The following is a 48044-nucleotide window of genomic DNA, read 5'->3' on the forward strand; positions in this document are numbered from 1 at the left end:
CCTGTTTTGCTTCCTCAGGTCCGGCCGAGGCGTATTCGCCGACCACGTCGTTGGTGTTCGACGGGTTGATGTTGCGCGAGCCAGCATCGCCCAGCCACTCGCCGTCGATCAGGTTCTTGCGGAGCACGGTCATGTTGTTCCTTCGAAAAATCTGCCGCCCTTGCCCGTCGGCGTTGCACGAGTAAGCGGTCAGACAGGCTCTTCCGACCCCGTTTTACTTTGGCAGGAGGCCCCGCGCGGCCAGATTGCGCATCAGGTGCGGCAGACCAAATGCCCAGGGCGGACACTCCGTCGACAGACGAACCCGATTGGTCAGTGCGCCAAGCCTGTCGTTCGAAATGGTGACGATGTCCCCGACCTTGAGTGTGAATCCCTGTCCCTCGACATCGCGGTCTTCCACGGGCGCGAACATCGTACCCATAAAAAGCACCAATCCGTCCGGATACTGGTGGTGCCGCCCGATCGTCTGCGCGACGAGATCGAGCGGATCGCGGCTGATTTCCTTCATCGAACTGCGGCCATTGAGGACGAAACCGTCCGATCCCTCGACCCTGAGACCGAGCTCCGCGCTGCGGACATCCTCCAGCGAATAGCTTTCGTCGAACAACCGGATGAACGGGCCGATCGAGCACGAGGCATTGTTGTCCTTGGCCTTTCCGAGCAACAAGGCCGAGCGCCCCTCGACATCTCGCAGGTTGACGTCGTTGCCGAGGGTTGCACCCTTGACCCGACCCTTGCTGTCGACGGCGAGCACGATCTCGGGTTCCGGATTGTTCCACTTGGAAATCGGATGCAGGCCTACGTCCGAGCCATGACCAACGGCGGACATGACCTGAGATTTGGAGAAAACTTCCGCATCAGGGCCGATGCCGACTTCCAGATATTGCGACCAGACACCTTCCTCGATAAGCGCGGTTTTGACGCGCATCGCCTGCGGGGAACCGGCCTTCAGACTTTGCAGGCTATCGCCGATTGCATCAGCAACCTTGCGGCGTATCCTGGCAGCGAGATCGGGATTTCCGGCTGCTCGCTCTTCAATTACTCGTTCGATCATCGAGCGCGCGAACGTCACGCCGCATGCCTTGATCGCTTGAAGATCGATTGGGGCGAGAAGACGTGGGACGCCGCTCTCGGGAGGTCCTGAAAGCAGTGGGCCAATATCCTCAAGGCGCTCGCCCTGCCCCGCTCGAACGAAGCCGGCCGGGTCGTCCATTTCCAGCAACTCGCTCATGGTCGGCGTTTCTTGCGACGTGATGTCGAAGACGCCGCCGTCCCTTATCGTCACAAGGGATGGCCCTTACGCCAAACACGACCGACGAAAGTGCCTTCGTTGAAAACTGCGCTCAAGGTTCGCCCTCGGGCAGGACTCGCATGATCGCTTCGATTTCGACGGTCATTCCGTTCGGGAGAGAACCCATCCCAACCGCAGAGCGGGCGTGTCTGCCGCGCTCTCCCAAAACATCGACAAGCAGGTCGGAGCAGCCATTGATGACTTTAGGGTGGTCGGCAAAGTCGGCAACGGCGTTGACCATGCCAAAGAGCTTCAAGACCTCGAGCCGGTGCAACCCGCCGGCCGCTTTGCTCGCGACGGACAGAAGTTGGAGACCAACTGTGCGGGCATGCTCGTAGGCCTCTGCAACAGTCACGTCGCTGCCGATCGTGCCCACAATCCATGAGCCGTCGCTTGCGCGCGGCCCCTGGCCGGAAAGATACAGGGTGTCTCCACTGATCTTGAAGGGGACGTAGTTTGCCGATGCGCCGGGATCATCGGGCAGCGCCAAACCGAGTTCCCTCAGCCTGGACACAGGATCGTGCAACGACATGCTAGTTCCTTTGGGTTCGAATGTTGTGAGCGATTTTCTCTCCGAACATGATGATCGAGAGATTGGTGTTTGCCTGACAATCGAGCGGCATGATCGAGCCATCGACCACTCGCAAGCCCGTTACGCCACGCACCCTGCATTCCGTGTCCACCACGCTTGCACTGGCGTCAGGTCCCATGCAGCAGCCGCCCGCGCCATGCTGGGCGTCGGAGGATTGTTCAAGCAGGAATTCGTCGACCTGCCGATCCGACGCATGATCCAGCCACGACAAAGGCAGATCGCTGTCGCCGAGTGTCATGCCGTCGGTTATACGCTGCAACGGATTCTGCTTCGCGATCTCGCCGAGGTGCCGGTAAGCTCGCCGCATGCGCTCCAGGTCAATCGCGGCGTCCAACATGTTCTCCTCGATGATCGGCTGATCTTCAGCTCGCGGCGACGACAACATGACGCTGCCCCGGCTCTTTGCCTCCATCAGAATGAGGTTGACCATCGACTGCCCAAATTGAGCGCTATCGGATTCGACGCCGATGCCGCCGTGGTTCATGGCGTTGTAGAGGATGTCTTGAGGGACGCCGCCCGGAACCCCGGAACTCATCTTCACACAGCAGTTGGTGTGCCGCTGGTTCGGGTCCGTTGCCTTGTATTCCGGTTTCAGCTTGAGTTCGATCCGACAATAGGGATGATCGAAAAAGCCCTCGCCGACCGGAAGGTCGGCCACGACCGTGATGCCGTGTTTTCGCAGCACTTCGGCTGGCCCGAGCCCGGATCGCTGCAAGATCACGGGCGAATGGATGGCTCCCGCAGAAACGACCACCAACGGTGCATGGAAATTCTTCCGTTCACCTGAAACGATTGCGCTCACACCGGTCGTGATAGGACCGGCAAGAAGGATTTTCTCGACGGTCGTCTCGCCGATAATCGTCAGATTCTCCCTCCCCCGCGCCGGTTCGAGATAGCCGTCGTTGACTGAAACACGTTTGTTGTCTCGGCTGTTGATAGCGAAGGTGCAGACGCCTTCGGCATCCGGCGCATTCAGGTCTTCACCCCATGGATGACCTAGAGCCATGGCGCTGTCGCGCATCGCGAGGTCAACGTGGCCCCATTTGTCGAAAGGCGCGCGATAGATAGGGATCGGCCCGCCCTTGCCATGGTAGGGCGCGTCGATCGGGTCATCTTCCAGCCTTTTGAAAAATGGCAACACGTCTGCTCCAGACCATCCAGCGCAGCCTGCTTCGGCCCAGCGATCAAATGCATGCAGCAGCCCACGAATTGCTATCTGGGCGTTCACCGACGTCGATCCACCGAGCCCTTTGCCACGCCAATAGATGCGGTGCTCCTGCCGTTTCGTGCGGCGTGCTATCAGATCGGTGTACATGTACTTTTCCTGAAAATGACGCGGCAGGATCAGATTGAAAGGATTGGCGCTTTCCATTTCCGGCGGTTGCTCTTGCGCCCGAAAGCTTGGCCCAGCTTCCAGCAGAAGAACGCGACGATCCCGGTCTTCGCTCAGTCGCGCAGCGACAACAGCGCCCGCAGCACCGGCTCCCACGACTATGGCATCGTACAGCATATCTATGTCCTCGTTATTGCGTAGAGCGCACCACGTGGCGACGCTCCGAACGCCGCCGGCCTGGCAGCGCGGTCATGACTCAGTTCAAGATTTGCGCCAGCATACCGCCGTCGACCATGAGATCGGTTCCGGTGACAAAGCGGCTTTCCGGCGATGCAAGAAAAAGCGCTGCGGCAGCGATATCCGCTGGCGAACCAGGGAGCCCTCCGGGAAGAACTCGCTCGAAGGTTCGACGGGTTTCCGGCTGCTCAAAATTTTCCCGGGTCGCCGGCGTCGTGATCGGCCCGGGCAGGATCATATTGACGGTGATACCATACGGCCCGAGATCCACGGCTGCCGAACGTGTCAGCATGCGCATGCCGCCTTTGCTGCTGGCATATGGTGCCGCACCACGTTCTGAAGCGACAGAGTTGACCGACCCGATCAAGATGATGCGACCCTTCGTGGCCTTCGCCACCATGCGCGAGGCAGCAGCTCTCGACACAAGAAATGAGCCCGTCAGGTTGGTGTCGATGTATCGGTTCCAGGTGTCTAGACTCAGCTGATGAAACGGACCGCTGCCCCCCAGCACAGCGGCTGAATGAACAACAACATCAATATCGCCGATCTCCATCGCGACGCGATCGAAAGTTCCCTCGACCGAGGTTTCATCGGCGACGTCGCATCGATAGCTTCGAACACCGTCGGGAACGCGATCAGGCCGCTCCCTTATATCCAATGCCGCCACCCTACCACCCTCCTGCCAGAAGGCATCGACGGTCGCAGCTCCTATCCCGCTGGCGCCGCCCGTCACGACAATGACCTTGTCCTTGAATCTAGGCATGTCTTCTCTGTCAGACCTGTGTGAAATCGACGGCGAGCGGCGTTCGCATCTGATCGATCATTGCCGCCGCAACATCGACATGGCGCCGACCACCTGTCCGCGCGAACAGTCCATGGCCGGGCAATAGCGCATCGAAGCCGAGCCGCGACAACGACAGGATGCTGTCGCATGACCGGCCCACATCGAAGTCGTATGTCTTTTGATAGATGATGCGACCCGAATGCAGTAGCGCATCGCCAGTGACAAGCGCGCGAAAGCCGTCCTGCTCAACGACGAAACTCATATGATCGAGACTGTGACCCGGCGTCGGAACCGAGGTAACGGTCGCATTCCCGAGGACAAAAGATTCGCCAGGTTCGAAGGCGGCGTCCGGCTTTGGCGGAAGGTATTTGTAATGCTGGGGATAGACTCCGGCGCTGCGCGCCGCGGCAAGGCTGATGCCTTCCTCGCCCTTTCTCAGTAGCTCTTCTGTCAGTTTGCCGCAGAGAAGGGTGCAGTCGAGAAGTTCCTTGATCTCAAAGGCCCCACCCGAATGATCCGCATGCCCGTGCGTAAGGAATGCGTATTTGAGTTTCTTTTGATCGAGCCCGTCGTCGTGCATCTCATGCAAGAGAGCTCCAACATCGACACCTGCTCCTGTATCGAAAAGCAGGTACACATTGCCCGCGTCGAACAGCCAGCAATTGCAGTCGAGATCATTTGTCAGCGAACATCCTTGGACGCCGGACGCCACGAGGTAAATGTTTGGGGCAACGCGCACGAGAACTCCTGTCGCTCAGATTCCGTTGTCGGCGCAGTGTTCGAACAGGCGCTGCAAAAAGGCGACGCACTGCTCAAGCTGATCGATTTCGATCCATTCGTCGGCAGTATGCGCTTGCTGGATGTCGCCAGGCCCGCAAACGACAGTAGCGAAACCGGCCTCCTGATAAATGCCTGCCTCCGTCCCGTAGGAGACAGCCAGTGTCCCATTCCGCCCTGACATCCGAAGCGCAAGGCTCGTGGCTTCGGACGCGACATCGGCGATGAGGGGCGGTGTATCATACGCCAGATGGGTGGTGATCTCGGGCACGAGTCCTCCCAACCGCCGTTGCTCTACCAGTTTGTTGCGGACGTGCTCGCTGAAAGACTCCTTGATCCTGATAAGCTGCCCGGGGAGGATCGGTCGGACTTCCCAGTCAATTGCGCACGCGGGCGCAACAATGTTGCGCACGCTACCACCCCTGACTGAGCCAATATTGATGGACGGATAGGGATAGGGAAATGCATCGTCCGCTTGTCCGGCTTTTTGCATTTCACCAAGAGACGATAGGAACGCGATAAGCTCGGCTGCGACCTGTATTGCATTCAGCCCCAGGTGGATCTGCGACGAATGCGCGGCCTTGCCGGCGATCTCGGTTGTGAAGCCGGCCGATCCCTTATGGCGATCGACAACGGCCATCCCGGTTGGCTCGCCGACGAAAATCGCTGCAGGCCGCGTTCCCGTCTGCTTCAGGAAGGCCACGAGTTCGCGAGCGCCATGACAGCCGACCTCTTCGTCGAAAGTCACGGCTACGTGCAGAGGTCGTGCGAGCGTTGACGAGTCAATCTGCGAAGCAGCCGCCATGACGCAGGCGACAAAACCCTTCATGTCGGTTGTGCCGCGCCCGTAGACCTTGCCAGCTTCCCGCGTCAACGCGAACGGCGGCCGATGCCAGTCCTGCCCGGCGACGGGCACCACGTCGACGTGACCGGAAAGCACAATCCCTCCGTTGGCTTCCTTGCCGAAGGTGACCCAAAGGTTTTCCTTTCCGGCCTGATCGCTTGGGAGGCGCCGCACCGATGCTCCGAGGTCGCCAAAATAGTCAGCAATGTATGCGATTATGTCGTGGTTCGCGGCTGAACTGATCGAGGGGAATGCGACCAACTTCGCCAGGATGTCGATGGCTTTTTCGCCGAGCTCACTGGTGGCCTTGAATACCGGCTCGCTGTTTTGCGCATCTGTCCTCACTTGAGACTTTCCTTCATGATTTTTGCTCTGACGGTCGTAATGCCGACATCGCAAACCAACGCTGCGATCACGAGGCCGCCCTTCATCAAGTCGAGGCTCGATGGATCGATGCCGACCACGCGCAAAGCATTCGAGAAAAGGCTCACAATCAGGCTGCCAGCGATGACGCCGATGACGGTACCGCGGCCGCCAAAGATACTTGTCCCGCCCAGCACACAGGCAGCGATCGCATCAAGCAGGAGTGACTGGCCGCCGACATTCGGCGTGACTATCGGAGTCCGGGCAATGAGCGTCACCGCCGCGAGCCATGTGAAACAAGACGCCGTAACATAGGTGAGTAGCAGCACGCGGCTGGTCGACACGTTTGCGAGCACAGTCGCGTCCGCATCCGAACCCGTCGCATAGATGCGCAGCCCGAAGCGTGTGTGATGCATAAGCAAAAAGGCAGCCGCAATGACGAGAATGGCCGCGAGAATTGAAGCCGGCACGCCGCCCAGCCGAGCCGTTCCAAGCCACTTCAAGGACGGCTCGCTAAGAACATAAACCCCCTGTTTTGCGAGAAGCAGCGCAACGCCCTGCACGCACGACATCGTTGCAAGCGTCGCGACGAAGGCCGGTACTCGAAATGCAGTGACAAGGATGCCATTGATCGTGCCGATGAAGGCCACAGTCGCCAGCCCCGCCAGCAATGCCACCGGGAGATCGAAGCCGTCACCGAGCAGACTAGCCATGACGATGCTTGCGAGCGTGACGGAAATGCCCGCCGAAAGATCTATGCCGCCGGTGAGGAGGACAATGAACGCACCGAGCGCCAACATGATGATCGGAACCGCCTGCATCAGGACGATCATCAGGTTCTGGCCGGCAAGAATACGCTCGTCCAGAAGGCCGCATGCCAGAACTGTGACGACGAGCAAGCCGGCCGGGCCAGCGTTGTCGATGAACCTGCGAAGAAGCGTCATGGCGTCGCCTCCATCAAGGTCTTGTCAGGAGATGCAGCCGCCGAGAACGCAAGCTCCATCACCTGCTGCTCACTGGCACCGCGGGGCAATTCGCCAACACTGCGGCCCTCGCGAATGACCGTCACGCGGTCGGAAACCCCGAGTAGCTCCGGTAGTTCGCTGGAAACCAATACGATCGCCGCTCCTGCAGTCTTGAGCTCGCCAATGACCTTGTGGATTTCCGATTTCGCGCCGACATCGACGCCGCTGGTCGGTTCGTCGAGAAGAATGATCGTCGGATTGATGGCCAACCACTTGCCGAGCACAACCTTTTGCTGGTTTCCGCCAGATAGCGTGCCCGCCAATTTCCCTGGAACGGGTGGACGTATATCGAGCTTTCTGATGAGTTCGTCGGCTTTCCGCATCAGGGACGAGACCGAAACGATCCCATGACGATGGTTTCGCTTCATCCAGATGAGCCCAAGATTGTCGCTGACGCTGAGACAGCTCACCAAGCCTTCGAGGCGCCGATCCTCTGGGATGAAAGCAACGCCCAGATCGGCAGCGTGAGCCTGGTCGCCCGATTTGAGCGACTTGCCCCGCAGTTCGATCTTACCGCCCGAGAAATTGTCGAGACCCGCGATGCAACGCAAAATGTCGGTGCGGCCACTGCCCATCAGGCCGGCTAGTCCCAGAACCTCACCTTGCCTGACCGTCAGGCTGACATCATGCAATAGGCTTTGCGTTGAGAGTTTGCTGACCTCGATGACCGTATCTCCGAGCGGCGAGGCTACCCATGGGAAAACGTTGCCAAGGTCGCGGCCAACCATCAAATGAACCAGTTCTCGTTCGGTGACATCGTTCATGGACACGTCGCCGACGAGCCTCCCGTCGCGCAGCACGATGGCGCGCGCCGCCAGCTCCTTCACCTCCTCCATCTTATGGGAGATGTAGAGAACGCAGCTGCCGCGTTCCGCGAGCTTGCGAACGATGACGTAGAGTTGGTCGCGCTCCCTGTTGGTGAGCGCGCTCGTTGGTTCGTCCATCACTATGAGCCAAGCTGATGCCAGAAGCGCCTTCGCAACCTCCAGCATCTGGCGCTCTCCCACAGTGAGGTCACGAACTGGCATGTTGACGTCCCGGTCGAGCCCGACATCGCGCAATGCCCCCGCCGCCCGCCTACGCATCGCGGAGCGTCGCAGGAAGCCTAGGAAAACTGGCTCCCGCCCAAGTGACAGGCTCTCCGCAATCGTGAGATCGGGAACGAGACTGAAGTGTTGGTGGATGACTGCAATATCGTTGTTGTCGGACGTTGCCGTCTTGCTTGTCCGCCCGAATGTTATCGTGCCGGCATCAGGAACATGGACGCCAGACAGGCATTTGATGAGCGTCGATTTGCCCGCGCCGTTCTCGCCCACCAGGGCCACGACTTCGCCACCCTTGAGCTCGAACGAGATGTCACTGAGAACCCTGACATGGCCGAACTGCTTGCCGAGACTTTCGACTTTCAGCGACTGTCCGCTGCGATCCTCGTTCCGCTTCGCGGTAAGGATCGACTGGCGGCTCCGGAAGATTGCCCTCAATGGCAGATCTCCGCGCACCAGCACCGCAATCAGGATCAGCGCACCGGAGATAATATAGATCACTTGCTGCGAGACCTGCAGAAAGGCGAGCCCGCTGTTGATCGTACCAATGGCAATCGCTCCAAGAAGCGTGCCAGCGACCGAGCCCTTGCCGCCGGAAAGTCTCGCTCCGCCAACCACCGCAGCGGTGATCGCAGCGAACTCGAGACCAGTTCCGGCCAAAGGCTGCGCGGAGCCAAGCCGGCCAATGCCGATGATGGCCGCGACGCCGCTTGACGCTCCACAGGCGACATAGGTGAAGGACTGGACCAGCTTGACCGAAACAAGCGACGCACGCGAAGCGATCTCATTGCCGCCGACAGCGAAGATCGAACGACCGATGACCGTTCTTCTCAAAAGGAAGCCCCACGCCCCACAGAAGATGAGGGCAAGCACGAAACCTGCGGGAATGCCAAAGAGGCTGGCTTGCCCGGGCCACAGCATCAGAGGATCGGCGACTGGAATGCTCGATGCCCTCGACAGGCTGAGTGCAGCACCGCGGGCCAATGCCATTGTGCCAAGCGTCGCGACGAAAGCACTGATCCGGAACCCAGCAATCAATGTTGCATTGATTGCACCAAAGAACCCGCCAGCCAGGATGGCCGCGAGGATGCCAAGCACGCCCGAGCCCGTCGCACCGAGCACCAGGGCAGCGACAATTCCGGCCGTAGCCATAGTTCCACCGACGGAAATGTCGATACCGCGAGCGATAATGACCCCGGTCATGCCGAACGCCACCACAGCGACGATCGCGCTTTGCTGGCCGATGTTCAGAAGATTCAAAACCGTAAGGAAATCGGGTTGCGCTAGGGAGAACCCGGCAATTGCAATTAGGATTAGCGCGACGAGCAGAAGCTCGTCGCGCCTCCCTGGGAGGATGGACGATCCGAACGCAATTCTACGCTCGGATCGCCCGGGAGTGAGCTTGGTCACGACCAATCCTTGGTGCGATTTTCAGTTTCCGACGCTCATCGCGGAGTTCGGATTCTTGGGACCAAATTCATTGGTGTAATCGACACCCACCTCCTTGGCTTTCTCAGGCGTGATGGTGTCGAGCTTCTGACCATCTTTTGCAAGCGCCGCAGCACCCGCTTCGGTCGCGATGAAATGCGTCGGCATATAGAGATCGTGCGGCAGTTTCTCGCCCTTGGACAGGCGTGCGGCGACAGCGACGTTCCAGTAGCCGACGCGATAGGCGCCTGTCAGAACGTCGAGCGACATCGCACCGCTTTCGAACAACGGTGTCATTTCAGCATCACCGTCGTAGCCAGCCACCTTCAGGTCCTTCCCCGCCGTCTGCGCGACCGTGTATGCGCCTAGACACATCGTGTCGGATATGCACGAAAGGCCCTTCAGGTCTGGGTAGGTCGAAACCCAGGTCTGCGCGACATCGGCCGCTTTGGACGGGTCCCATCCGGCAGGCTGGATGCCGACGACTTTGACGTCGGGAAATTCCTTGGCGAGTGTGTCCGTGAAGCCCTTCTCGCGTGTGTCAGACACATAGTTCCCGCGCGCGCCGATAAGAAGGGCTACCTCACCTTTGCCGCCGATGGAATGCGCAAGGGCGCGTGCCACTTCGGACATGTTGCCGTAGTCGGGATACAGCGTCGAATAGTTGCCGCCGGCCTCGACCTTGTTGCCCATGGTGATGACGGGAATGCCGGCGTCCTGCGCCTTCTTGAGAACGGGAATGAGCGCATTTTTGTCGAGCGGGTCGACGAGAATGGCGGCTGCCTTCTGACTGATCAGATTTTCGATCAGCGAAACCTGCTTTTCCGGGCTTCCTTCGGCACTCTGCCACGACGTCGTCACGCCGTAGTCCTTGGCGGCGACATCGCCTGCTTTCATCATGCGCACGAAGAACGAGCTTTGCAGGTCGATCGCCACGATGCCGATAACTTTATCTTGGGCGACCGCGGACGATGAATATAGTCCGATGCCTGCAACGGCGGCGAGCATCATTTTGCGAAACGTTGGAAGGGACGTCATGGAAAATCTCCTCTGGGTGTCAACCTTGATACCGACCATCTTGCTTTTGATCCCTCCAGAGCGTCGGGCATCGGAGGTGTTGCTAATAAGCCATCACATTTCGATTTATATGTAAAGCGGTATTCGTATATGAAACGATCATTGCATGCAAAAGGAGACGCTGCTAATGTCCGATGACGAATTGAACGAAGAAAAATCCTACTCCGCGCCGGCGCTTGAGAAGGGCCTGGATATCCTGGAAAGCCTGGCGGAGCGGGCATCTGCGGTGTCGCTGCGCGATCTGGCTACACGACTCGGCAAGAGCAAGAACGAGATATTCCGCATGATCCATGTGCTGATTGCGAGGGGCTATGTGCAGCGCGACGCGGAGACGGAAGAGCTAAGTCTCACGAACAAGCTTTTCGCGCTTGGCCTGCAGACGCCGCAATCAAGGACACTTTTGGAGGTGGCCTTGCCGGAGATGAAAAAACTGGCGGAAGAAGTGGACCAGGCGCCGCATTTGGTCGTCGTTCATAAGGGCAGGACCGTCATCATAGGCCACATCCCGACCAATTCGGACGTGACGTTCAATCTTCATCTCGGGTACGGCCGACCCGCCTCCGAGGCCACGACCGGCAAAGTCATCATGGCGTTTCAGACAGATGACAAGCGGCGGCTGATGATTGGAGACTGCGAACGCTACGCCGGCACCAAGATCGATTCCGACGCACTCCAAAACGCTCTGAACGAAATTCGCAATTCCGGTCACGTCCTCGGCAAAAGTACGGATTTCGTTGGCATCACCGATATCTGCTGTCCCGTGCTGGATGCGGAAGGCCATGCTGTCGCCAGTATCATTGTTCCCCACGTCGACCGCGTTCGGGAAAACCACGATCACAGCGACGTCCTAAATGCAGTCAAGCGCACATGCGAGCGCATCGAAAGCCGTCTTTGAGCCGACCGAGGACCACAAGGTGAAAGCATCTGCGCAACTCGACCAGACCATTCGCGGTGTCCCGCCGGGTGTCGATATCTCGGACAAGGCCGTCGCGCCGCAAAGGTGGGCGCCGGCAGACGGAAGCATGGCCTTGCCGGTGCTGACGATGAACATGGAGGCCTTCGGCTCGAACACTGAAGCGTTCCTCAAGTTCGCGGCGGATGAGGGTGTCGACCTCGCCCCGCACGCCAAGACGCCGATGATCCCTGAGATCGCCGCATCGTTGGTCGACCGCGGCGCATGGGGCGCGACGGTTGCGAACACTCAGCAGCTGGCCGTCATTCTGGACAGCGGCATCAAGAACATCATCTTTGCCAGCCCGCCTGGCGGCGTTACCGGTTGCACCCATCTGGCAAAGACACTCAGCCTGTGGCCCGAAGCGAATGTCTATGTTTTTCTCGATTCAGTCGATGCCGTGAAGGCGTTGTCTTCCGCGCTGAAGCAGAAACCCGGAGCTATGGCGCATGGCTTGATCGAGGTCGGTTTTGGCCGCACAGGAGCAAGAACCCTAAAGCGCTGCCTCGAGGTGCGCGATGCGATACGCGAAACAAGCGGCGCCATACGGCTCGGTGGAATCGCGACTTATGAGGCTGCAGCTGTGACAGCGACCGAGAACCCAGAGGCAACATTTGCCCGGCTGTTCCGACTTGTCACCGATGCCTACAGATCCGTAGTCATGGAAACCCGCGCCGATGAACCTCTGATCGTCTCGGCTGGCGGTTCGGTTTATTTCGACGAGGTCATACACGCGCTTAAGCCGCTTCTGGACGAACGCGATGCGAGCCGATTGATCCTCCGTTCCGGAGCCCTTTTCTTTTCCGACGATGGACTCTATCGGCAGGCATTCTCTGCCATGGCCGATCGAGGAATCTCTACATCGATCGCCCGTGCAATCCAGCCGACACTGTCCCTGTGGGCAGAGATCATATCGCTTCCGGAAGACCACCTCGCCATTGCAGGCTTTGGGATGCGTGACGCGCCAAACGACCAAGGCCTGCCAGTCGCAAAGCAAATTCTCCGGAATGGTACGAATCTCAAGATCGAACCCACGTTGCTGCCGCAGGTGTACCGATTGAACGATCAGCACGCCTTTCTCACCGGGCGCTCTATCGACCAGCTCAAAATCGGAGACATTGTAGAATTTGGCATCTCGCATCCCTGCACGGCGCTGCAGCGCTGGCGGGTGATCTTCGGGCTCGGCGCAGATGGCAAGGTCGACCGGGTATTCCGCACCGAGTTTGGATAGCTGTCCACTCGTACCTTCTATCCTCCTTTTTGACAGGTGATTGTCCATGGCCTCGGCAAAGCGTGAGGTGTTTGAGCTGTCAGCGAAGGGCATCGATATCAGGCTCGACCTGAGCGTCGGGCACATCGCGCAGTTCGTCGTGTCCAAGTGGGGTAGCAGTATCGCACCGTTTCACCGTGCGCCGTGGGCTGATGCTCCCATCACCAATAGTTCGAAGCGCTTTCCCCCTCACCTCGAAAGCCTCTCGATCGATTTTCTCTGTGCGCCCTTTGGCCGATCAGATGTCGAGCCGGCGCCCGATCACGGATGGTCGGCGAACGCCGAGTGGGTTCCGATTGGTTTGGATGATTTCGGAGACGGCAAAACCGCGTCGTTTGAGCTATGCCGGAAGATCCTTGGTGCCACCGTTGTCAAGAAACTCACCGTGCGCCACGGACATCCGTTCTTGTACCAGTCACATCAATTCAGCGGCGGTTCAGGTTCATTGCCTATTGCGTATCACGCGATGGTCGACTTACCCCAGGGTGCTGCAATTTCGGTGTCGCCCAAAGTCATGGCGCGGACTGCAGATGTGCCTCTTGAGCTCGACCCCCTCAGCGGTTCGTCACTGCTGTCGTATCCCGCTACGAGTGAAAGGCTTGATCGATTTCCGACACGTGACGGAACGCATGTCGACCTGCTGACCTACCCGCTCGGAGAAGGTCAGGTGGATTTGGTGATGCTTCTTGAACGGCATGACAACGCGATTGGCTGGACGATCGCGGCCCGGCCGATGGAAGGGGACATGGCAATCGTCCTGAAATCACCGAAGGAAATGCCGACAACAGTGTTCTGGTATTCGAACGGAGGGCGACTCTACGAACCTTGGAATGGTCGCCATAAGGGCGTTCTTGGTATCGAGGAGGCGCGCACCTATTTCAGCGCGGGTCATGCTGCATCACAAATGCCCAATGACCTGTCAACGGCAGGGTATCCCACCACATTCACGCTGGGCGACGAGCTTCAAATCCGTTCGGTTCTAGGAGCCTGCCCCCTCTTCGGCCGCAGCAACAAATACCGATCCGTTGATCGACACAATGACCATTTGAGCCTGGTCAATGACGACGGGTCGGTGATGGAACTGCCATTCGATTGCAATTTTCTTGATTGATCGCAACCGCCGAGCGGGAGCTCGACGACGCTTACAAAAGGATTGACTCTTTCTATATTGGATTCAATATCCAACATCCGATATGCGATAGAACTGCCTACCGTCGTATTGAGGATGCCTCTGCAAAATTCTATCAAGGGGAACAAAATGAAGAAGTTCATGACCGCCGGCCTGGGCGCATTGGCAATCGCAACAGCCTTGAGCGGAACCTTTGCCTCAGCAAAAGAACTCAAGGGATCTGTCTATCTTCTGGTCCCGAATGTCAGCACACTGCGCTGGGCGAAATTCGACATTCCAAACATCACGGCTGCGCTTCAGAAAGAAGCGCCGGGCGTGAAACTGGAGGTGCTGAACGCCAACGACAACATGCAACAGCAGTTGTCTCAGGCAGAATCGGCGCTTGCGAACGGCGCGCTCGGCATCATCCTCGTCGCGGTCGATCCCCCACGCTCAGCGGGCATCCTCGCAAAGGCGGATGCTGACGGGGTACCCGTCGTCACCTATGCGCATGACCCTGGCGCAGGGCCGGTCGCCTATCATGTCGTGGTTCCGTACTCGGACATCGGCGAAGCGCAGGGCAAGCTGCTTGCCGAAAACTTGCCCGAACACAGGCCGGTCAGATTGGCGTACATGCTCGGAGATCCCAACTTCTCGTTCTACAGCGAACAGATGAAGGGATGGGACAAGAACATCAATCCACTTGTCGCCAACGGCTCGGTCGAGATCGTCTGCCGGGCAGACGCAATGTTCTATCTTCCGGCCAACGCTCAGAAAAATATGGAGCAATGCCTGACCAAGGCCGACAACAAGGTCGACGCGGCAGTGATCATGAATGACGACACGGGCGGCGGCGTTGTGGCAGCTCTCGCCAATCAGAACCTTACAGGCAAGGTGAAACTGTTTGGCGGCTACGACGCCACTCTCGAGGGGATCCAGCGAGTTCTGGCTGGATGGCAGGCAGCCGACATGGCGCCCGGTTACAAGGCGATGGCGAATGCTGCGGTGAAGCTGCTGTTGTCGAAAATAGAAGGGCAAGAGCCGCCGGCGGACTTGGTGACCACCCGGTTCGACAACCATTTCGTCAAGGGCGGAGTCCCGACCTTTGCCGGCCCAAACGTCTTCATCACCGCCGACAACGTTCAGACAACCGTTGTTGATGAGGGGCTCTTCACCAAGGCGGAAATTTGCACAGGGATCGCGGTCGGCTCCGCCTTTTGCAAGAAATAGGCAGCCCTTGCGTATCGCCTCAACGCAAGGGCAATGACATGGCGGCGCTGCTAGCTCAACAGCCAATCATCGAAGTCCGAAATGTCTCCATTCATTTTGGAGGCATCTCGGCTTTGACGGATGTTTCATTCGACGTCTGGCCAGGCGAGGTGGTCGCATTGGTGGGTGACAACGGTGCCGGCAAATCGACGCTGATCAAGATTATCTCCGGCGTCCAAACCCCAAGTGCCGGTGAGGTACTTTGCGGAGAAGAGAGAACGTCGATCCGAACGGCGCACGGAGCGGCGGCCGCAGGGATACAGACGGTCTACCAAGACCTGGCGATCTGCGACAATCTCGATACCGTTCAGAATCTCTTCCTCGGACGCGAACTGCGGCGCCCGTGGTATTCCGGAAATCGGCTGAACCGGCCGAAGATGGAGGCTGAAGCCCGTCGCGTGCTTTCCAGCCTCGATGTCAAAATCAAGGATCCAGCGGTGCCTGCAAGCTCTCTTTCAGGAGGCCAGCGCCAGTCAGTGGCGATATGCAGGTCAATTCTTACTGATCCGAAGGTGGTCGTGCTTGATGAACCGACAGCAGCACTTGGAGTCGCCCAGCGGCGCCAGGTCCTCGGGCTGATCGAGCGCCTTCGTGAGCAAGGTCGTGGCGTCATCGTTGTCTCTCATGATCTTGGCGACGTCCAGCAAGTCGCAGATCGCGTTGTTGTTCTCCGGCTTGGAAGGAAGGTCGTGGAGGTCGTGCGGGGATGCTACTCGCGTGAGGATCTGGTGAGCGCAATCACGGGCGTTATGAACGACCAGCAACTCAAAGCCGAAAAAGACCAGTCAACGTGAAGGACGCCGATCGCTTGTCACATCACCTGTCAGCGGCACCAAGCATAAACCCGCCTCACCGCAAATGGCCTAGCTGGCAACAGATCTTCGAAGATCTCGCAACTCGTTGGCGGATGCTACCTGTGCTGGTCGCCCTCGCCGTCATTTGGGGCTATTTCTATTGCGAGAACCCTCTCTTTCTTAGCCCGCGCAATCTGTCGAATCTTTCGATGCAGATCGTCGTCACCGGCACGGTGGCGTTGGGGATGTTCTTTGTCCTGGTAATTGGCGAGATTGATTTGTCGGTGGCGGCCGTGGGGGCTGTTTCGGCGGCGATATCGGCAAACCTCGCCGTCAACATGGGTGCGGAAACTACCACGGCGGTAGTCGCTGGCCTTGCCCTCGGCGCCTGCATCGGCTTCCTCCAGGGGCTAGCGGTCACAGTGTTTCGGGCGCCGTCGTTCATCGTGACCTTGGGGACTTCCCTGGCCTTGCAAGGAGCTTTGCTCCAATTGCTGCCTCAGACATCCAGCCTGATCTCGTTGGTCGGGCAACCGCTAGGAAACATCGGGAACACATACCTACCTGCTCGGATAAGCGTGATGATCGTGGCGATTCTCGTGGTCACGCTTTTTCTGCTCAGAATCCAGGACCATCTTGGCCGGCGCAACGAAGGCGCTGGCTCGGGCTTATTGACAGGAGTGATCACTCCGGTTGCAATCGCCTCGCTTCTTGGCGTCGGTGTGATCGTTGTCTTCGATGCGTATCGGGGAGTTCCGATGCTGGTCGCCATTCTCCTGGTCCTGCTGTCGTTCTTCGCCTATATCACGGCCCAGACCCGATTCGGGCTTTACCTCTTTGCCATAGGCGCCAATGCCGAAGCGGCCCGAAGGGCTGGAATATACGTCTCTACCCTTCGCATTGCGGGCTTTACGCTTACGGGACTCTTTGCAGCGATCGGGGGCATGATGGCCGCCGGCCGGGTGCTTGCAGTCTCTCCCGATTCAGCAGATTCAACTCTCCTTCTGGAGGCAATTGCGGCGGCTGTCATAGGTGGCATCAGCCTCTTTGGTGGTCGCGGATCAGTCTGGTCGGCACTGATTGGAGCACTGGTCATTGGCAGCGTTTCGAACGGAATGCTTCTGATCAATGCATCGACATCGACTCGGCTTGAGGTGCAGGGAGCAATTCTGACGCTAGCTGTCGTCCTTGATGCTCTATTGAGCCGCCGCGCACTGCGTCGATAGGCAAAGCTCGATGACGCGCTCCATCACGCTATGCAGCCCAAAGAAACGCTGATTGGCGAGCGGCTTCACCGCCGTGACGACCCATAAGCGTCATCAATTAATTCATCTACTGAAAGTCCTTGTTGGTGATAGCCGACAGTGGATAATCGCCAACTCGCTAAACGGTGTCAGAAGTGGAAAGGAACCGAGGGTGACCATACGTGCCATTGCATGGGACATTGACGGCACGCTCGTTGACAGCGAGCCCCTCCATCACGAGGCGCTGGTCACCGTTTGCCGCCGCTGGCGGGTGGACTTGTCGGATGTCCCCGATGAACAGTTCACTGGGGTGCATATGCCCGACATCTGGCTCGCTCTTGCCGATCGGATGCCACCGACCCTGACCGAGGAGAAGTGGAACACTGCGATCGTCGACTACTACGTTGCGGAATGCGCTACTCTCGAGCCGTCGCCGGGGGCGATCGAGGCGATGTACTATTTCGACGAACGAGGTATCAGACAGGTCTGCGTTTCAAATTCGGCGCGTGCAATCGTCGACGCCAACATTCGCGCCCTCGGGATCACGGAGCGCATTTCATTCTCGATAAGCCTCGACGACGTCCGGCACGGCAAGCCGGATCCAGAGCCTTACGCCACAGCATGCGCCAGGCTCGATCTCCGACCCAGGCAGGTGCTAGCGGTCGAAGATAGCCTTGCCGGGCTGCGGTCTGCACGAGCTGCCGGCCTGTTGACTGCGTTCTACAGCCCGAGGAACGAGGTTTCAGTCGATGCTGACGTCGTCGTCACGGATTTGCGGCAACTTCCGGAAATAGCTCGTGGCTTCACGGTCGGCAGGTTCTCGTTCTCTGATGCTGGGCGAGAGCACCATCGCGCCACCATTGCGGATCGCTCCGACGGCTAGCTTTTGCCAGCCGAAGAAGAAGCCTTGACTGACGGGGAAAGGCTCTTTTCGGAAACCCGCCCTTGGCAGCCAAGACACCGGCAATGGATGTCCGAGCAGACGGATTGCCATAGCCGGCTTGTCCCACTGGGCTAGAACCAAGGACCGCGATCGTCGTCCGGGCCCATTTGAGCTGGGCGGCGGTTCAAAAACGCATCCATGTGGACCACTATTTGGTCGGTCGAGGCGTGAACCACCGCATACATTGCAGGTTCGTCGCTATAGATCGTTGGCACCGAGCCGCTGACCAAAGGGAGTTGATGTACCAAACTCGGTGGTGCCGAGAAGCTTATCCCGCGAATTTGCCCACTGATCGGACGATGGGCGTGGCCAAAGAAGATGTGGCGCACCGGATGGCCACGGAGCAAGGCAAGAAAGTCTTCCCCATCCTCGAGCATGATCAGATCCATGAGACCGTGCGCGATCCCGAAGGGCGGGTGATGCATAAAAAGATAGGTCGGAAGGTCCCCTGCTGCAGCGAGCTCGGCCTTGAGCCAGGCCTTGCGATCATCGCAATATAACCCCGCGGAAGAGGGCGGTCCCTTTAGTGTATCGAGAAAAAGGAACCGCGAACCTCCCCGCGTCGTCGAGCTCTGTACGAAGCCCCTTCCATCCTTGGGTACACCTGGGAAAACCGACTGAAAGTGAGCGCGATCATCGTGGTTTCCCAACATCACATGAGTTTCAATGGGAAATTCGGAAAGCAGGGCCTTTAGCCGCTGATACGCCTGGATCTCACCTTTCTCCGTGAGATCGCCACTGATTACGACGAAACCGGCATCGCTGTGAAACCTGGCAATGTCCTTCAAACAGGCATCGAGCCGGGCAAATGGGTCGATCCCCCAAAGCTCACCGCCTTCGGGCAGGAGATGTAGGTCACTGACATGAACCAATTTCACAGTTTCCGCTCCAACTCTCATGGTGGTCCCGGCCGTCATGGGCCAGCAGTCTCACCCACCGGCGAGGCCGCAGCATCCGATTCCGCAGCGGCTCGCCGCTCTGCGCGGCGCCGAGAGATCTCATACAAGGCTGTGCAGACGATCGTTGTCCCAATCAGGATCAAAGCAAATGCGTTGATGGTCGGGGTAATGCCGCTCCTCACTTTGGAAAACACGTAGACGGTAAGCGTGTCAGAGGTGCCGCGCGTGAACAGCGTGGTGTTGAAATTTTCGGTCGACTGGAAGAAAGCGATCGCCGCGCCTGCCCACATAGCTGGATAGAGATGAGGCAAAAGGATACGCCGGACTACCTGTCCATGACTTGCTCCCAGATCAAGCGCTGCCTCTTCAAGCGCATGGTCGAACGTTTGAAGTCTCGCAAGCACTAGCAGCATGACAAGCGCCGAGATGAAGGAGACCTGGCCCAGCACGGCAAGATGCAGTCCTGCGGGCACTGAGTATTTGTTCCAGAACAGCAGCGTCGAGATGCCGGTGACCGCGCCTGGTGTCAGTATCGGCGCCACCATGATTCCATAGAGACCGGAGCGGATTGTGCCGCCAAGGGTGTTTATGAGAATGGCGCCTGCAGTCCCGATCGGCACCGATAGGGTCACGACCGCCAGGGCGACGAGAACAGTGTTGCGAAACGCAACCCACATACGCCCGTCGTTCCACAAATCCACAAACCAGCGATCGGTCAAGCCCATCCACGGCAACACCGAGGGGAACCGTGAATCGTTGAGAGCGGCACCTCCCATCACAACGAGCGGCAGCAGCATGTAGACTAGGAAAACTACGACGTAGACGCGGAGGAGCCAGTTTGATCGCTTGTGCTTCATGGCCGCTTCACTTCGCGATGTCGGAGAGACTTACGCGGAAGATCCGCATGACCGCCGAGACAAAGAAGGTGCAGAGCAGCAGCAGTAGGAAGGCGTAGGCAGAACCTGTGTTCCAGTCCTGCGACTCAAACATCCACTGCTGGATGATCTCGGTGAACCAGCGGGAGTTCGTCGAAGCAAGCAGGGTCGGAACCAAAATCGAGCCTGCCGAGAGCATGAACACCATAACCGAGCCCGAGGCTATTCCTGGCTTGGAATGCGGAAGGACCACCCGCCAGTGAGTGCGCCACCACGGCGAGCCCAGGTCCTCTGCCGCCTCGATCTGGTTGGTATCCAGCGACTGGATCGAGTTGTAGATCGGGAAAAGCATGAACAGCACATAGGTGTAGACGAGACCGATGATGATGCTCCTGAATCCGCTGATCCAGCGGATCGGCGTTTCGATAATCCCGACTTCCGTAAGAAAAATGTTGAGCGGTCCTTTCAGCGACAGGATTATGAACCAGGCAAAGGACCTCAGGATTTCGCTGACCCACAGGGGGATTAGCAGCAGCATGAAGATCGTCGGGACCGCCTTGCTGCTTGCCACCTTGGCCAAGTAGTAGGCAAGAGGATACGCCATAACGAAGCAAAGCACCGTGACGATGCTGCTATAGAGAATAGTCCAGATAAATACCTGTATGTGAATAGGGCTCTTGAAGAAAATCAGGTAGTTATCGAGACTGTATACATCCTTCGGCCCGCCAACTTCCCCAATTGGCAGGTAGGGCCGGAAGGAATTCTCAAAAAGATAGAGGTAGGGAAGGATCACCAGCACCAGCAGCCAGAAAGCTGTCAGTACCACAAGCGTGACAGTGAGTGAGGCGCCGTAGCGGCGAAGCAAGTGGTTCATGCGCACAGCCCCGCACTCACGGGCGCCTCGTCGGTGAGGACAATCGCCCTGTCTGGCTCAAAGGTCATATGCAGCTTCGCGCCGGGCGCCGGAACGGCGGCGGCTCCATCATTGCGAACCTGGACCGTGTGCATTCTTCCATCGCGATCGGTGACCAGGATGTTTATGAAATTGCCCTCAAAGGTGACATCGGAGACTGCAACAGGAATGCTGTTGAAGCCATCGGGCTGGGTGTCGACCAGGCGCGCGTGTTCAGGCCGCGCGTAAAGCTGGCATCGCGTGGTTTTGGTGACGCCAGGCCCCAGGGCGGCGCGGAAGGTACCGAGTCCTGTCTTGAACTCTACGAAAGAGCCAGAGATCGAAACGATCTCCCCCGGAAAGATATTGTTCTCACCGACAAAGGACGCGACGAGTCCGTTGACTGGATGGTTGTAAATCTCTCGCGGGGCCGCAACCTGCTGCAATCGTCCTTGTGACATGATCGCCACCCTGTCCGACATGGCGAGTGCTTCGCCCTGGTCGTGGGTGATATAGATAAAGGTTACGTTGGTACGCTTCTGGATGGCGCGCAATTCAGCGCGCATGTGCTGGCGAAGCTTGAGATCGAGAGCTGATAAAGGCTCATCTAGCAGCAAGACCTCCGGCTCGACAGCGAGGGCGCGGGCGATGGCGACCCGCTGCTTCTGGCCGCCGGAGAGTTGACTGATGGATTTGTCGGCCGCTCCTGGCAGGTCGACAAGTTCCAGAAGCTCCTCGGCCTTTGCCCTGCGGCTCCTCTTGTCGATGCCGCGGACCTCGAGGCCGAAGGAAATGTTCTCCCATACGGGCATCAAAGGAAAGAGGGCCAGGTTCTGGAAAATCAGAACAGTCGGACGCCGGTTGGGGTGAATGCCCCGCATGTCCTTTCCGCCAAGCCGGATGACACCTTCACTCGGCTCTACGAAGCCAGATATCATGCGAAGGATAGTCGTCTTGCCACAGCCCGACGGGCCCAGAAACGAAAAGAATTCTCCCGACTTGATCGAGACACTCACTCGATCTACGGCGCGAAAACTGCCGAAATCCACTGAAACGGACTCAAGCTCGACATCCGCGCTCATCGTTCCTCCCCAAGCAACGCAATGCAATCCGAATGCGACACCGCCAGACGCTGAGCCCGGCGGTGCCGTACTAGATTTGGATCAAGCAGCTTTCCATTTGTCGGCGTATTCGCCTCGCAGCTTGATGAACCATGCTTCCTGGCTCGGCCACCACCAGAGCTTCTGCAAGGCGTCCTGCGGGTACGCGGCCGCGTAGAACTTTTTCACTTCGTCGCTCGTAAGTTCGATACCACCTTTGCCGACAGGATTCGCTGCGAAGGCCGTCGCCCACAGTGCCGATCCCTCGGCGGTGGACACCCACTTGGCGAACTCGTGCGCCTGTTCAACATTCTTGGCATTGGCCATGAGCACCAACCCCTGGTTCCAGCCGAAAGCACCTTCCTTGGGAGCAAGGAAGCCGAACCCGTCGCCGCGCAGATTGAAGCCGGTGGAGTCCCAGTTTTGGCCGATGACGGCGCCGTTGGTGCGATAGGCGGCCTGGGCATCGTTTTCGCTGCTCCAGAACTGCGCGATGTTCGCCTTGTGCTTGACCGCCTCGGCAAGGGCGATGTCCCAAAGTTCGCGCATTGTGGCTTCGTCGCTGTAGCTCTTGATCCAGGGCTTGGGCAATTTTCCCTCAGCATCGAGCCAGCGGCCCATGGCAGCGAGCGACGAGTGAGCACGAACTGCAACCTTGCCCACGTACTTGTCATCCCACAGGTCGCCGAGGCTGCACTTGCCGTATTCGGTCGGTGCATCCTTGATGCTGTATACCATCGCCTCCGTTCCCCAAACGGTCGGAACGTAGATTCGTTTGCCATCGGCGGTAGCGCGCTTGCCGGCATCGCCGTCGGCAAGACCGGCGATGTAATTGTCCATCGCGAGCTTGTTTGTATCCCAGCCCTGCACCAGGCCATTGCTTGCCCAGCCGGCAACCCGATCGAGCGAGGGCTCGACGACGTCGAACGCGCTGGTTTGCAGAGAAACCTTGGCTTGTGCAAACATCGTATCCTGGTCGGGCTGTTCGGTGAAGACCACCTTGATCCCCGTCGCCTTCTCGAAAGCCGGGAAGACCTTGGCCGCCATGTCAGGATAGCCCGACCATCCCATGAAATTGAGGCTTCCGGACGATGAAAAGGCGTTTCTGACATAGAGCGGGCCGGCAAGTCCGACAGCACCTGCCGCAACGGCCGCCTTCAGTATCGCGCGACGACTCAACTGCGCGGCGCGCATGGTCTCGACCGCAGTGCTCGAATGAAACTTCTTCATGGCTCTTAACTCCTCCAAGCGTCCCGACGCCCGGTCGAATCCGCTGTTATGATTGACCTTTACCCTTGGCCGATAACACTCGGCTTCTTTCTTAATTTCTCTGTGACGGCTCCGCGTCTTCGAACGAACTATCGCCGAGAAGGCCAGCCCTCGGAAGGACGATCTTCTTTAGGATTGAGTTGCTATGCTTATGAATGTCGTCACATAAATGTCATGAGCGCGCTCGAGCGAGCACTTGGCTCGCGCCCCAACCGCTAAGGCACAGCGCGCGTCCGACGACCGCCGCCGGGGCCATGGCTGCCAAGCAATGATCCAATCAATCCTCCGGCGGAGTTTTGAGCCTGCGCCGGAGGATACCGCCATTGCCAGGGAGTATAGCAAGGGCGTCTAAGCGGCCTAGGCGCGCGGTATTCTTGATCGAAGAGAGCTGGTCCGCATACGCTCCCTGCACGCGCTTACTTAGACCGTCTCAGGCAATACCATCCGCCTCGATTGACCCCAAAACATCATCCAACACGTCGAGCGCCAAGGACATCTGTTCATGCGTGCAGTCGAGAGGGGGTTTGATCTTGATTAGGTTGCCGAGGCCGGCATAGCGGCTCTCGCCAAAGAGCACGCCCTTCTTGAGACCACGCTTGTAGACTTCACTCGCAGCGCGGAGTGCCGGCTCCTTCGTCTTGCGGTCCTTCACCAGTTCGATCGAGACGAACAGGCCGGGACCGCGGATATTGCCGATCAGTTTGCGCCGGTCGGCAATCTCATGCAGGCGCTGCGTCGCGTAGGCACCATGGTCGCGCGCCTTCTTGCACAGGTCGTCGGCGATAATGGCATCGATAGTTGCGACCGCAGCCGCCATTGCGACCGGGAACTGTCCGAAGGTCAGGGCGTCTTCACCCGCTTCGAAATTGTCGAGCCTGTCACTCGCCATGATTCCCGCCAGGGGGAAACCGCCGCCGATGCCCTTCCCAAAAGTCATGATGTCCGGGACGATGCCGTAGTAGTCGGCGGCGAACATCTTGCCGGTACGGCCGAAGCAACTCTGGATCTCGTCCCAGATCAAAATGATGTCAAATCGGTCGCAGATCTCGCGCACGCCCTTGAGGAAGGAGAGCGGCAGTTCGATGTGCCCGCCATTGCCGAGGATCGGCTCCATCATGATGGCGACGACACCGCCGTCGACGCCCTTCATGATCGTGTCTTCAAGTAGTGAGAGACAGAGTTTGGAATCCTCCTCCACATCGAGCCCGAGTCGCGGACGATAGGGATCGGGATGGGGAACGCGGGTGAAGCGCGGCTGGATGGGAAGGAAGGGATTGTTCGGATGCGGCCAGCTTGCCGCCATCGTGGTCAGCGAGCGCCCATGATAGGAATCTTGCAGGATGATGACGTTATGTCGCCCGGGTCTGTTCTTGTATGCCAGCTTGATCGCCATCTCCACCGCGAGACTGCCATGCAGGCAATAGCCGATGCGGTTAAGATCGCCTGGGGAGATTTCTCGCAGCTTCGCCGTCAGCTGCAGGAGCGGAATGGTGTTGAAATTGGGGCGCGCATGCGTGATCTCGCGCATCTGAGCGATGGCGGCGTCGATGACGCGCGGGTCGTTGGCACCAAGATTGTTCGACCACGCCTGCGATGTGCAGTCGAGATATTCCCGACCAGTGTCGTCCCATACGAGAGACCCCTTGGCGCGCACCAACGTGATCTTGTTGTCATCACCCTCTCTCGGGTCATGCACAAGCGACCGCTTGCCGTGCTCCAACTGCTGACTGATGTTCATGGCTCTGTTGGGCCTCCCTTTCTCTGCGGGCGATTATCCATCGGAAGCCATTGACAACAAGGACGAATGGCGGAACGATTAATTCATGGTGCTTATGAATATCCAACTTCGGCACGTGCGGTCCTTCATTGCGGTGGCGCAGGAGAAGAGCTTCGCCCGCGCTGCCCAACGCCTGAATGTCTCGCAGCCAGCTCTCTCGCAAACCATCATCCAGCTGGAGGAGAACACGGGCTTTCCGCTGTTCGAACGCACCACGCGCGCGGTGAGCCTCACGCCCTCTGGTGAGAAGCTGCTCGCCAGGGCTCTGTCGCTCGCCCGGTCCATGGATTCATTTCAGGATGAGGTGCGGCGCCTGCAACTGACGCTCAAGAGCGAACTACGCGTTGGCTTCATGATCGGCACGGCGGTCGAGTTCATACCAGCGATCGTCAGGGAATTTGAACGGGTGCGGCCGAACGCTATTCTGCATCTGAAGGAGTACGATTTTTCCGATCCGAGCGCCGGCCTTATCGCGGGTGAAGTCGATTGTGGCATCATTCGCCCACCGATAGGTGCGGAAGACATCGAGATTGTCGAAATTGCTCGTGAGAAATGCGTGGCCTGCCTGCCGGTTGGCCATCGTCTAACCGAAAGGTCATCGGTCCGGCTCGACGACATTTTGGATGAGCCAATCATCGGGGCACCCACTCCTGGCGTCTGGCGCGACTATTGGCTGGCGAGTGAATATCGAGACAGCAGCCGACCCGCCAAGGTCGTTTTGGAGGTGGCGACCGTCGAGTCCGAACTGCAGGCGGTCGCTATGGGGCGTGGCATCAGCATTACGGCCGACAGCACGGCACGTTACTACGGGCGACCGGGTGTTGTCTTTCGCGACATAACAGACATGCGCGAGTGCGTGATTGGTATCGGTCACCGCGGCGAGCCAACTGCGCTTATAGCAGACTTCATTGCAGTGGTTAGGCGCATATCAGTGGTTCAAGAAATGAGGGTGAGCCCGACGAGCGAAATAGTCTGAAGCCCGCTGCCTCATTTAAAGCAGATCGGCTCACCGACAGAATATCTCCGCGACTGGTGGCCGCTGCTGATGAATCTGGATCCGCGCCTGCTTCGCCGCCGATTTTCTTATCGCATCGAGAATTTGCATTTCCGCGACGGCGTCGCCGATAGGCCAAGGTTGCTCTATTTCGCCCCTGACAGCACGGGCAAAATCACGGACCTCATGTTCATACTGGTTTGCCGGTGGAATACGGATGACTTCGACATCCTGGTCGAACATGTCGTCTCGCTTCCGTACCCTGATGACTGTCTCTTGTTTGATCGAAGGCCAGACCGCAACCGGAATTTCCATCCAGCCGAGGGTGCCGATTACCATGATCCAGTGAGCCCAGGCCTGTAGCAGGGCGCCGCTGAACAGCAGATTGCGGTTTTCAGGGAATTCAAGGAGACCGGCAACGGCGATGTCGACGCCGTCTGGTGAGAGTTTCTCGAAAGTCGCCGTCGCCGCGATCGGTTCAGCACCAAAAAGAAAGCGGGCCGCTGTAATGGGGTAGACCCCGACGTCGCCGAGAGCTCCCCCGCCAAGCTCTGATTGGAATCTGATATCCTGCGGATTGTCGTTGACCACGCTGTAGGTAGCGTGAATCTGAGTGACGCGCCCAAGCCTGCCACTGCGGATGATTTCGCGCGCAGCGAGCCAGCGCGGATGATATCGGACCATGAATGCTTCTGATATCTCCACGCCAGTTTCGAGTTGAACGGCCGCCAGACGACGGGCTTCAGCTGCATCGAGGGCAAGAGGCTTTTCGCACAGAACATGCTTGCCGGCCCTTGCAGCAGCAATCGCATCGTCGACGTGCTGATTGTTTGGCGTCGGAACATATACCGCCTCGACAGTCTCGTCTTTCAGCAGGTCTGAAAGTGAGGCGTAGCTACGTGGAATATTGAATTCCGCCGCGACACGAGCGCCGCGCTCGGGATCGCGCGAGGAGATTGCCACCACATCGCACTCCGGCACCGCCTTCATCGCCGGAATGACCCAGTCGCGAGCAATCTTCGCCGTCGACACAATACCGAACCGGACCGGCTTCATCATATGCTCCTTCCGTTGGGCCGCAGACGATCACACACTTGGGCGCATGCGGACAAATGTCGATTTTGCCTGCATGAATTCGAGCAACCCTTCCGGGCCATTTTCTCTGCCAAGCCCACTGGACTTCCTCCCTCCGAATGGAAGTTGGGGAACTGTCTCCAGGTACGAGTTGACGTACACGAACCCGCTCTCGAGCGCACTTGAGACGGCCATTGCGGTATCGATGTTGGACGTCCACACGCCATTGGCCAGGCCATAGTGCGTGAGGTTGGCCAACTCGATAGCCTGGGAAACGCTTCTGAAGGTCGTCACCCCGAGCACGGGGCCAAAGATCTCTTCCTTGAAGATCGTCATACTCGGATCCACACCAGTGAATATCGTCGGCTCGATGAAATAGCCGCTCTCAAGGGCTACCTCCCTGGGCGCGCCTCCACCCACAACGAGTGTGGCTCCTTCATCCTTGGCTTTCTGGATATATCCCAGGACTTTCCGGTGATGATGCTCGTGGATCATCGGGCCGAGATCGGCGTCGACGTCATCAGGCGTTCCAAGCTTCAGCGCCTTCGCTTTTTCTGCCAGCATCGCGACAAAGTCAGACGCAATGGCTTCTTCAACAAGCAACCTTCCGCCGGCGCAGCATTCCTCGCCTTGATTGATGGTGAAAGCCGCTAGTGCACCACCGACAGCGGCATCTAGGTTGGCGTCGGCGAACACGATGTTCGCGCCCTTGCCGCCAAGCTCAAGCGCGACTTTTTTCAACGACTGGCCAGCAAGGCTGGCGATCTTGCGCCCGACTGCTGTCGATCCGGTGAAGGAAATCATGTCGATTGCCGGGTGGAGGCACATTGCCTCGCCTACAACTTCGCCAACGCCCGGCAAAACCGCCAGGACGCCATCTGGGATGCCAGCCTCTTTGGCCAGCCTGGCGTATTCAATTGCGGTACCTGCTGTCAGTTCGGATGGCTTGATGACGACCGAGCATCCGGCAACAAGCGCATAAGGCAACTTCTGAAAGAGCGTCACCGACGGAAAATTCCACGGGAGAATCATACCGATGACAGGTAACGGTTCGTACGTCACCAGGCCCAACTTCTCGGCACCTTCGTGGTTGACCACTCGACCAGGAATGCTCCAAGCGAGCGACGCTGCGTAGCGAAGCAACTCGACCGACCACTCGATTTCACCCCTGGCTGCAGCGATCGTCTTGCCGGCTTCATCAGCTTCTATCCGGCTTAAGGGGTCCAACTCCTTCGTAATGAGATCCGCCCAATGCAGGAGGATCTTCCCGCGCTCGCTTGCCGGGGCTCCTTTCCAGGCGCCATCTTTGAATGTCTCCTTCGCGAGGGCGATGGCTCGTTCGACCTCAGCCGTTCCGGCAAGATGGACACGTGCAACACACTCGCCGGTGGAAGGCGACATTCTCTCGAAGACCGTGCATCCTGCGGGCAACTCGGATCCGCCGTTGATCCAGATCCCGTACTCACGCTTGCTCATTGAAAATCCCCTGAATTGCACAAGCAGCAAATCGCCGAACTACCCATCCACGTAGTTGCGGCTCAACTCAGCCATGAAGCTCTCTGGAGATTGGTGGCCCGACTAAGAAGTCCCGGAATGCGACCTCGAACCCAGCCCGCTGCGGCGAGCAGCACATCATCCCGATATCCACTGACGCCGAAGGAGGAAAATATGCGAGGCGAACTGGCTTCCGGCTGTTGTCGCCCGGGTCCAGATATTGGACGCGAGCCGCCTCGCGATGCCGTGTGAGGCGAATTCTAACTCCATCGGGGCTTGTCGGAACCGCAACCAGCGACCAATCGGAAACATCGTTCGTGACGACAACCGACAGATACATTCGCCCGTCGGTGAACTCGATACCGGCTTTCACCCAATGCGTCTCTCCAAGTCGCATCATAAGGCCGGCCTGGTCGTAGAGGGCTTCGTAGTTGCCCTTGATCGTCACCTCAGCGGTGAAATCCCCCGAGACGCTCCGATAGAGGAAATGGCCATTGTCGCGCCAGAAGCCGTAGAAGGTTTCCCGCCAGAAGTCGGTTTCGCCACCAGTCACGACGCGAAAGACGTTGTCCGTGCTCGTATATCTCGGGGGTTCATTGAGCCATCGCAAATGGTTCTCTGACATCATGGCCTTCCTGGTGTGTGCGTTGATGTGGCCCGGGTGCTGAGCCGCCCTCAGGGATTCGGTGACCGATCAAGCGAACCAAGTGTCGGAAAGGCGGTAGCCTTCCGGAAACGGATCCTCCGGGTCCACACCGTAGTGGCTCACACCTGTCAGCCAGGCCCGGCCTGAAACCTGAGTAATTGTCGCGGGGACGGGTCCCGCCTTGGTTTCTCCGACAATCTCGCAGTCGAATACGGTATCCAGGATCGAAAGGTGCCTGAACCTCTCTCCAACTGCCAGTTCGCCACGCGCATGCAACAGTGCCAGGCGTGCCGATGTGCCGGTCCCGCAAGGGCATCGGTCGATCCGTCCGGGGGACACAACAACTGCGTTCTTTGATGTCTTAACCCCCTTGATAATCTCTATCGGACCCGCAAACTCCGTCTGGTTGATCGTATGAATCAGGGGGTTCTCTGGATGAACCGACGGCAGTTGGACTGCCGCGGCTGCTTTGATCCGCTCGCCGATTTCGACCAGTTGTCTTGCCTCGCTGCGCGCTAGCGTCAGGCCAAGGTCCTCAGAGTTCACAATGCAATAAATCATGCCGCCATAGGCGACATCGACCCGCAGCGAACCGATTCCCGGAACTTCGATCATGCTGTCGCGGTGCATCACAAATGAGGGAATGTTGCGGAAGGTGATTCCACGACACTTGCCGGCCTGGCACTCAGCGATGACCTCCACCAGTCCGGCCGGCGTATCAACCCGGACGATCGTCCGCGGCTCTTTCATCGGAATAATGCCAGCCTCCAGCGCCACGGTAACGGTGCAGATGAGGTTCGAGCCGGACATCGGGACGAAGTAGTCCGATTCCATGACGATCATGCCGATATCGGCATCAGGATGAATCGGCGGCGTGATCAGGTTGACCGCTGCGTTCACACTGCCTCTGGGATCGAATAGAAGCATGTTCCGAAGCCAGGAACTGTCTCGCTCAAGGTTCGTCATCCGCTCGAACATGGTTGCGCCACGCGGTGGCAGGACGCCGCCTGTGATAACGCGGCCAACCTCACCTTCGGCGTGAGCGCCGACAACAGTTATCACGCGGTCAAGCTGCATTGGTCACCTTTTGTATAATGGCTGTCATATCCAATATCCAATTATTTCGACGGCCACTTGACGCAAGATCCCGTCAGCTAGCGATCAAGTGTTTTCGAGATCCAGCCGCGCCTGCAAGCCAGCTATCACGTCGTCGCGGGCGTCTGCTATGTGCTTCTTGAGCAGCTTCTGCGCGAGTGCCTGATTGCCTTCGGCAAACGCCGCCGCCAGTGCCTGATGATCTTCCAGCGCTTTCGCCTGCGCAGATCGTGCGTCAATCTGGAGCCGGAGATACCTGTCTGCCGAAGTGTATAGCGACGACAGCAGCGCAAGCGATCTCGGCCGCCCGGATGCGCGAGATAGCGCCTTGTGGAATGACCAGTTCAGCTCACTTAACCTCGCCGGCGATTCCTTTGACTTCAGTGCCTTAGTGTATTCTTCGAGGGCACTCTGCACATACGCGATATCGCCCTGTGTAGCTCTTTCCATAGCCTTCTTCAGAACGAATGGTTCAAGCGCGAGCCGGGCCTCGAAGATATCGATCGCGTCTTCCACGGTAAGAGATGCGACAACCGCACCTTTGTGGGTGTGAATGACAACAAGCCCCTCGCCCTCGAGCTGAAGCAGGGCCTCGCGAATCGGAATGCGGCTCACACCCGCCTCTTCGGCGATCGCCTCCTGCCGGATCTGCTGCCCCCCTTTGTAGAAGCCGGATATTATCCGGTCGCGGATGAGGTCAACCACGGAAGAGGTGACCGTGCGACGTTTGATGGCGACTGACTGATTCATGTGAGACCTTACCGCAAACGATTTCTGCATATTGAATATAGGATAAGCAGATTCGGCGCCAGTGAGGGTTCGAAGAGCCAAAGCAAAACACGCGCCTAGGTCCAACGCTTGTCGTCCGCATAGTGCGCCGGCTGGGGCAAAAGTGGTTGTCGGCCTCGTACGCGGTCTACCATCTTCTCCGCGATCATCATCGTGGGGCAGTGTAGGTTGCCATTGGGAATGCGTGGCATCACCGAGGCATCGATTACTCGAAGGCTCTCGACTCCATGGACCCTGCCCTCGTCATCGACGACAGCCATATCGTCATCGCCCATGCGGCAGCTCGAACAGGGGTGATATTGCGTACCCATGTTCTCCTTCAACCAGGCGAACACATCGGCATCTGACTTCTTTCGCAGGCCCGGGACAATAGCTTCGCCACGGATGCTGTCCCAGCCCTTCTGTTGGATGACCTCATCGGTATGGCGAACGCCATCGATCAGATTGCGCCTGTCTTGCTCCTGCTGGAGATAGTTCAGGACGATGGATGGGTGCAGCCGCGGATCAGGCGACTTGAGGGTGACCCCACCCCTGCTTTCCGGCCTACCGAGACAGACCTGGTATTGAAACCCTTCCTCGATGTTCACTTTGCCATGCATGAGTTCGCCCAACATCGGCAGAAATTCATGCTGGATATTGGCGTAGTCGACGGCGTCGCTGCTTTTGAAGAAAGAGCCGACCTCCCAGAGATTGGTTATGCCAAGCCCTCTCCTCAAGAACAGCCACTGGGCGCCGATGAGGGCCATCTTTATGAGGTTCAAGTCGACCGCCGGAGAAACACCTTTGTGGGAGGCGCGATATTTCACCGAGACGGCGACATGATCCTGCAGACCCTTTCCTACGCCTGGAACATCGGCGACGCTTTTAATGCCCTGAGAGGCGAGTTCAGCGGCAGGACCGACGCCGGAAAGAAGCAGCACATGCGGAGAGTTGAACGCTCCTCCGCAGAGGATGACTTCGCGTTCAGCTTCTGCCGACTGGATCTGGCCATCCTTCTCGAACGTGACGCCGACGGCTTTCTTTCCGCTGAACTCCACCTTGTGAACCAGGGCGTTCAAAATCAGGTCGACATTGCCCCGCCGGACAGCCGGACGAAGATAGGCTCTTCCGCCGCTGGCGCGGATTCCATTGTCGATGTTTGCCTGATAGGCATGAACGCCTTCCTGGCGATACGCGTTGTAGTCTTCGGTCAACGGATGGCCGGCCTGCTGGCCTGCCTCCAGGAAAGCACGGAACGGCTCAAGTTCCGCCTTCAGGGTCGTAATGCGGATGGGCCCCTGCCCGCCCCGATACTCGTTTCCGCCTTTGTCGTAGGACTCCAGCTTCTTGAAATAGGGAAGGCAATGCGCGTAGGACCAGTTGGAAAGCCCGTCCTCCGCCCAGCGGTCATAGTCACGCGGATTTCCCCTGACGTAGACCATACCATTCAAGGAGCCCGAGCCGCCGAGCATCTTTCCGCGAAGATGAGTGACCATGCGCCCGCCAAGCGCCGACTCAGGTCCGGTTTCAAACTCCCAGATCCTCTTCTTGTCCGTCAGCGGATAGGACATCGCAGCAGGCATGCGCACGTAGATCGAATTGTCGTGCGGGCCGGCCTCGAGGACCAGGATGCGGACATTGGAATCTTCGCCAAGCCTGGCCGCAACGATAGAGCCCGCCGCGCCGGCCCCCACAATAATGTAGTCGTACTTATTCGAGCGCATCCCACGCCTCACTTCCGCTTCAACCGCCGGCAATCGAAATGGGCGCAAACTATCCACCCGTGCCTTCTCAGGAGGATGATCGAGAGATCATGCCGCCTTCGGCAGCGAATAATTCTCGAGCTGTTTGATCGCGTCCCTGATCGTGCGCGTTACAAATTCGCGCTCGCTGCCGAAGAGTGGAAGACGCGGTGAGCGGACCCATTCGGGCGAGCCGTAGACCAGGCTTTCGGCAAGCTTGATGTACTGGACAAGCTTCACATGCGTGTCGAGATGGAACGAGGGCGTGAGCAGCCTATAGAGCTGGAGCGCTTCTTCCTTGCGGCCCTGGGCGCAGAGATTGAAGAGGGTCACGGCTTCCTTGGGCCAGACATTCGTCATGCCCGATACCCATCCAACGGCGCCGAGCGCGACGCTCTCGACGATCTGATCGTCGACACCGCAGAAGATCTGGTAACGATTGCCAAGCGCGACATACATATCAGTTACGCGACGGACGTCACCGGTCTCTTCCTTGACGGCTACGATGGTCGGCGAATCCGACAGCTCCTTCAGAATTTCCGGAGTGACGTCGATGCCATAGGCAATCGGATTGTTATAGATCATGATTGGAAGCCCGCTCGCCTTGGCAAGGCTCTTGTACCACTCTGCTGTCTCGCGGGCGTCCGTCTTGTAGGCGAGGCTGGGAAACGCCATCAATCCCTCGACACCAAGTTTTTCGAATTCGACTGCGCGTGCATTGGCGTCGGCCTGTGTGATCTCCGCAAGGCCCGACAGAAGCGGCACGCGCCCGGCGACAACTTCCTTGGCGCTGCGGATAACGAGTTCCTTCTCGGACGGAGCGAGCGAAGCATTTTCTCCAAGCATCGGCAGAACGATGACACCCGAAACGCCGTTCGTGATGAGCCGGTCAATGCTGGATTGGGTGGCCTCGACATTGATCGAGCCGTTTTCATTTAGCTTGGTCGTTACCGCGGGAAAGACCCCAGTCCACTTCGTCATCTGCGTTCCTCGTTAGCCTATGCGCTTCACACGCGAGTATTGTATCCAATCTCCAATATCCGATCTTCTAGCCTGGAGCAACCCCGCTGCGACCTGCTAACAGCGCTCGATGCCGAACGTGTTGCTACCCTTCTCGCAGAAAATGCCGGAGGACGTTGCTCGTCAGCTTCGCAACGTTGTTGTCATAGTTGTTGAAAGCGAGTGAACCGGCCCAGCAGATGGATCCCACGGAGAGTATCCCCCCACCCAATCCAGTATCGATGAAAACGACATCCGATCTCACATTCGGATTGAACGGCCCGCTCACATTCGGTTCGACCTGAGTGACCGATTCCAGGAATGGGTAGTAGGTGTCGTTGTGACGCGAGCTGAGTATCACGCGAGCATTGCTCGGGGTTCCAGCCGAAAAATCAGCGCTGTCCAACTCATCCCCTGCCGCACCACCGAGGACGTAGCCGAAAGCTCCGATCATTTCGTCGCCGAGTCCCTCGAAAATGAACGAGAGTTCGGGGCTGTATGAATCCTCCGTTCGAGAATAGCCTGACGCCGTCCCCCAACCGACGCCAGCCGAGGCGACACCAAATAGCAGCCGGCTGCTTTGACCACGGTGCGAATAGAGCCCGCCAATCTCTCCGGTGGAGGCATGCAACAGTTCCGCAGGATGAGACGTCCAGTTCCGCTCGCCGGAATATCCGCGACGACACTCCAGCGTCATGCAGTCGCCCCTGTCGTAGCTTGTCACCCAGTACCAGCCGTTCCCGCCAAGATACATGAGACTTCCGCCTTGAGCGGCATATGCTCTCAAAGCATCCATCTCCACGGATGTTGGATATTCGGGGTGACTGCCTGAAACCACCACGTCGTATCGGCTCAAAAGCTCCATACCGGATTGGTGCAGATCTGCGTCAGTCGCCACATCGAAGCCAACGCCAAATGTCTCCAGCCATCCGATGATGTAAAAGTCGGCGGCAAAATGTCGGCGCGCCGCGTTGAGCCAGGTGATGTAGTTGGGACGGAAATTGACGACCGGCCGTTTCCACGAGGAATGCGTGACGCCGCTGCCATCAGCATGCCGATCGTAGATCGACAGGCCAAGTTCGGGATGGGTATGAATGAATGTATCAATTTCGTTCAGCTGGATCTTATCGCGCATTCGCTTCTCATGCGCCTCACCACGTTCACCGTAGCCCAGATGCTCATTGGCGTAGGCCAGGTAGGTGTTGGTCGGGGCCAGAAACAGGATCCTGTTCGTCGAACCCTCCGTCGGCCGGACGAAGAATGGGAGATGCTCTACCTGATCGCCCTGGGTGATCTTCGCTGCATAGATACCGCTTGGAGTCGTCTCCGGAAATGTCGCCTTAAAGTCGGTCTCCCAGCCCGCATCGTTGAGATCGTCCTCATGGAAATGGATGGCTGACCATTCGGACGGGTTCTCCTGGTACCGGACCTTTGTGCCCATCCACTGTCGGCCCCGGACCCCGCGGACTGGACGATTGACGAGCCGTCCATGGAAGCCATTGCCGGAGACATCCGATATGGCCAGTGTATCGATCCCGACCGAAAAATGCCATGACGCAATTGGCTCTCCATCCTCCTGCGCGGGAGCGGTAAGGAACGAAGGATTTTCAATGCGACCATTGAACCTGTCGATCGGGAAGCTGCGCTCATCGAGATTGGCACCGATGAGAATTCGCTGAACACGTGCCCATTCGGGCGCGGCCGCTAATTCCAGAAACTTCTTCTCGCCATAGCGCTGAGCGGGCCAGAGCCCGTCGACATTGTATTCAACGACTAAGCCATGCTCATTTCGTCCGCCTGCAACATGGACCCACCTTCCGACACAGTTCTTGAGATCTGCCGAAAGTGTGTTGGCGTTTTCCTTGGAACCAAGCCGGAGTTCGAGCTGTCCCCTTGCAATGACCAGGGACCAGGAAGTCTCCGCCCGGTCGGTTTTCACGGCCAGGACCGTCTGGCAATCCCGGTCAAGCAGAGTTGGCTGAACCCAGACATCAAAACCAAATGTCGAAATGGCAGGCGGAGGCTCGGGGCTAATGATTGCATAGGAACCGGGACGGAGTTCCTGAGCGCGACCCATGAAAATTCCGGCAGCGCTGTTGTCGACCTTTTCTTCTCTGACGGTCTGATCGCCGCCATCCACCGATACGCCGTGGAGTCGAACAAACTCGACCGAGTACGGCGCCGCCGCCGCACTAACCTTGAAATCGATCGTGTCGCCGGGTCGAATGCTGATCTTATCTGTGTACCCAAGTATCTTCACGTCATCGTCCCCGAACTGAACTCTCCAAGGCCCCGGCAACAGCGCTACGTTGCAAAACGTCTCAGGATTTCGCTTCCTTGGACAGAAGCCCGTCGGCGGTAACGGCAAGCACCAGGATGAGGCCCTGGACAAGGTACTTGACCTCAGTTGGTGCGCTGATCAGGGACAGTCCATTGGTGATGCTGCCGATCAGCAAGGCACCCAGAAGGGCGGCCCAGACAGAGCCACGGCCGCCGAACAAGCTGGCTCCGCCGATCACAGCTGCGGCGACTGCTTCCAGCAGCAGCGTGCCGCTTCCGGACTGTGCGGAGACCCCAAGAGTACGGGAGGCAGCAATGATGCCGGCGATACCCGCCAATGCGCCAGCGATGACAAACGTGTAAATACGAACCCGGCCGACGTTGATAGCGGCCCGGCGACTTGCTTCTATGTTGCCGCCAATTGCGTAGAGATGAACGCCGAACTTCGTTTGCGTGGTGACGTAGGCCATGCTGGAAAGCAGGACGGCCAACAGCGCGACGGGTGTCGGAACGCCACGATCCAGGTTGAGAACGGCGACAACGACGCCGCCCGCTAGTCCCAGCGCCAGGATTGGCAGTAGAACGTTGCTAAGTATGGATTGGTGAATGCCAAGGCGTCTCTTGTGGTTCGAGGATTGCACGAGCAGGGCTGCAACGACGCCAATGCCAACAGCCAGAAGCAAGTAGCCGTAGGCCGGTGGCAGGAAACTGTTAGCGATCCATTGGACGTCTGTCCCCGACAGCGGGATCGACCCGCTCCTGGGCAGAAGCAGCAGCAGCGCTCCTTGCATCGCCAGCGAGGTGCCAAGGGTGACAATGAAGGCCGGCGCCCGGAACCTGGAAATGATCAGACCTTGAACTAGTCCAACTGCCGAGCCGGTGACAATTGCTGCCAGCAGGCAAAGCCAAGACGGAAGCCCCACGGCGACGAGCAGATATCCCATGACGCCTGCCGTCACAGCACTGAGTGCGGCAACCGACAGGTCGATCTCCTTAACAATCAGAACGAGGACTAGACCCAAAGCCAGCACGGCGGTCACAACGATCTGGACTGCTAGGTTGGTCAAATTTCGCGGCGACAGAAATCGATCGTTCATCGCATAGAAAAACAGCCAGATCAGTGCGATGGCGATAAGAACCGGGACAAAGCGATACCTGCCGCTGATCCCATTCACGATTCGTCGACGCAAGTCAGAACCAGTTCGGTCGTCCCGCACATTGGCTTCCTTGGCAACGCGTAAGCTATTGGCATTCTTCATCGGTCTTCCTAGGCAGCTGCAACTGACAGGCCGGTGATCGCCGAAACGAGATCATCCCTGGAGAAGGTTCCGCGGCTGAATTCGGCTACCTTGCGGCCAAGGCGCAGAACGGCAACCCTGTCGGCCATCTCCTGGACGTCTGCAAGGTCATGAGAAATGACGACCACGCCATGATTAGTCGCGCGAAGTCGCATTATCAGGGCCATGACTTCCTTGCGCTGGGCAACGCCGAGCGCGGCGGTCGGCTCGTCGAGCAACACCACCTTTGGCTCCCACAGAACAGACCGGCAAATCGCGACTGACTGCCGCTGTCCTCCGGAAAGGCTGCCCACTGGAACAGTAAGGTCGCGAAGGGTGCTCACGCCGAGTTCACTCAGAACCCTGCGCGCCTGGTTTTCCATGTCCGCGCGCCGCAGCCGGCTGCCGGCGAGGAAGCCGCTCTGCAATTCCCGTCCTAGGAAAAGGTTCTGGACGGTATCGAGATTGTCGCACAGAGCGAGGTCCTGATAGACGGTCTGGATTCCGTGCCGCATGGAGTCATGTGGGGCAGCGATCCGAACCGGTTCGCCGTTGATCCGGATCTCCCCGGTGTCGGGTATGTTGATACCGGCGATAGTTTTGATCAGGGTCGATTTTCCCGCCCCGTTGTCGCCGACTAGGGCGACAACTTCTCCCGGGCGGACAGCAAGAGAGACCCCCTCCAGAGCGTGGACGCCGCCAAAGTGCTTGCTGATATTCCTGAGCTCGAGAACAGGTTGGCTATTTTCGTTGACGGAGTCCATGTCGCGCTCTCGCTTACTTAGCGCAGAACGCCGCGCTCACAGCGGGACCCGCGCAGACTTCCTCACGCGTTAGAATTCCCTTGTCTATCAGTTCCGCCTTCACGTTGTCGCGAGTGATGAAGACGTTTTCGTTGAAGATGGCCGGGACGTCCTTCATACCATTTTTGTAGGTGCCGTTGACCATCTTCTTTTCGTCGCCTGTCTTCTCGAGGAGAGCGACGATCAAGCGAACAGCACTGTCCGCCATCGCATGGTAAGGGGGCACCATGTCATTCTCGATCCCACCCGACAGAAGGTGCTGGATGGTACCCGCCTGACTGTCGTACCCGCCGAAAACCTTCACTTTGCCGAGCAGGTTCTGCGCTGAGAGGCTTGCTATGGTACCATTCGCCGAACTGTCGTTGTGGACCAGGATCGCGTCGACATCGCCGCCCGCCTGCTGAAGGCAGCCGTCGGTTGCGACGCGCGCATTTTCCTCCGAGAGCAGCAGGTTGTCGGTCTTGCACACGATCTCGACCTTGCCCTGGTCGACGAGAGGTTTCAGCACCTTCTCGGTGCCACTGACAATCTCCCGGTCGAAGAAAAAGGACGGATCGCCGGTGATCAGCCCAATGCGCAGGGGCTTCTTGGAATCTCCCAGCGACTTGATTGCGAAGTTGGCGACGCCCTCACCAATCGGCTCGAAGGGCACCGTTACATAGTAGTCGATGTCGCTGTTGTCGGAGTTGTACGCATAGCCCACGACCGGGATGCTGGCATCATGCGCCACCTGGACGATTGCCTGGCTTTGATTTGGCACTGCCGGTGCAAGAAGGATCGCCTTAGCGCCCTGCGTTACGGCAGCCTGGGCCTGCTCGAGTTGCTTTGAGGGATCATTGTCGGCGCTCAGCACGACGAGCTTCAGATTGGGCGCATATTGCTTCAGAGCCTCTTCCATCCCCGGTTTGTCGTAGGCCTCGAACCGTGTGATCTGGGAGTTGGGCGTCAGGAAGTAGATTGTTCCTTCCAGCTTCGAGGCATCCTGCGCCTGAGCGACTGGCGCCATTGTCGCAAAGGCCAAACAGGCGGCAACCTTCACAACAGACCACAAGCTGCCGAGTTTGCAGATTTTTTTCATAGTTCTCCCTCCATTTTTGGAACTTGATTATAAAGGATATTGGATACAAAATCGGTGCGTGTCAACCAGTCGCAGCGGATCGAGCCCGATCTTTTGAAGCTCGCGCGCGGCGGCCGGCTACCGCATGTCTATCAATAAGCCCTTTGCGCCTGCACTTGACCCTGCCGGGAACACGGGAATGGACCCTGCATCAGCAAAACGATATTTGCGCCTTGCCACCGAGCTCAAGGGCGACCTTCTTCAAAGATTGTCCGGCAAGGCTTGCAATCTTGCGACCGACAGCTGTCGATCCAGTAAATGAGATCATGTCGACGCGTCTTGATGCAGGCAAAGTGCCTCGCCCATCTGGACGTCAATCGCCAAACATGTATATTGGATACGCAAAGATGTATATTGGATACATCAGAAAAAGCTTTGATGGGTCCGATGGCGCCCTTCCAAGAGGTCCCGTATGGCGAGTGTCCGGTTTGAAAACGTGTCCAAGGTTTTCGGCGGCTTGGTTGCCGCCCACAACCTTAACTTTGAGATAAACGACGGCGAATTCATTGTTTTCGTCGGGCCGTCTGGGTGCGGGAAAACGACCACGCTGCGGATGCTGGCGGGCCTAGAACGGCCATCCTATGGGCGCATATGCATTGGGGACCGTGATGTCACGCTCGACTCCCCGGGTCGACGCGACATTTCGATGGTGTTCCAGAGTTACGCTCTGTTCCCCCACATGACCGTCTACAAAAACCTTGCCTTCGGACCCGATGTTCGCGGCATGGGCAAGCCCGAGATAGACAGTCGGGTTCGCTCCGTCGCCGAGACCCTCCATCTCGACAAGCTATTGGACCGCTACCCGCACGAACTGTCCGGCGGACAACGCCAGAGAATTGCTCTCGGACGCACGATGATCCGGCAACCGAAGATCTTCCTGCTCGATGAACCGCTCTCGAATCTGGATGCCGCTCTTCGCGTAAGCATGCGTAGCGGAATTATAGAACTACAGAAACGCCTTGCCGTTACGGCGGTCTACGTCACGCACGATCAGGTAGAGGCGATGACGATGGGCGATAGGATTGCCGTTTTCAAGGACGGCATAATCCTTCAGTTCGATACCCCGCAGAACATCTACCAGCATCCTGCCAATACCTTTGTCGCGACTTTCATGGGCTCGCCCAAGATGAACCTGATCCCCGGGACTCTTGACGTGAGACCTTCTGGTGCGGTGGCGCAACTCGCCGATGCCAGCCTGTTTTTTGCGAGCGATCGTCTGATCGACTTCGGTGCCCAGCCGAATCATGAGGTCGAGGTAGGCATTCGGCCACAAGATATTCACTGGGTGAAGGATGCTCCCTCCAGGTGCACGCATACCCTTCGGGGTTCGATCAAAGCAATCGAAACAACCGGCCCGGAGACGTATGTGACCATCGCCGCGGAGGGCGCAGAGTTTGGGTCTCGGTTCCCAAGCTTCGCAGGAATCGCGCTTGGCCAATCCGTGGAGTTGGCCGTGGATCCGAACGACGTCTATCTCTTCGACCGAAAAACCGGTCGCAACCTCCTGCTCAAAGGAGGGGCGGGAACGCGAGGGGTCGCCTCGGCTCAGGTGACTAAAACGAAGCAGGCAGAACTCAAGCAGGGAGGACTTACACAGTGACATCTATTTGGCAAACCGTATCGTATCGCGTCGTCGGGAGGGTTTTGGCCGCATCAATCTCAGCGGCGGTGCTTATGGGCTCCGCTGCTAGGGCCGACGAACAGATTACTCTCAAGGTCGCCTATCCTGGCGATTTTGAACCAGCCGTTCCGGCTCTTGCGACGGCTTGGTGGAATGACATTGTCGCCCAATTTCAGAAAAAGCATCCCAACGTAAAGGTCGATGTGCAAGCCATTCCGGGCGGATTCAGCGATTCCGAAAGCAAAATCGCGCTTCTTTTCAAGTCAAAGTCGACAGCCCCTGACGTCGTAGGGCTCGCCGACCTCAATTACGGCCAATGGGTGTCAACTGGCTATCTGCTACCCATCCAGGATCGCCTGGATGCGACGTCGTGGTGGGCAAAGATGAACCCGCTGCTGAAGAACGCCGAAACCACCGACGGCAAGGTGTACGCTGTGAGCCAAGGCGTGAACACTTTCGCTCTTCTCTACGACAAAACCCTTTTCAAGCAGGCGGGAATTCCTACGCCTTGGGCGCCAAAGACTTGGGCTGACGTGCTCGACGCGGCCAAGAAACTGAAGTCGGTGCCGGATATCTCGCCGCTTTGGATGCCAACGGGAACAAGCCAGGGCACATTCGGTGTCTTTGCCGGTCCAGGTACCTTCTTGGCCGGCTCATCCGACCAGACAGTCTTGACCAAGGACGGAAAATGGGTTGTCGACAGCAAGGGTATCCGTGAGGTGGTAAGCTTCTACAAGGATGCCGCTCAAGCTGGCCTGCTACCTCCTTCGTCTCAGATCATGGACACGATGGCGGAGGCGGTGCCGCCAGCCGACATGCCAAAGCACAAGATAGGCATCTGCCTGTCGGGCAACTGGTTCGCCGACCTATGGACCAAGGACCTGAGCTCGCCATACTGGCCGGAAGCGGCAAACGATATCGGCGTGACCCCACTTCCGACAATCAACGGCGCCACACCCGGAGTGTCCAGCATGATCGGCGGCTGGACGCTGTCGATCGGCAGCGCAAGCAAGCATCCAGATCTTGCCTGGGAACTTATCGACATCGCTCAGCAGCGCGAGAATATGCTCCAAAATGCCGTCGCCGTTGCCTTGGTGCCGTCGATCCCGGCCTACTCCCAGGACTCCGACTTCCTGAAAGTTGCGCCGACGTTCCGAGGGGTGTTTGCCAAAATCGCCGAGACCGCCCAGCTCGCGCCACTTGATCCCAACTACTCCGTCTGGGCCCAAGGGTTCTTGACGGGTACGCAGGCTGTCGTCGTCAAGCCGGACACTACGGTCGACGATGCGGTCAACCAGATGAAAGACTACATCACCAATCAGCTCGGTCCTGACGCGGTCGTTACTCTACAGTAAGCGCCGGAATTTAAGAAGAGGAGGAGACCGTGATGAGCGATGCGAACGTATTCCTAGGTAGGCGTCTGCCTAGCCGCGGATTCGAAGCTGCGAGCCTCGTGTTCATGTCGCCCGCCGGCCTTCTGCTCTTCGCCCTGTTCCTTGCACCTGTCGGATATTCCTTCTACCTGGGCTTGACCAACCTTCAGCTGATCGGCCCGAACTCGGTAAATTTCCACTTTACAGGTCTATTCAACGTCCAAGCGATGTTGAGGGATCGCGAGTTCTATCACTCCTTGTGGGTGACCCTGCTGTTTGTCGTGGGATCGGGAGCAATCGGATCCACGGCTGGCGGTCTGGCTCTTGCCATGCTGATTCAGAAAGGCCACCGAGTGCTGGGCGGCGTCGTGGGCGGGGCTGCCATGTTGGCGTGCACGCTGCCACCCGTCACCGTTGCAGTGATGTGGAAGGCTACCACCATCGCAGATGGCATCTTCCCATTTCTCCTTGGAATGCCCAAGGTTGAGGTACTCTATACCTATCCCATGACGGTGGTCTCGGTCGCCAACGTCTGGTGGCTCTGCGGCCTGTCCATGCTAATGTTCAGCGCGGCATTGCGGAATATCTCTAATGAAATGATCGAAGCCGCCATCATGGAGAGGGCGACCAGCATTCAACGCTTCTTCCGGATCATTCTACCTTCGTTGCGCCCCACGATTGTAACATCCGCACTCCTGATGTGCCTCCTGTCATTCGGAAACTTCACACTCGTCTTTCTCATGACGGGTGGTGGGCCGGCCAACGCTACAAACATTCTTCCGTTGTACTCGTATATGCAGGGTTTCACATTTCATCGGTTAGCGTTCGGTGCGATGTTGGGCAACGTCATCGTGCTAATGTCCGCCCTGCTCGGCCTGAGCTTCGTATTGATCAGCTCCTACAGTGCCAGACGTCAATCAACACTGACCAAGTTGGGGTCGTCCGATGAGTGAGCCAAAGCGGTTTCTCGGTGAGCCGGTACCAGCGCCGAGGCTGGCCGGGCAGACGATCCTGGTTAATTTGCTACTTGCCGTTTTTGGTCTGTTTTTTGTGCTCCCGATGCTTTGGCTCGTGCTCGCTTCAGTAGACGCCGCGGCCAGTCAACAATTCAAGCTTCCTGAGCTGACGCTCCAACAGTTCGCGCTCGCGCTTGAGCCGGACAAGATCCAGGCTCTAGTAAACAGCCTGATCGTCTCCCTGATCGCAACGGTCGTCGCAACAGTCCCCTCGACAATAGCCGCGTATTCCTTCTCACGTCATCGTATCCCCGGGAAGCAAGGCATCCTTTTGGGCATCGTCTTCCTCTCCGGCGTTCCGATCTCGATCCTGATTATCCCCATCTACCAATTGTTTGAATGGGCCGATTTGCTTTCACTCATGCCAACGGGTGTGTTTCTCGGAGCCACGGCCATTCCATTCGAGATTTACGTCATCAAGAACGCCATAGATGCCATACCGGTTGATCTCGAAGAAGCCGCCAGAATCGAACAGGCAGGCATGGTGAGGATCCTCCTTCGCGTCGTGGGGCCGCTCTGCCTGCCAGGTATCATGGCAGCGGCTATATACGGCTTCATCAATACGTGGGGAAATTTTCTGCCGCCGCTGGTGCTCGTATCTGACACTGCTCAACAGCCCAGCCCGGTCGAGATCTATTCGTTCATGACGAACAACGTCATCAACTACGGCGCAATAGCCGCGTACTCGCTGATCTATACCCTGCCCATCATCCTTTTGTATGTGGCCGCATCCCGGTTGTTCAGAGGCGGCTTCGCTCTCGGAGGTGCCGTCAAGTGACTCGGACCGTCCGTTACCGGTCAGTCCTCGCTGCTGCGGCGGCAAGACATGGGTCATCACGGTAAGGGAGATCGTCGCTCGAGACTCCCTGAGCGCGAGCCTGAGGGGCACCTCTAGTGCAGATCAGCCATCTTCGAGCCGGTTGCAATACCTCATTCAAGAACTATGGACTTGCAGATGGGCAGAGCGGCAAAAACGACATACGACTACATCGTGATCGGGTCTGGATCTGCGGGGTCTGTAATTGCCGCCCGACTGGCGGAAGATCCGAACCTGTCGGTCCTCCTGCTGGAGGCTGGTTCGTCGGATGACCACATCTACATCCGCATGCCGGCATCCCTCGGCTTCCCTCTGACAGACGATCGGTTCAACTGGTTTTACAGTTCGGAACCGGAGCCCAGGCGGTCGAATCATTCACGAATCTCGTGGCCGCGTCTTGGGCGGATCGTCCTCGATCAACGGCATGAATTGGGTTCGAGGCAACCCTTGGAATCATTTTCGAAACAAGGTTCGCTTCGTATTGTCCGCCCTACCAAGGCTCAGGCGCAATCTTGATTTCAGCAATGGCTGACAATGTCTGCTTCCGGGAGAGGTTCGGGAACCGAACTTGTCCACAGAAATATTTTGTTGGTATTTCTGTTGGTAGGAGCTGCGGTTGACCTTCTGCTAAGCGTCTGGGAGCAAAGCAGAATTTTCTTTACTTGGATTCCGCCTCTGAGCACCATCCCCTCTTCTCCCGACACTCCCTTTCGCCGAAGCTTCTACGCCATGGCCTCCGCAAATGGCTGAATTTGCTTATCTTTTCGGCGTGAATGATGCGCTTGAGCGAATTTCATCGCAGTTTGGATGCTGGTGTCGCCCCAGGCACGGCCGAGCGGGCCGGGGATGCCATCCTTGTTGAGATCGACGGCGATGGCCCTCGGGCTCTTGCCGGAAGCAAACTCGCGGAAGATGCGGCGGATGACGTCCGCTTCCTCCGGAACGATCATCGTCGAGAAAGCTGATCAGGCTTTTCGGCAAGCTTGCCCGCCTCAGTTCTCACAGCGGGTGGCTATCTGCCAGACGTTTGCCCAGGAATCCCGGACCGTCGCTCGTCTGTCACCATAAGGCATATCCGCAGGTGGCTCGATCGATTCGGCGCCTGCCGCAATCGCCCGCCGATAGGTCTCGTCCGCATTCTCAACATAGACGTAGAGAAAGGCCGGCATTGCTTCTCGTACGCCTCCGCCGTCGCTAATCAGGATAATCGAATCTCCGATTCGAATTTCGGTTGGCGCTCGGGATCGAAGTTCGCCTTTCGCGCCGAAAACGATCCTCAAGAATTCGGTCAAGCCAGGGACATCGCTCGTGAAGATTCTTGGCATTACAGAAGGCCAGCCGACGGGCCTGGATTGGTTCATGTGCTTGCCTCTGACTAAGCAACGACGATGCGTTGTCGATCAAAGTTACCATGAAGGCAGTGACTTCGTCTTGTGGCCCATCACGACGATCCGGGATCGATCGAAACGAACACCATAAATCGGGTAGACGCCCACCCGTGGGGCCTCGTGCTGGATCGCAGGCCGTCGGGGATTGGCCGGGTGGAGCGCCCAGCCGGCTGCCGCATCATAGTGCCACGGCGATGCAATAGTGCCCATCTTCATCGGCGTGACGCGCAAGCTACACCAGATGCCGCCCAAAACAGGAGAATGCGCCGAAGCATGGTAGCGGACGATCGTGCCAGCCTGTTTGGCCACGCCCACAGGTGTTACAGGCGTCCAAGCACTTTCTTGATCCGGCTTACGGCAGCCTCGACCTGCTGCGGTGAGAGTTTCTCAGCTTTGTAGATTGACAAGAAAGTAAACGCCGCCTTCGGAGCGCAGGCGCCCAGTATTGCCGTCTTTAGGACACGGCGGACTGGTTGGCGAAGCACCAGCCTGTCGACCCACCACGGGGATCCCAATGTCGTGATGCCAACAACGACCTTTAAATGGTCAAGGCGCGGTCGTATGGCGTGATCGTAGGCAATTCCAGGCGCCCAGACCCTGTCGAACCAGCCTTTAAGAATGGCCGGAAATCCGAACACTGAACCACCATGTTGGGAAGATCAGAATGATTGCTTCTGCCCAAAGGAGGTCATCAATTTCGCGCGTTACGGAATCGGAATTGAAGCTGGAATAGTAACTCGCGCGCTCAAGCGTAGACAGCGCTGGTGAAAATCCAGCTTTATAAAGATCGACCAAGCGGCATTCATGCCAGGCACCTATCAAGAATCTGACAACCATATCAGCGAGCGTTTGACACAAGGATATTTCAAGCGGGTGAGAAGTGACTATTAGACATCGCATCAACTATTTCATCCAGTTCAGAGACGTTCGGCTATCTCACAAAACAGCTACCGTTCTTCTGATAACCGATCTTCGTTGGCATGGCCACTATCGAAGGAAAATCGAATTACCTCTGATATTGGAAGTTAGCTGGTCCAACAGGCGTATACGACGATGCGGCCCGGTCGCGTCCCGCTGAGTGGTGTAGCTCGGCGGTAGCGCAGCCGCTTGCGAGCGCGCCCTCAACAGCGCTGAAGCGAGCGAGCGGCGTAGCGGCGGTCATCGATGTTCCCCGTTAGGGTCGGGTTGCTGAGACCAACCTGATTCGAAGGAACCACCGATGACCGACGATATGATGAACCTGCGCACGCTCGTGGAGAAGACCCCCGACGCCGATATCCTGCGCGAGATGATCGGCTTTGCCGCCGAGCGGCTGATGGAGCTGGAGGTGGGCGCCGCCACCGGCGCCGGCTATGGTGAGAAGAGCGCGCTGCGGACCGCCCGTGCTCGCGTACATGACTTTCCCGAAAGAACACCGCGTCAAGCTTCACAGCATCAACCCGATCGAACGTCTCAACGCCGAGATCAAGCGCAGGACCGAGGTCGTCGGCATCTTCCCCAATGACGATGCCATAGTCCGTCTCGTTGGCGCGTTGCTGCTTGAACAAAATGATGAATGGGCCGTGCAGCGGGCGCGCTACATGACTCTTGAGACCATCAGCCAGATGAGTGATGATCCGCTCATCAGCCTGCCGGCAGTGGCGCGCTGATCATTCCGGCCCTTGCCGGAGAGCACGGCGACCAATACCGTCAGCTACACCACGTCAGTGGGCACGATCCACGCTTACCCCAGAAGCTGAGGAATTTAACAAGCAGCGCTATATTGAGCCGGACGTCGCCAGCTATTCTGAGCTTCAGTTCACGCCGAGGTTTATTTGGGTGATAGCTTACAAGGACGCTGATGGAAAGATAATGGAAGGAGTGACCGTAGGCTACAAGCTTTCTAGATCGCCGGTATCCTTCCTAGCTGATTCGGTGATCTCTTCATTTGACAGCGTCGCAAATTCTTCGCTGTTGAATTCAATGCGGATGGCGAAAAATACGATGCAGACGCGCATTATACGATCGAACATTTCGACGATATTAACTACATCATCAAGCTGCCTAGCGAGGCGAACGAACGCAACGCCTAAGTGGATTTCACTGCGATGACACTGCCAAGGACCATTTAGTTTCCTGAGCCAGTGCATTGATCAATGCTGCCTCACTGCGTGTTCCGACATCCCGGTCTCTTTCATAGGAACGCGCAATAGGCTGGAGGCGCAAGACAGAGAGTTCGAAAAGCTTCCAGGAACCCCAGCCAAACTAGTGGTTTCCACCTAACGGAAGAGTCCGATTTGGGATTCCCCTTTGGCGGTGTGTGTGCGAGTCTGCCGGATGCGCACAGGAATCTCGCTCACCGTTTCTTCGATTGA

General features: G+C 57.9%; 44 protein-coding genes and 2 pseudogenes. 14 read left to right on the forward strand and 32 right to left on the reverse strand.

Annotation, left to right across the window (positions count from 1 at the left end):
• Positions 1–214: 214 nt before the first annotated feature.
• From RFN28_RS29315 to RFN28_RS29355, 9 genes and pseudogenes are all read right to left on the reverse strand, one after another.
• A pseudogene (locus RFN28_RS29315) lies at positions 215–1347 on the reverse strand (fumarylacetoacetate hydrolase family protein).
• Positions 1344–1823, reverse strand: a complete 480-nt coding sequence (locus RFN28_RS29320; RefSeq protein WP_320290624.1) for a RidA family protein — start codon at positions 1821–1823, stop codon at positions 1344–1346. Before RFN28_RS29320 ends, RFN28_RS29315 begins: the two are co-directional and overlap by 4 nt.
• A 1-nt stretch (position 1824) precedes the next feature.
• Positions 1825–3393 carry a GMC family oxidoreductase gene (locus RFN28_RS29325; protein ID WP_320290625.1) on the reverse strand — a complete coding sequence of 523 codons (1569 nt, stop codon included), beginning with the start codon at positions 3391–3393 and terminating at the stop codon, positions 1825–1827.
• Positions 3394–3472: 79 nt separating this feature from the next.
• Positions 3473–4216 (reverse strand): SDR family NAD(P)-dependent oxidoreductase, encoded by a 744-nt coding sequence (locus RFN28_RS29330; RefSeq protein ID WP_320290626.1) that lies wholly within the window; start codon positions 4214–4216, stop codon positions 3473–3475.
• Positions 4217–4226: 10 nt separating this feature from the next.
• Positions 4227–4976 carry an MBL fold metallo-hydrolase gene (locus RFN28_RS29335; RefSeq protein ID WP_320290627.1) on the reverse strand — a complete coding sequence of 250 codons (750 nt, stop codon included), beginning with the start codon at positions 4974–4976 and terminating at the stop codon, positions 4227–4229.
• Positions 4977–4991: 15 nt separating this feature from the next.
• Positions 4992–6203 (reverse strand): acetylornithine deacetylase, encoded by a 1212-nt coding sequence (argE, locus tag RFN28_RS29340; protein ID WP_320290628.1) that lies wholly within the window; start codon positions 6201–6203, stop codon positions 4992–4994.
• Complete coding sequence (locus RFN28_RS29345; RefSeq protein WP_320290629.1) at positions 6200–7165, reverse strand: ABC transporter permease; 966 nt, start codon at positions 7163–7165, stop codon at positions 6200–6202. The genes argE and RFN28_RS29345 overlap by 4 nt, the downstream gene beginning before the upstream one ends.
• A complete protein-coding gene (locus RFN28_RS29350; protein ID WP_320290630.1) occupies positions 7162–9699 on the reverse strand; it encodes an ATP-binding cassette domain-containing protein in 2538 nt (845 codons plus the stop codon). Before RFN28_RS29350 ends, RFN28_RS29345 begins: the two co-directional genes overlap by 4 nt.
• Before the next feature lie 21 nt (positions 9700–9720).
• Complete coding sequence (locus RFN28_RS29355) at positions 9721–10794, reverse strand: sugar ABC transporter substrate-binding protein (RefSeq protein ID WP_320290631.1); 1074 nt, start codon at positions 10792–10794, stop codon at positions 9721–9723.
• Positions 10795–10921: 127 nt separating this feature from the next.
• On the opposite strand from RFN28_RS29355, the gene RFN28_RS29360 reads away from it, so the two are divergent.
• The 7 genes from RFN28_RS29360 to RFN28_RS29390 all read left to right on the forward strand — a co-directional run bounded on the left by RFN28_RS29360 (position 10922) and on the right by RFN28_RS29390 (position 18314).
• The gene (locus tag RFN28_RS29360) at positions 10922–11689 is read left to right on the forward strand and encodes an IclR family transcriptional regulator (protein WP_320290632.1); all 768 of its coding nucleotides are present in this window, start codon (positions 10922–10924) and stop codon (positions 11687–11689) included.
• The gene (locus RFN28_RS29365) at positions 11646–12977 is read left to right on the forward strand and encodes an alanine racemase (protein ID WP_320290633.1); all 1332 of its coding nucleotides are present in this window, start codon (positions 11646–11648) and stop codon (positions 12975–12977) included. The genes RFN28_RS29360 and RFN28_RS29365 overlap by 44 nt, the downstream gene beginning before the upstream one ends.
• Positions 12978–13023: 46 nt before the next feature.
• The gene (locus RFN28_RS29370; RefSeq protein ID WP_320290634.1) at positions 13024–14127 is read left to right on the forward strand and encodes a hypothetical protein; all 1104 of its coding nucleotides are present in this window, start codon (positions 13024–13026) and stop codon (positions 14125–14127) included.
• Positions 14128–14274: 147 nt separating this feature from the next.
• Positions 14275–15354, forward strand: a complete 1080-nt coding sequence (locus RFN28_RS29375; protein ID WP_320290635.1) for a substrate-binding domain-containing protein — start codon at positions 14275–14277, stop codon at positions 15352–15354.
• A gap of 38 nt (positions 15355–15392) precedes the next feature.
• Positions 15393–16187: an ATP-binding cassette domain-containing protein gene (locus tag RFN28_RS29380; protein WP_320290636.1), complete on the forward strand. Its 795-nt coding sequence runs from the start codon at positions 15393–15395 to the stop codon at positions 16185–16187.
• Positions 16188–16309: 122 nt separating this feature from the next.
• Positions 16310–17413, forward strand: coding sequence for a sugar ABC transporter permease (locus RFN28_RS29385; protein ID WP_320290637.1), 1104 nt, complete (start codon positions 16310–16312; stop codon positions 17411–17413).
• Positions 17414–17603: 190 nt separating this feature from the next.
• Positions 17604–18314, forward strand: coding sequence for an HAD family hydrolase (locus tag RFN28_RS29390; protein ID WP_320290638.1), 711 nt, complete (start codon positions 17604–17606; stop codon positions 18312–18314).
• A gap of 131 nt (positions 18315–18445) precedes the next feature.
• Here the strand turns inward: RFN28_RS29390 and RFN28_RS29395 are convergent, their stop codons facing one another.
• From RFN28_RS29395 to RFN28_RS29420, 6 genes are all read right to left on the reverse strand, one after another.
• Complete coding sequence (locus RFN28_RS29395; protein ID WP_320290639.1) at positions 18446–19252, reverse strand: phosphodiesterase; 807 nt, start codon at positions 19250–19252, stop codon at positions 18446–18448.
• Positions 19253–19287: 35 nt separating this feature from the next.
• Complete coding sequence (locus RFN28_RS29400; RefSeq protein ID WP_320290640.1) at positions 19288–20130, reverse strand: ABC transporter permease; 843 nt, start codon at positions 20128–20130, stop codon at positions 19288–19290.
• Positions 20131–20137: 7 nt separating this feature from the next.
• The gene (locus RFN28_RS29405; RefSeq protein ID WP_320290641.1) at positions 20138–21022 is read right to left on the reverse strand and encodes an ABC transporter permease; all 885 of its coding nucleotides are present in this window, start codon (positions 21020–21022) and stop codon (positions 20138–20140) included.
• Positions 21019–22122, reverse strand: a complete 1104-nt coding sequence (locus RFN28_RS29410; protein WP_320290642.1) for an ABC transporter ATP-binding protein — start codon at positions 22120–22122, stop codon at positions 21019–21021. Before RFN28_RS29410 ends, RFN28_RS29405 begins: the two co-directional genes overlap by 4 nt.
• A gap of 81 nt (positions 22123–22203) precedes the next feature.
• Complete coding sequence (locus tag RFN28_RS29415) at positions 22204–23370, reverse strand: extracellular solute-binding protein (protein ID WP_320290643.1); 1167 nt, start codon at positions 23368–23370, stop codon at positions 22204–22206.
• Between the two features lie 469 nt (positions 23371–23839).
• A complete protein-coding gene (locus tag RFN28_RS29420; protein WP_320290644.1) occupies positions 23840–25129 on the reverse strand; it encodes an aspartate aminotransferase family protein in 1290 nt (429 codons plus the stop codon).
• Positions 25130–25232: 103 nt separating this feature from the next.
• Here RFN28_RS29420 and RFN28_RS29425 point away from each other — a divergent pair, with 103 nt between their 5' ends.
• Positions 25233–26162: a LysR family transcriptional regulator gene (locus tag RFN28_RS29425; RefSeq protein ID WP_320290645.1), complete on the forward strand. Its 930-nt coding sequence runs from the start codon at positions 25233–25235 to the stop codon at positions 26160–26162.
• A 30-nt stretch (positions 26163–26192) separates the two neighbouring features.
• On the opposite strand, the gene RFN28_RS29430 is transcribed toward RFN28_RS29425, so the two are convergent.
• The 12 genes from RFN28_RS29430 to RFN28_RS29485 form a co-directional block, all read right to left on the reverse strand.
• Positions 26193–27239 (reverse strand): Gfo/Idh/MocA family protein, encoded by a 1047-nt coding sequence (locus RFN28_RS29430; protein WP_320290646.1) that lies wholly within the window; start codon positions 27237–27239, stop codon positions 26193–26195.
• A 27-nt stretch (positions 27240–27266) separates the two neighbouring features.
• A complete protein-coding gene (locus RFN28_RS29435; protein ID WP_320290647.1) occupies positions 27267–28730 on the reverse strand; it encodes an aldehyde dehydrogenase family protein in 1464 nt (487 codons plus the stop codon).
• Between the two features lie 67 nt (positions 28731–28797).
• Entirely contained in the window at positions 28798–29373 is a 576-nt protein-coding gene (locus RFN28_RS29440) for a DUF1349 domain-containing protein (protein ID WP_320290648.1), read from the reverse strand.
• A 69-nt stretch (positions 29374–29442) separates the two neighbouring features.
• Complete coding sequence (locus RFN28_RS29445; protein ID WP_320290649.1) at positions 29443–30471, reverse strand: proline racemase family protein; 1029 nt, start codon at positions 30469–30471, stop codon at positions 29443–29445.
• Positions 30472–30555: 84 nt separating this feature from the next.
• On the reverse strand, positions 30556–31239 hold the full coding sequence (locus RFN28_RS29450) for a GntR family transcriptional regulator (protein ID WP_320290650.1): 684 nt from the start codon (positions 31237–31239) through the stop codon (positions 30556–30558).
• Positions 31240–31334: 95 nt separating this feature from the next.
• A complete protein-coding gene (locus RFN28_RS29455) occupies positions 31335–32981 on the reverse strand; it encodes a choline dehydrogenase (protein ID WP_320290651.1) in 1647 nt (548 codons plus the stop codon).
• Positions 32982–33068: 87 nt separating this feature from the next.
• Entirely contained in the window at positions 33069–33980 is a 912-nt protein-coding gene (locus RFN28_RS29460) for a dihydrodipicolinate synthase family protein (protein WP_320290652.1), read from the reverse strand.
• 124 nt (positions 33981–34104) lie between these two features.
• Entirely contained in the window at positions 34105–36258 is a 2154-nt protein-coding gene (locus RFN28_RS29465; RefSeq protein WP_320290653.1) for a N,N-dimethylformamidase beta subunit family domain-containing protein, read from the reverse strand.
• 61 nt (positions 36259–36319) lie between these two features.
• Positions 36320–37537 carry a sugar ABC transporter permease gene (locus RFN28_RS29470; protein ID WP_320290654.1) on the reverse strand — a complete coding sequence of 406 codons (1218 nt, stop codon included), beginning with the start codon at positions 37535–37537 and terminating at the stop codon, positions 36320–36322.
• Between the two features lie 8 nt (positions 37538–37545).
• Positions 37546–38319 (reverse strand): ATP-binding cassette domain-containing protein, encoded by a 774-nt coding sequence (locus RFN28_RS29475; protein WP_320290655.1) that lies wholly within the window; start codon positions 38317–38319, stop codon positions 37546–37548.
• 13 nt (positions 38320–38332) lie between these two features.
• Complete coding sequence (locus RFN28_RS29480; protein ID WP_320290656.1) at positions 38333–39436, reverse strand: substrate-binding domain-containing protein; 1104 nt, start codon at positions 39434–39436, stop codon at positions 38333–38335.
• 190 nt (positions 39437–39626) lie between these two features.
• The gene (locus RFN28_RS29485; RefSeq protein ID WP_430679166.1) at positions 39627–39743 is read right to left on the reverse strand and encodes an aldehyde dehydrogenase family protein; all 117 of its coding nucleotides are present in this window, start codon (positions 39741–39743) and stop codon (positions 39627–39629) included.
• A gap of 144 nt (positions 39744–39887) precedes the next feature.
• On the opposite strand from RFN28_RS29485, the gene RFN28_RS29490 reads away from it, so the two are divergent.
• The 5 genes from RFN28_RS29490 to RFN28_RS34960 all read left to right on the forward strand — a co-directional run bounded on the left by RFN28_RS29490 (position 39888) and on the right by RFN28_RS34960 (position 44818).
• Positions 39888–41075 (forward strand): ABC transporter ATP-binding protein, encoded by a 1188-nt coding sequence (locus RFN28_RS29490; protein WP_320290657.1) that lies wholly within the window; start codon positions 39888–39890, stop codon positions 41073–41075.
• Positions 41076–41119: 44 nt separating this feature from the next.
• A complete protein-coding gene (locus RFN28_RS29495; RefSeq protein WP_320290658.1) occupies positions 41120–42451 on the forward strand; it encodes an extracellular solute-binding protein in 1332 nt (443 codons plus the stop codon).
• Between the two features lie 32 nt (positions 42452–42483).
• Positions 42484–43422 carry a carbohydrate ABC transporter permease gene (locus tag RFN28_RS29500; RefSeq protein ID WP_320290659.1) on the forward strand — a complete coding sequence of 313 codons (939 nt, stop codon included), beginning with the start codon at positions 42484–42486 and terminating at the stop codon, positions 43420–43422.
• Complete coding sequence (locus RFN28_RS29505) at positions 43415–44263, forward strand: carbohydrate ABC transporter permease (RefSeq protein WP_320290660.1); 849 nt, start codon at positions 43415–43417, stop codon at positions 44261–44263. Before RFN28_RS29500 ends, RFN28_RS29505 begins: the two co-directional genes overlap by 8 nt.
• Positions 44264–44440: 177 nt before the next feature.
• Entirely contained in the window at positions 44441–44818 is a 378-nt protein-coding gene (locus RFN28_RS34960; RefSeq protein ID WP_430679169.1) for an NAD(P)-binding protein, read from the forward strand.
• A gap of 206 nt (positions 44819–45024) precedes the next feature.
• Here RFN28_RS34960 and RFN28_RS29510 read toward each other — a convergent pair whose 3' ends face one another.
• From RFN28_RS29510 to RFN28_RS29525, 4 genes are all read right to left on the reverse strand, one after another.
• Positions 45025–45252: a recombinase family protein gene (locus RFN28_RS29510; protein ID WP_320290661.1), complete on the reverse strand. Its 228-nt coding sequence runs from the start codon at positions 45250–45252 to the stop codon at positions 45025–45027.
• A gap of 42 nt (positions 45253–45294) precedes the next feature.
• A complete protein-coding gene (locus tag RFN28_RS29515) occupies positions 45295–45594 on the reverse strand; it encodes a VOC family protein (RefSeq protein WP_320290662.1) in 300 nt (99 codons plus the stop codon).
• Between the two features lie 416 nt (positions 45595–46010).
• A complete protein-coding gene (locus tag RFN28_RS29520; RefSeq protein WP_320290663.1) occupies positions 46011–46328 on the reverse strand; it encodes an NAD(P)H-dependent oxidoreductase in 318 nt (105 codons plus the stop codon).
• Positions 46303–46590, reverse strand: coding sequence for an NAD(P)H-dependent oxidoreductase (locus RFN28_RS29525; RefSeq protein ID WP_320290664.1), 288 nt, complete (start codon positions 46588–46590; stop codon positions 46303–46305). The genes RFN28_RS29520 and RFN28_RS29525 overlap by 26 nt, the downstream gene beginning before the upstream one ends.
• Before the next feature lie 482 nt (positions 46591–47072).
• On the opposite strand from RFN28_RS29525, the pseudogene RFN28_RS29530 reads away from it, so the two are divergent.
• Positions 47073–47339, forward strand: a pseudogene (locus RFN28_RS29530) (transposase); the annotation flags it as partial.
• Positions 47340–47561: 222 nt separating this feature from the next.
• Here the strand turns inward: RFN28_RS29530 and RFN28_RS29535 are convergent.
• Positions 47562–47819 carry a hypothetical protein gene (locus RFN28_RS29535; protein WP_320290665.1) on the reverse strand — a complete coding sequence of 86 codons (258 nt, stop codon included), beginning with the start codon at positions 47817–47819 and terminating at the stop codon, positions 47562–47564.
• Positions 47820–48044: the final 225 nt, after the last annotated feature.

The organism is Mesorhizobium album (assembly GCF_033977205.1).
Lineage (GTDB): Bacteria > Pseudomonadota > Alphaproteobacteria > Rhizobiales > Rhizobiaceae > Mesorhizobium > Mesorhizobium album.

What these genes read in the sequence shown, in the direction of transcription:
- RFN28_RS29320 (WP_320290624.1), bottom strand. Translation starts at nt 1,823, where the DNA reads ATGTCGTTGCACGATCCTGTGTCCAGGCTGAGGGAACTCGGTTTGGCG.
- RFN28_RS29325 (WP_320290625.1), bottom strand. Translation starts at nt 3,393, where the DNA reads ATGCTGTACGATGCCATAGTCGTGGGAGCCGGTGCTGCGGGCGCTGTT.
- RFN28_RS29330 (WP_320290626.1), bottom strand. Translation starts at nt 4,216, where the DNA reads ATGCCTAGATTCAAGGACAAGGTCATTGTCGTGACGGGCGGCGCCAGC.
- RFN28_RS29345 (WP_320290629.1), bottom strand. Translation starts at nt 7,165, where the DNA reads ATGACGCTTCTTCGCAGGTTCATCGACAACGCTGGCCCGGCCGGCTTG.
- RFN28_RS29355 (WP_320290631.1), bottom strand. Translation starts at nt 10,794, where the DNA reads ATGGTCGGTATCAAGGTTGACACCCAGAGGAGATTTTCCATGACGTCC.
- RFN28_RS29360 (WP_320290632.1), top strand. Translation starts at nt 10,922, where the DNA reads ATGTCCGATGACGAATTGAACGAAGAAAAATCCTACTCCGCGCCGGCG.
- RFN28_RS29365 (WP_320290633.1), top strand. Translation starts at nt 11,646, where the DNA reads ATGCAGTCAAGCGCACATGCGAGCGCATCGAAAGCCGTCTTTGAGCCG.
- RFN28_RS29370 (WP_320290634.1), top strand. Translation starts at nt 13,024, where the DNA reads ATGGCCTCGGCAAAGCGTGAGGTGTTTGAGCTGTCAGCGAAGGGCATC.
- RFN28_RS29375 (WP_320290635.1), top strand. Translation starts at nt 14,275, where the DNA reads ATGAAGAAGTTCATGACCGCCGGCCTGGGCGCATTGGCAATCGCAACA.
- RFN28_RS29380 (WP_320290636.1), top strand. Translation starts at nt 15,393, where the DNA reads ATGGCGGCGCTGCTAGCTCAACAGCCAATCATCGAAGTCCGAAATGTC.
- RFN28_RS29400 (WP_320290640.1), bottom strand. Translation starts at nt 20,130, where the DNA reads ATGAAGCACAAGCGATCAAACTGGCTCCTCCGCGTCTACGTCGTAGTT.
- RFN28_RS29405 (WP_320290641.1), bottom strand. Translation starts at nt 21,022, where the DNA reads ATGAACCACTTGCTTCGCCGCTACGGCGCCTCACTCACTGTCACGCTT.
- RFN28_RS29410 (WP_320290642.1), bottom strand. Translation starts at nt 22,122, where the DNA reads ATGAGCGCGGATGTCGAGCTTGAGTCCGTTTCAGTGGATTTCGGCAGT.
- RFN28_RS29415 (WP_320290643.1), bottom strand. Translation starts at nt 23,370, where the DNA reads ATGAAGAAGTTTCATTCGAGCACTGCGGTCGAGACCATGCGCGCCGCG.
- RFN28_RS29425 (WP_320290645.1), top strand. Translation starts at nt 25,233, where the DNA reads ATGGTGCTTATGAATATCCAACTTCGGCACGTGCGGTCCTTCATTGCG.
- RFN28_RS29430 (WP_320290646.1), bottom strand. Translation starts at nt 27,239, where the DNA reads ATGATGAAGCCGGTCCGGTTCGGTATTGTGTCGACGGCGAAGATTGCT.
- RFN28_RS29435 (WP_320290647.1), bottom strand. Translation starts at nt 28,730, where the DNA reads ATGAGCAAGCGTGAGTACGGGATCTGGATCAACGGCGGATCCGAGTTG.
- RFN28_RS29440 (WP_320290648.1), bottom strand. Translation starts at nt 29,373, where the DNA reads ATGTCAGAGAACCATTTGCGATGGCTCAATGAACCCCCGAGATATACG.
- RFN28_RS29445 (WP_320290649.1), bottom strand. Translation starts at nt 30,471, where the DNA reads ATGCAGCTTGACCGCGTGATAACTGTTGTCGGCGCTCACGCCGAAGGT.
- RFN28_RS29450 (WP_320290650.1), bottom strand. Translation starts at nt 31,239, where the DNA reads ATGAATCAGTCAGTCGCCATCAAACGTCGCACGGTCACCTCTTCCGTG.
- RFN28_RS29455 (WP_320290651.1), bottom strand. Translation starts at nt 32,981, where the DNA reads ATGCGCTCGAATAAGTACGACTACATTATTGTGGGGGCCGGCGCGGCG.
- RFN28_RS29460 (WP_320290652.1), bottom strand. Translation starts at nt 33,980, where the DNA reads ATGACGAAGTGGACTGGGGTCTTTCCCGCGGTAACGACCAAGCTAAAT.
- RFN28_RS29470 (WP_320290654.1), bottom strand. Translation starts at nt 37,537, where the DNA reads ATGAAGAATGCCAATAGCTTACGCGTTGCCAAGGAAGCCAATGTGCGG.
- RFN28_RS29475 (WP_320290655.1), bottom strand. Translation starts at nt 38,319, where the DNA reads ATGGACTCCGTCAACGAAAATAGCCAACCTGTTCTCGAGCTCAGGAAT.
- RFN28_RS29480 (WP_320290656.1), bottom strand. Translation starts at nt 39,436, where the DNA reads ATGAAAAAAATCTGCAAACTCGGCAGCTTGTGGTCTGTTGTGAAGGTT.
- RFN28_RS29485 (WP_430679166.1), bottom strand. Translation starts at nt 39,743, where the DNA reads ATGATCTCATTTACTGGATCGACAGCTGTCGGTCGCAAGATTGCAAGC.
- RFN28_RS29490 (WP_320290657.1), top strand. Translation starts at nt 39,888, where the DNA reads ATGGCGAGTGTCCGGTTTGAAAACGTGTCCAAGGTTTTCGGCGGCTTG.
- RFN28_RS29500 (WP_320290659.1), top strand. Translation starts at nt 42,484, where the DNA reads ATGAGCGATGCGAACGTATTCCTAGGTAGGCGTCTGCCTAGCCGCGGA.
- RFN28_RS29505 (WP_320290660.1), top strand. Translation starts at nt 43,415, where the DNA reads ATGAGTGAGCCAAAGCGGTTTCTCGGTGAGCCGGTACCAGCGCCGAGG.
- RFN28_RS34960 (WP_430679169.1), top strand. Translation starts at nt 44,441, where the DNA reads ATGGGCAGAGCGGCAAAAACGACATACGACTACATCGTGATCGGGTCT.
- RFN28_RS29510 (WP_320290661.1), bottom strand. Translation starts at nt 45,252, where the DNA reads ATGATCGTTCCGGAGGAAGCGGACGTCATCCGCCGCATCTTCCGCGAG.
- RFN28_RS29525 (WP_320290664.1), bottom strand. Translation starts at nt 46,590, where the DNA reads ATGCGATGTCTAATAGTCACTTCTCACCCGCTTGAAATATCCTTGTGT.
- RFN28_RS29535 (WP_320290665.1), bottom strand. Translation starts at nt 47,819, where the DNA reads ATGCACTGGCTCAGGAAACTAAATGGTCCTTGGCAGTGTCATCGCAGT.